General features: G+C 57.9%; 56 protein-coding genes and 2 tRNA genes (1 of these 58 running past the window's edge). 27 read left to right on the top strand and 31 right to left on the bottom strand.

The annotated features are described in order from the left end of the window. Nucleotides 1-1,410: the 5' portion of an amino acid permease gene (locus JK176_RS09110; RefSeq protein ID WP_211587535.1), read on the bottom strand. It extends 27 nt beyond the left edge of the window; the window shows 1,410 of its 1,437 coding nt (coding positions 1-1,410); its start codon is at nt 1,408-1,410; its stop codon lies off the left edge, out of view. Nucleotides 1,411-1,502: 92 nt separating this feature from the next. On the opposite strand from JK176_RS09110, the gene glyA reads away from it, so the two are divergent. Then, a complete protein-coding gene (gene glyA / locus JK176_RS09105; RefSeq protein WP_194255868.1) occupies nt 1,503-2,807 on the top strand; it encodes a serine hydroxymethyltransferase in 1,305 nt (434 codons plus the stop codon). On the opposite strand, the gene JK176_RS09100 is transcribed toward glyA, so the two are convergent. Further along, nucleotides 2,804-3,946, bottom strand: a complete 1,143-nt coding sequence (locus tag JK176_RS09100) for a succinylglutamate desuccinylase/aspartoacylase family protein (protein WP_249194387.1) — start codon at nt 3,944-3,946, stop codon at nt 2,804-2,806. The genes glyA and JK176_RS09100 overlap by 4 nt on opposite strands. Before the next feature lie 207 nt (nt 3,947-4,153). On the opposite strand from JK176_RS09100, the gene JK176_RS09095 reads away from it, so the two are divergent. Together JK176_RS09095 and JK176_RS09090 are read left to right on the top strand one after the other, a co-directional pair. Beyond that, nucleotides 4,154-5,347: a glycosyltransferase family 4 protein gene (locus tag JK176_RS09095; protein WP_211587534.1), complete on the top strand. Its 1,194-nt coding sequence runs from the start codon at nt 4,154-4,156 to the stop codon at nt 5,345-5,347. Next, nucleotides 5,344-6,432 carry a glycosyltransferase family 4 protein gene (locus JK176_RS09090; RefSeq protein ID WP_211587533.1) on the top strand — a complete coding sequence of 363 codons (1,089 nt, stop codon included), beginning with the start codon at nt 5,344-5,346 and terminating at the stop codon, nt 6,430-6,432. The genes JK176_RS09095 and JK176_RS09090 overlap by 4 nt, the downstream gene beginning before the upstream one ends. Here JK176_RS09090 and JK176_RS09085 read toward each other — a convergent pair. After that, complete coding sequence (locus JK176_RS09085; RefSeq protein ID WP_211566026.1) at nt 6,429-7,610, bottom strand: DEAD/DEAH box helicase; 1,182 nt, start codon at nt 7,608-7,610, stop codon at nt 6,429-6,431. The genes JK176_RS09090 and JK176_RS09085 overlap by 4 nt on opposite strands. A 63-nt stretch (nt 7,611-7,673) precedes the next feature. On the opposite strand from JK176_RS09085, the gene JK176_RS09080 reads away from it, so the two are divergent. The 3 genes from JK176_RS09080 (at nt 7,674) to JK176_RS09070 (ending at nt 10,677) form a co-directional block, all read left to right on the top strand. Then, the gene (locus JK176_RS09080; protein ID WP_211587532.1) at nt 7,674-8,606 is read left to right on the top strand and encodes a mitochondrial fission ELM1 family protein; all 933 of its coding nucleotides are present in this window, start codon (nt 7,674-7,676) and stop codon (nt 8,604-8,606) included. Nucleotides 8,607-8,619: 13 nt separating this feature from the next. After that, on the top strand, nt 8,620-10,506 hold the full coding sequence (locus JK176_RS09075; RefSeq protein ID WP_211587531.1) for a hypothetical protein: 1,887 nt from the start codon (nt 8,620-8,622) through the stop codon (nt 10,504-10,506). 96 nt (nt 10,507-10,602) lie between these two features. After that, a tRNA-Val gene (locus JK176_RS09070) sits at nt 10,603-10,677 on the top strand. 167 nt (nt 10,678-10,844) lie between these two features. Here the strand turns inward: JK176_RS09070 and JK176_RS09065 are convergent. Next, nucleotides 10,845-11,462 (bottom strand): LysE/ArgO family amino acid transporter, encoded by a 618-nt coding sequence (locus tag JK176_RS09065; RefSeq protein ID WP_249194385.1) that lies wholly within the window; start codon nt 11,460-11,462, stop codon nt 10,845-10,847. A gap of 73 nt (nt 11,463-11,535) precedes the next feature. Here JK176_RS09065 and JK176_RS09060 point away from each other — a divergent pair, with 73 nt between their 5' ends. Beyond that, a complete protein-coding gene (locus JK176_RS09060) occupies nt 11,536-12,456 on the top strand; it encodes a LysR family transcriptional regulator ArgP (RefSeq protein WP_211587530.1) in 921 nt (306 codons plus the stop codon). Nucleotides 12,457-12,551: 95 nt separating this feature from the next. Here JK176_RS09060 and JK176_RS09055 read toward each other — a convergent pair whose 3' ends face one another. Genes JK176_RS09055 through JK176_RS09045 form a run of 3 tightly spaced genes read right to left on the bottom strand, consistent with a single transcriptional unit; the run spans nt 12,552 to nt 15,097 of the window. Further along, complete coding sequence (locus JK176_RS09055; protein WP_249194384.1) at nt 12,552-13,130, bottom strand: hypothetical protein; 579 nt, start codon at nt 13,128-13,130, stop codon at nt 12,552-12,554. Between the two features lie 20 nt (nt 13,131-13,150). After that, the gene (locus JK176_RS09050) at nt 13,151-14,899 is read right to left on the bottom strand and encodes a hypothetical protein (protein ID WP_211587529.1); all 1,749 of its coding nucleotides are present in this window, start codon (nt 14,897-14,899) and stop codon (nt 13,151-13,153) included. Between the two features lie 36 nt (nt 14,900-14,935). Continuing rightward, on the bottom strand, nt 14,936-15,097 hold the full coding sequence (locus JK176_RS09045; RefSeq protein ID WP_194263279.1) for a hypothetical protein: 162 nt from the start codon (nt 15,095-15,097) through the stop codon (nt 14,936-14,938). Between the two features lie 354 nt (nt 15,098-15,451). Between JK176_RS09045 and JK176_RS09040 the strand changes: the two genes are divergently transcribed. Continuing rightward, a complete protein-coding gene (locus JK176_RS09040; RefSeq protein WP_211587528.1) occupies nt 15,452-16,297 on the top strand; it encodes an SDR family NAD(P)-dependent oxidoreductase in 846 nt (281 codons plus the stop codon). 159 nt (nt 16,298-16,456) lie between these two features. Here the strand turns inward: JK176_RS09040 and JK176_RS09035 are convergent, their stop codons facing one another. The 6 genes from JK176_RS09035 to gatC form a co-directional block, all read right to left on the bottom strand. Next, nucleotides 16,457-16,693 carry a hypothetical protein gene (locus JK176_RS09035; protein WP_211587527.1) on the bottom strand — a complete coding sequence of 79 codons (237 nt, stop codon included), beginning with the start codon at nt 16,691-16,693 and terminating at the stop codon, nt 16,457-16,459. Nucleotides 16,694-16,796: 103 nt separating this feature from the next. After that, nucleotides 16,797-17,402, bottom strand: coding sequence for a nucleoside 2-deoxyribosyltransferase (locus JK176_RS09030; protein ID WP_211587526.1), 606 nt, complete (start codon nt 17,400-17,402; stop codon nt 16,797-16,799). A 97-nt stretch (nt 17,403-17,499) separates the two neighbouring features. Next, nucleotides 17,500-17,591: transfer RNA gene (locus tag JK176_RS09025), tRNA-Ser, on the bottom strand. Nucleotides 17,592-17,681: 90 nt separating this feature from the next. After that, entirely contained in the window at nt 17,682-19,139 is a 1,458-nt protein-coding gene (gene gatB, locus JK176_RS09020) for an Asp-tRNA(Asn)/Glu-tRNA(Gln) amidotransferase subunit GatB (RefSeq protein ID WP_211587525.1), read from the bottom strand. After that, nucleotides 19,136-20,623 carry an Asp-tRNA(Asn)/Glu-tRNA(Gln) amidotransferase subunit GatA gene (gatA, locus tag JK176_RS09015; protein ID WP_211587524.1) on the bottom strand — a complete coding sequence of 496 codons (1,488 nt, stop codon included), beginning with the start codon at nt 20,621-20,623 and terminating at the stop codon, nt 19,136-19,138. Before gatA ends, gatB begins: the two co-directional genes overlap by 4 nt. Beyond that, on the bottom strand, nt 20,623-20,910 hold the full coding sequence (gene gatC, locus JK176_RS09010; protein WP_194263284.1) for an Asp-tRNA(Asn)/Glu-tRNA(Gln) amidotransferase subunit GatC: 288 nt from the start codon (nt 20,908-20,910) through the stop codon (nt 20,623-20,625). The genes gatA and gatC overlap by 1 nt, the downstream gene beginning before the upstream one ends. Before the next feature lie 69 nt (nt 20,911-20,979). Here gatC and ruvX point away from each other — a divergent pair, with 69 nt between their 5' ends. Continuing rightward, a complete protein-coding gene (ruvX, locus tag JK176_RS09005; protein ID WP_211587523.1) occupies nt 20,980-21,462 on the top strand; it encodes a Holliday junction resolvase RuvX in 483 nt (160 codons plus the stop codon). A 351-nt stretch (nt 21,463-21,813) separates the two neighbouring features. On the opposite strand, the gene JK176_RS09000 is transcribed toward ruvX, so the two are convergent. The 5 genes from JK176_RS09000 to JK176_RS08980 are packed head-to-tail and all read right to left on the bottom strand — an operon-like array spanning nt 21,814 to nt 28,162. After that, a complete protein-coding gene (locus JK176_RS09000; RefSeq protein ID WP_211587522.1) occupies nt 21,814-22,650 on the bottom strand; it encodes a lytic transglycosylase domain-containing protein in 837 nt (278 codons plus the stop codon). A gap of 49 nt (nt 22,651-22,699) precedes the next feature. Next, a complete protein-coding gene (locus JK176_RS08995; protein ID WP_211587521.1) occupies nt 22,700-24,481 on the bottom strand; it encodes an aminopeptidase P family protein in 1,782 nt (593 codons plus the stop codon). After that, nucleotides 24,478-25,023, bottom strand: a complete 546-nt coding sequence (locus tag JK176_RS08990) for a GNAT family N-acetyltransferase (protein WP_211587520.1) — start codon at nt 25,021-25,023, stop codon at nt 24,478-24,480. The genes JK176_RS08995 and JK176_RS08990 overlap by 4 nt, the downstream gene beginning before the upstream one ends. Beyond that, complete coding sequence (locus JK176_RS08985; protein ID WP_211587624.1) at nt 25,023-25,928, bottom strand: 50S ribosomal protein L11 methyltransferase; 906 nt, start codon at nt 25,926-25,928, stop codon at nt 25,023-25,025. The genes JK176_RS08990 and JK176_RS08985 overlap by 1 nt, the downstream gene beginning before the upstream one ends. Then, a complete protein-coding gene (locus JK176_RS08980; protein WP_211587623.1) occupies nt 25,928-28,162 on the bottom strand; it encodes a UvrD-helicase domain-containing protein in 2,235 nt (744 codons plus the stop codon). Before JK176_RS08980 ends, JK176_RS08985 begins: the two co-directional genes overlap by 1 nt. Nucleotides 28,163-28,255: 93 nt before the next feature. On the opposite strand from JK176_RS08980, the gene JK176_RS08975 reads away from it, so the two are divergent. Together JK176_RS08975 and radC are read left to right on the top strand one after the other, a co-directional pair. Continuing rightward, the gene (locus JK176_RS08975; protein ID WP_249194381.1) at nt 28,256-28,879 is read left to right on the top strand and encodes a RadC family protein; all 624 of its coding nucleotides are present in this window, start codon (nt 28,256-28,258) and stop codon (nt 28,877-28,879) included. Between the two features lies 1 nt (nt 28,880). Continuing rightward, nucleotides 28,881-29,627 carry a RadC family protein gene (radC, locus tag JK176_RS08970; RefSeq protein WP_249194379.1) on the top strand — a complete coding sequence of 249 codons (747 nt, stop codon included), beginning with the start codon at nt 28,881-28,883 and terminating at the stop codon, nt 29,625-29,627. A 4-nt stretch (nt 29,628-29,631) separates the two neighbouring features. Here the strand turns inward: radC and JK176_RS08965 are convergent, their stop codons facing one another. The 6 genes from JK176_RS08965 to rpmE form a co-directional block, all read right to left on the bottom strand. Further along, a complete protein-coding gene (locus JK176_RS08965; protein ID WP_211587518.1) occupies nt 29,632-30,756 on the bottom strand; it encodes a 5-(carboxyamino)imidazole ribonucleotide synthase in 1,125 nt (374 codons plus the stop codon). Next, a complete protein-coding gene (gene purE, locus JK176_RS08960; RefSeq protein WP_194268619.1) occupies nt 30,753-31,277 on the bottom strand; it encodes a 5-(carboxyamino)imidazole ribonucleotide mutase in 525 nt (174 codons plus the stop codon). Before purE ends, JK176_RS08965 begins: the two co-directional genes overlap by 4 nt. Beyond that, nucleotides 31,278-31,478, bottom strand: coding sequence for a YdcH family protein (locus tag JK176_RS08955; protein ID WP_011253895.1), 201 nt, complete (start codon nt 31,476-31,478; stop codon nt 31,278-31,280). Nucleotides 31,479-31,597: 119 nt separating this feature from the next. Next, nucleotides 31,598-32,182: a DUF1013 domain-containing protein gene (locus JK176_RS08950; protein ID WP_211587517.1), complete on the bottom strand. Its 585-nt coding sequence runs from the start codon at nt 32,180-32,182 to the stop codon at nt 31,598-31,600. A 210-nt stretch (nt 32,183-32,392) separates the two neighbouring features. After that, a complete protein-coding gene (locus tag JK176_RS08945; protein ID WP_349291921.1) occupies nt 32,393-32,851 on the bottom strand; it encodes an Hsp20 family protein in 459 nt (152 codons plus the stop codon). 156 nt (nt 32,852-33,007) lie between these two features. Next, entirely contained in the window at nt 33,008-33,235 is a 228-nt protein-coding gene (gene rpmE, locus JK176_RS08940) for a 50S ribosomal protein L31 (protein ID WP_062028708.1), read from the bottom strand. A 189-nt stretch (nt 33,236-33,424) separates the two neighbouring features. On the opposite strand from rpmE, the gene mscL reads away from it, so the two are divergent. Further along, complete coding sequence (mscL, locus tag JK176_RS08935; protein ID WP_194263293.1) at nt 33,425-33,883, top strand: large-conductance mechanosensitive channel protein MscL; 459 nt, start codon at nt 33,425-33,427, stop codon at nt 33,881-33,883. Further along, on the top strand, nt 33,883-34,275 hold the full coding sequence (locus JK176_RS08930; RefSeq protein WP_211587516.1) for a hypothetical protein: 393 nt from the start codon (nt 33,883-33,885) through the stop codon (nt 34,273-34,275). The genes mscL and JK176_RS08930 overlap by 1 nt, the downstream gene beginning before the upstream one ends. Nucleotides 34,276-34,308: 33 nt before the next feature. Here the strand turns inward: JK176_RS08930 and secF are convergent, their stop codons facing one another. Continuing rightward, nucleotides 34,309-35,247: a protein translocase subunit SecF gene (gene secF, locus JK176_RS08925; RefSeq protein ID WP_211587515.1), complete on the bottom strand. Its 939-nt coding sequence runs from the start codon at nt 35,245-35,247 to the stop codon at nt 34,309-34,311. 5 nt (nt 35,248-35,252) lie between these two features. Beyond that, nucleotides 35,253-36,794, bottom strand: coding sequence for a protein translocase subunit SecD (gene secD / locus JK176_RS08920; RefSeq protein WP_211587620.1), 1,542 nt, complete (start codon nt 36,792-36,794; stop codon nt 35,253-35,255). Between the two features lie 159 nt (nt 36,795-36,953). Here secD and JK176_RS08915 point away from each other — a divergent pair, with 159 nt between their 5' ends. Continuing rightward, nucleotides 36,954-37,949: a Gfo/Idh/MocA family protein gene (locus tag JK176_RS08915; RefSeq protein WP_194263296.1), complete on the top strand. Its 996-nt coding sequence runs from the start codon at nt 36,954-36,956 to the stop codon at nt 37,947-37,949. Nucleotides 37,950-37,964: 15 nt separating this feature from the next. Here JK176_RS08915 and JK176_RS08910 read toward each other — a convergent pair whose 3' ends face one another. Next, a complete protein-coding gene (locus JK176_RS08910; protein WP_211587514.1) occupies nt 37,965-39,773 on the bottom strand; it encodes an ABC-F family ATP-binding cassette domain-containing protein in 1,809 nt (602 codons plus the stop codon). A gap of 60 nt (nt 39,774-39,833) precedes the next feature. Then, nucleotides 39,834-40,574, bottom strand: coding sequence for a response regulator (locus JK176_RS08905; protein WP_211587513.1), 741 nt, complete (start codon nt 40,572-40,574; stop codon nt 39,834-39,836). 139 nt (nt 40,575-40,713) lie between these two features. Here JK176_RS08905 and JK176_RS08900 point away from each other — a divergent pair, with 139 nt between their 5' ends. The 8 genes from JK176_RS08900 (at nt 40,714) to recQ (ending at nt 50,080) form a co-directional block, all read left to right on the top strand. Continuing rightward, nucleotides 40,714-41,304 carry a sigma-70 family RNA polymerase sigma factor gene (locus JK176_RS08900; RefSeq protein ID WP_211587512.1) on the top strand — a complete coding sequence of 197 codons (591 nt, stop codon included), beginning with the start codon at nt 40,714-40,716 and terminating at the stop codon, nt 41,302-41,304. 137 nt (nt 41,305-41,441) lie between these two features. Continuing rightward, on the top strand, nt 41,442-42,017 hold the full coding sequence (locus JK176_RS08895) for a sigma-70 family RNA polymerase sigma factor (RefSeq protein WP_194263300.1): 576 nt from the start codon (nt 41,442-41,444) through the stop codon (nt 42,015-42,017). Between the two features lie 199 nt (nt 42,018-42,216). After that, entirely contained in the window at nt 42,217-42,390 is a 174-nt protein-coding gene (locus JK176_RS08890; RefSeq protein WP_194263301.1) for a NepR family anti-sigma factor, read from the top strand. Nucleotides 42,391-42,476: 86 nt separating this feature from the next. Further along, complete coding sequence (locus tag JK176_RS08885; protein WP_194263316.1) at nt 42,477-44,261, top strand: sensor histidine kinase; 1,785 nt, start codon at nt 42,477-42,479, stop codon at nt 44,259-44,261. 112 nt (nt 44,262-44,373) lie between these two features. Then, on the top strand, nt 44,374-46,062 hold the full coding sequence (gene cydD / locus JK176_RS08880) for a thiol reductant ABC exporter subunit CydD (RefSeq protein WP_211587511.1): 1,689 nt from the start codon (nt 44,374-44,376) through the stop codon (nt 46,060-46,062). Then, nucleotides 46,059-47,735 carry a thiol reductant ABC exporter subunit CydC gene (gene cydC / locus JK176_RS08875; protein ID WP_211587510.1) on the top strand — a complete coding sequence of 559 codons (1,677 nt, stop codon included), beginning with the start codon at nt 46,059-46,061 and terminating at the stop codon, nt 47,733-47,735. Before cydD ends, cydC begins: the two co-directional genes overlap by 4 nt. Nucleotides 47,736-47,790: 55 nt before the next feature. Next, entirely contained in the window at nt 47,791-48,198 is a 408-nt protein-coding gene (locus JK176_RS08870) for an OmpA family protein (protein ID WP_194268627.1), read from the top strand. Between the two features lie 13 nt (nt 48,199-48,211). Further along, nucleotides 48,212-50,080, top strand: coding sequence for a DNA helicase RecQ (recQ, locus tag JK176_RS08865; protein ID WP_211587509.1), 1,869 nt, complete (start codon nt 48,212-48,214; stop codon nt 50,078-50,080). A gap of 4 nt (nt 50,081-50,084) precedes the next feature. Here the strand turns inward: recQ and JK176_RS08860 are convergent, their stop codons facing one another. Further along, on the bottom strand, nt 50,085-50,576 hold the full coding sequence (locus JK176_RS08860; RefSeq protein WP_235993461.1) for a copper chaperone PCu(A)C: 492 nt from the start codon (nt 50,574-50,576) through the stop codon (nt 50,085-50,087). A 121-nt stretch (nt 50,577-50,697) separates the two neighbouring features. On the opposite strand from JK176_RS08860, the gene nrdR reads away from it, so the two are divergent. The 3 genes from nrdR to thiL are packed head-to-tail and all read left to right on the top strand — an operon-like array spanning nt 50,698 to nt 52,661. Beyond that, complete coding sequence (gene nrdR / locus JK176_RS08855) at nt 50,698-51,198, top strand: transcriptional regulator NrdR (RefSeq protein WP_099286572.1); 501 nt, start codon at nt 50,698-50,700, stop codon at nt 51,196-51,198. Beyond that, complete coding sequence (gene nusB, locus JK176_RS08850) at nt 51,195-51,680, top strand: transcription antitermination factor NusB (RefSeq protein ID WP_099286571.1); 486 nt, start codon at nt 51,195-51,197, stop codon at nt 51,678-51,680. Before nrdR ends, nusB begins: the two co-directional genes overlap by 4 nt. 3 nt (nt 51,681-51,683) lie before the next feature. Continuing rightward, entirely contained in the window at nt 51,684-52,661 is a 978-nt protein-coding gene (thiL, locus tag JK176_RS08845) for a thiamine-phosphate kinase (RefSeq protein ID WP_211587508.1), read from the top strand. A gap of 25 nt (nt 52,662-52,686) precedes the next feature. On the opposite strand, the gene JK176_RS08840 is transcribed toward thiL, so the two are convergent. Continuing rightward, nucleotides 52,687-53,880 carry a hypothetical protein gene (locus tag JK176_RS08840; protein WP_211587507.1) on the bottom strand — a complete coding sequence of 398 codons (1,194 nt, stop codon included), beginning with the start codon at nt 53,878-53,880 and terminating at the stop codon, nt 52,687-52,689. Between the two features lie 139 nt (nt 53,881-54,019). Between JK176_RS08840 and JK176_RS08835 the strand changes: the two genes are divergently transcribed. Both JK176_RS08835 and glk read left to right on the top strand, forming a co-directional pair. After that, complete coding sequence (locus JK176_RS08835) at nt 54,020-54,823, top strand: SDR family oxidoreductase (protein ID WP_211587619.1); 804 nt, start codon at nt 54,020-54,022, stop codon at nt 54,821-54,823. Nucleotides 54,824-54,934: 111 nt separating this feature from the next. Next, nucleotides 54,935-55,903 (top strand): glucokinase, encoded by a 969-nt coding sequence (gene glk / locus JK176_RS08830; protein WP_211587506.1) that lies wholly within the window; start codon nt 54,935-54,937, stop codon nt 55,901-55,903. 82 nt (nt 55,904-55,985) lie between these two features. Here glk and JK176_RS08825 read toward each other — a convergent pair. Next, a partial coding sequence (locus JK176_RS08825) for a hypothetical protein (protein WP_211587505.1) occupies nt 55,986-56,903 on the bottom strand: 918 nt, incomplete at its 5' end.

Genomic DNA, 56,903 nt, shown 5'->3' with positions numbered 1-56,903 from the left:
GATGCCGTAAACGAAATAGATGACAAGCCCAATGATGAGCCAGACGATGAGCCGGATCCATGTCAGGCGATCAAGCGATACCATCACGGCCCCGCAAGACAGAACGCCGAGGACCGGAATGATGGCGCCACCCGGTACGCGGAACTGACGGGGCGCATCGGGCTGGGTCCGGCGCAGGACGGGAACGCTCGCGCAGACAATAATGAAGGCAAGAAGTGTTCCGATCGAGGTCATGTTCCCGAGCACGCCAATCGGCACGAGGGCTGCAAGAAGGCTCGTCAGAACTGCGAATAGAAGATGGGACGTCCAAGGCGTGCGGGTGCGAGCGTTCAGCCGTGCGAACAGCGGAGGAAGCAGCCCGTCATGGGACATGACAAGAAAGATCCGTGCCTGTCCCAGAAGCATTCCGAACAGAACCGAGACATAGCCCGACGTAATGCCAAGCTTCACAAGACTTGCGACCCAAGGGAGATGCGCGGTGTCGATGGCGGTCGCCACCGGGCTCGGGTCATTGGCCATGAGGCGATAATTGACCACCCCGGTCAGAACCAGCGAGAAAATGACATAAACCACGGAACAGACCAGCAGACTTCCGATAATCCCGATTGGGATGTTCCGTGCCGGGTTCCGGCTGTCCTGCGCGGCGGTCGAGACGATATCGAAGCCGAGATAGGCAAAGAAGGCCATCCCGGCCGCACGCATGACACCGGAGAACCCGAACGTGCCGAATGTGCCGGTATTTTCAGGGATCAACGGATGATAGTTCGCCATATGGACATGCGGCGCACAGACCACGATCACGATAGCGACGACCGCCAGCTTGATGACGACGACGGCCGTATTCACCTTCGCGGATTCGCTGACACCGCGCATCAGGAGCGCCGTCACGATCCACAGGGCGCAGGCTGCTGGCAGATTGAACCATGCGGTCGTGATGGTGCCGTCTGACAGCGTCACAGGCGTGAGTGGCGGAGCAAGAAGCCTCGGGTCGATGGAAAGCCCCCATCCGCCCAGAAGCGATGCCAGATAGCCGGACCAGCTTGAGGCAACGGTCGCGGCTCCCACCGTATATTCGAGCACGAGATCCCAGCCGATCATCCAAGCGATCAGCTCTCCCATTGAGGCATAGGCATAGGAATAGGCCGAACCGCCGGAGGGAATCATCCCGGCCAGTTCGCCATAACACAAACCTGCAAAACCACAGGCCACGGCTGCGATAACGAAAGACAGCGTCACGGCTGGACCGGCATTCTGGCCAGCGGCGACACCCGTAAGAGAGAAAAGACCAGCACCGATCGTCACGCCGATACCGAGGGCGACGAGCTGCCAGGGACCGAGAACACGCCTGAGGCCAGTCTGGCTGTCGGCTGCGGATGATACGGGTTTGGTCCGCCAGAGCGGAGTGGTCATGAAGGTTCCTCGTTTGTTAGGCGGATTGTTTTTGCCGAGGCAGGCAATCTGGGCTAGTCACATGCCGAACTCACCCTGGAGAATGGACCACGATGTCGGAACACGCCAGCCAGTCCACGCTGAATCGTTTCTTTCATGCCCCCCTCAAGGAGGTTGATGCCGAAGTTGCCACCATTCTGAACGAGGAGCTGACGCGCCAGCAGGACGGCATCGAGCTCATCGCTTCGGAGAACATGGCCTCTTTCGCCGTTATGGAAGCACAGGGTTCGGTGCTGACGAACAAGTATGCGGAAGGTCTTCCGGGCAAGCGCTATTACGGCGGCTGCGTGGATGTGGACCGTGTTGAGAACCTCGCCATCGAGCGTCTGAAGAAGATGTTCGGCGCGGAATTCGCAAACGTGCAGCCGCATTCGGGCGCCAATGCCAATCAGGCGGCGTTCATGGCGCTGGCCAAGCCGGGCGATACGATTCTCGGCCTGAGCCTTGCCGCTGGTGGACATCTGACGCATGGCGCGGCTCCGAACTATTCGGGCAAGTGGTTCAACTCCGTACAGTATGGTGTGCGCGCCGAAGATGGTCTGATCGATTACGACCAGATGGAAGCGCTGGCCCGCGAGCACAAACCGAAGATCATCGTCGCTGGCAGCTCCGCCTATCCGCGCGTCATTGATTTTGCCCGTTTCCGCAAGATTGCCGATGAAGTCGGGGCGTATCTGATGGTGGACATGGCGCATTTTGCCGGTCTGGTGGCGGCTGGTCTGTATCCGAACCCGGTTCCGGTTGCGGACATTACGACATCCACGACGCACAAGACGCTGCGTGGCCCGCGTGGCGGCATCATCCTGACGAACGACCCGGATCTGGCGAAGAAGGTGAACTCCGCCGTGTTCCCCGGTCTGCAGGGTGGTCCGCTCATGCATGTCATCGCGGGCAAAGCCGTTGCGTTCGGTGAAGCGCTTTCGGACGAGTTCAAGGACTATCAGAAGCGTGTTCTCGCCAATGCCCGCGCGCTGGCGGACGAGCTTCAGAACCGTGGCTTCGACATCGTCACAGGCGGCACGGACAGCCATCTGATCCTTGTGGATCTGCGTCCGAAGAAGGTGACGGGCAAGCTGGCCGAAGCCATTCTGGAACGTGCCGGCATTACGGCGAATAAGAACGCCATCCCGTTCGATCCGGAAAAGCCGTTTGTGACATCCGGCATCCGTCTGGGCAGCCCGGCGGCAACCGCGCGCGGTTTCGGAGAAGCCGAGTTCCGCGAAGTCGGCCGTATGATCGACGAAGTGCTGACAGCGGCTCTTGAGGAAGAAAATTCCGAAGCCGTCACGGCGCGCGTGCATGAAGAAGTGAAGGCCCTGTGCCGTCGCTTCCCGATCTATGACCGCGCTTCGGCCTAAGATCTGAACGGCGCTGCGGTCCGTCTGGCCAAGCGGACCGCGAGCTGTCCCCGACGGGGACGCAGATTGGGCATGATCAGCAGGCACTCGTCATAGGGTGTGTAAATCAGATCATGTCCGTCATGGGCGAGGGGCGTTCCCGCCTTGGGAATCGTGACTCCGCCCTCCCACGGCCTGACGAAACTGAAATCCGAATGCCGGGCAATGATGTTGTCGGTCACGACAGCCATTTCGGGCTCACAGGCTTCCTGCGTGGCATGTCCACGAAGATGGATGGCCTCGGCCTGTTCCAGAAGACGCTTGATGGCGCTTTCCATGACCGTGACAGTTCCAGGCTCCCAGTGAGACCCGGCTTCCAGAAGACAGCTTCGTCCGGTTCCACCCGGCGACATGAAATGCGCGTGTTCGATCAGGCGTGAACCACCCTGATGCCCCAGATCCGTCAGAACCGTCTGAGGCAGATTTCGACCTGCCGCCAGAGCGCAGGCCAATTCTGCCGAACGTTGGCGGGGAGAGGCGATGAACAGGGGCTCGGACGGCCAGAGCGTGGAATGCAGATCCAGCAACAGGTCCGCCCGGGCGATATAAGGCTGAAGCTGTCTGGCCCGTTCAAGCTCGCAGGAATGGTCGCGTCCATTCAGCCGTGTGCTGTGCCACAGACGGTTCAGATCTTCGTCGACATGGCGGGCCATGACGGGGTTGCTGATATCAAACCGGTCGAAGGCTGCCAGATTGGCCACAATGAAGGTCAGACGCCCCGATGTCAGGGACACGCCTCGTCGGCGAAAGTTCTCAAGCGCCCACCCCCCGGCATATTCGTTGCCATGGACCATGGCGGTGATAACGATTTCAGGGCCGGAGCGCCCCGAATCGAAGATCCATACGCCCGGTACGCCTGAAGGCGGCAGACACCACATTGCAAGATCGGGCGGAGGCAGACTCACCTTAAAGACGGGTGGGGGCTGTCCGAAACCGGGCAGCGTTTCCGACAGACGGGGCTGACGGATCCGCACGGGGTGATGCCGCTGTCCCGCCTTGCAACTCATGTCATTCCCATCCGTCGCAGACTGACGCGACAACGGGCACCCTCCGTCCGGTAGCCCGGCGAAGCCATACCTGCACCGCAGAGCGTAGGACATGGATCGGTCATGGATTGTAGTGTAAGCACGTTGGGCGCAGGTCGCCAGAGAGGGAACATCGCCTTTCTTTCCTTCCATAGCGGAAAGAAATCACATTTTTCCGAGGCCGGTCTGATAGTATCGTTTCCTGTTTTCCGCCCGGTTTTCCAGAGATTTTGGCTCCTTGCCCATGCTTGCGACCAAGGACAGACGCCCCATGAACGGACGATGAAACAGTCTCTCTCCATTTTTCACAAAGTATGGCAGCAGTTCCCTGCTGACGCCCGACGACGCTTTTTCGTTCGGGCCACCGCTCTGGCTGTGCCTCCGGTCAGACTGCGGAAACCTGTTGCGGCACACGGGATGATCGTTGCTGGCGAATTCAGCCGCAGTTCCGGGCTGGGCGAAGGCGCGCGGCTGATGGTCCGGGCGCTGCGGGAGATGGGGATTCCCTGCGCGACATGGGACATTGACCGTCGCGTCCTTGAAGGAGACAGGACGGGACCGGGAGCGCCGCTGGTCATGCATGTGAATGCTCCCATGCTGCCTTATGCCCAGTTCTTCATGCCCCGCGCACTGCGGACGGGACGCCGGGTTATCGGATACTGGGCGTGGGAACTCCCGGTCGTTCCGGACATATGGCGCATCGCCCGGCGGCATGTACATGAAATCTGGGCACCTTCGCGGTTTACGGCGGATGCCCTGCGCTCTCTTGGACGTCCGGTGCGGGTTGTGGAACATCCGGTTGGTCTTGCGGAGGAAAAATCTTCCGGACGGGATCGGGCGTCGTTCGGGTTACCAGAGAACTGCGTTATTGTTCTCGTTTCGTTCAGTCTGTCGTCCAGCATGGTCCGCAAAAGCCCGATCGAAACAATCCATGCCTTCAGGAAAGCCTTTGGGGACCGTACGGACCGGCTTCTGCTCCTGAAGATTGGTCATACCGCGCATTACCCCGAAGATCTGGCGACGATCCGGGCGGCCATCGGGGGAGCCCCCAATATCCGGATCGAAACCGGACAGCTTGATGGTGCCGACAGGCTCGCTTTGACAGAATGTGCGGATATCGTGCTGTCCCTGCATCGAAGCGAAGGCTTCGGACTTGTCGTGGCAGAAGCCATGGCGCTCGGGCGGTGCGTGATTGCAACGGACTGGTCCGCAACGACAGAGTTTATGGACGAAACCTGTGGCCTGCCGGTTGCCTATACGCTCGTTCCCGCCCGTGATCCTCGCGGGATCTGGGACATGCCCGATACGCAGTGGGCGCTGCCTGACATGGAGTCCGCCGTGCAGGCCCTTCGGACAGCGGCTGATGATCCGGATCTGCGAGCCCGTCTGGGCGCGCAGGCTAGACACAGAATTGCGACACGCCTGAATGGTGCGACATTGCGCGACGCGGCGCAGGCCGTTGGAGCGCGACCGTGAGCAGACGTTCTGAAGGCAGTCCGGCCAGACGCATTCTCGTCTGGCAGTGGGGACGGCGGGGCGCAGGGCCACGCATTGCGGTGGATCTGGCGGATGGCCTTAAAAGACTGCCAAAGACGGAGGTTTTGCTCTGCCTGTCAGAACGGGCGGAAATCCTGCGAAGCAAAAATGCCCCGGAATCCGTGCTCAAGGTCGCGACCTACAGCTCGCTGCGCGGATTGCTAAAACGACTTCTGACAGCGCCCTGGCTTCGCAGGCAGCTTGCACGAATCGTACGGGATTTCCGCCCGGATATCGCCATCTGTGCCATGCCGGGGCCACTGGACATGCTGATGACGCAGGTGCTCCACAAAGCAGGAGTCTGGACCGTCGTTATCGTGCATGATGCACAACCGCATCCGGGAGATGGATATCCGTTGCAGGCCCTGTTGCAGCGGCGCCTGATTCGGCACGCCGATCAGATTGTCACGTTCAGCCGTCATGTTGCCGACGGGCTGACGTCAGGGCCGCATGCCGTGTCGTGTCCCATAACTGCGCTTGCGCATCCACCCTTTATCGGCGGGACTGGCACTGTGCCATTTGCCCATGGAGGTGCGCCCCGCATTCTCATGTTCGGACGCCTTCTGCCTTACAAGGGGCTGGATCTTCTAGCGGAGGCTCTGCCCCACGTCTGTCATGCCTTTGAATGCCGAGTTGTCGGACATGGCCCGCAAAGCCCCGAACTCAACAGGCTTACGACGCTCGAAAATGTCCGTGTCGAGAACCGCTGGGTTGAGGAAGACGCTCTGCCCGCGCTTGTCGAATGGGCCGATATCGTGGTTCTGCCCTATCGTGAGGCGTCCCAGAGTGGCGTAGGAGCCATGGCGATTGCCAGCGGGCGCTATGTGGTCGCAACGCGTGTGGGTGGTCTGGCCGAGCAGTTTGCCGACGATCCGCAGGCTGTATTGTGCGATCCGGACCCCGCAGCGATTGCATGGGCGCTGGAGACAATCCTTGAAGCCCCTCCGCCCATACGACCCCGCGTTGATAATGCACAGGAATGGGAAAATCTGGCGAGGGACATTCTCGCCAACCGCAACGCTTAACGGTCCAGCGAGTCTTCCGTCGCGATCCGGACGCGGTAGCCGATATGTTTCTCGACATCGCGCAGAAAAGTCCGTTCATCAATATTGATCAGCGAAAACGCCACGCCTTTGCGTCCGGCACGGGCTGTCCGGCCGATACGATGGACATAAGCCTCCGGCGTTTCAGGCATATCCATGTTGATGACGAGATCCACGTCCGGGATATCGAGACCGCGCGAGGCGATGTCGGTCGTCACCAGAATGGGAACGCGCCCCTGACGGAACAGGTCAAGCGCCTTGTTGCGAGCACCCTGCGTGCGATCGCCATGCAGGGTCTCGATCCGCAAATTGTGTCGACGCAGGATTTTTGCGAGCGCGTCCACGGTGTTCTTCGTCCGCGCAAAGACGATGCTCCGGCCTTCGAAATGCTTCAGCAGACGAGCCACGGTTTCGGGCTTGTCGTCTTTTTCCACGAAGATCGCCCGCTGGCGGATATTTTTAGGCGTGAAAGACTCCGCCGCGATTTCCACACGAACAGGATCGCGCGTCACCCGCTTGGCCAGATCCATCACAGGCTCAGGCAATGTCGCCGAGCAGAAAACGGTCTGGGGAGGATGGTCCGGGAAATAGGGCGTGAGAGCCGTCATGCTCGCCGAAAAATCTTCATCCAGCAGGCGATCGGCTTCGTCCAGAACAAGATAGGTCAGATGTTCCAGAACAAGATCGGCCTGCATGACCAGATCCAGAAGACGCCCGTGCGTGGCCACGATGATATCCACACCATCGCTGACAGACTGGACCTGCTGCTCACGGGACGTTCCACCGCACACAACGCGCGTTTTCAGGGAAAGCCTGCGTCCGAGCTGACGGCATACGGCGGCGGTCTGGGCGGCGAGTTCGCGTGTCGGCTCAAGGATAAGCGCGCGAGGGCCGGGCGCCGGGCCCGCTTCTTCAAGCTTCTGGAGCATGGGCAGCACGAACGCCGCCGTCTTGCCACTGCCGGTCTGGGAGCCGACCAGAACGTCCTTGCCTTCAAGCAGAGGAGGAATGGCCTGCGCCTGGATCAGGCTCGGGCGTTTGTGTCCGGCCTGAGCGAGAGTTGCCAGCAGAGGCGCAATCAGCCCAAGCTCTTCAAATCCGGGAGCAGGAGCGGCTGGGGTTGCATTCGAGGAGGCAGGGGGCGTCTGGGACGTTGTCATATGCGCTTCTTGCCAAATTTCTCGCAGTTCGGGAAACACCTTCTTTTTTTGCGGAGTTCCGTCATGAAAGCCATCATCATCGCGGAGGACTTCGCCGGCATGCGCGCACAGGGTGCGGGACTGGCCGAAAAGGCAGGTCTGAAGTGGGATTTCCGACCAGTCCGCATCCAGCCGTTCTGGTCGCGCTTTCCTGCACGTTATTGGCCTTTTCCCTTAAAACGGGTCGATCCGATCAGGATTCCCGAAGACACACGTCTCATCATCTGCATCGGAGGAACCGGAGGCGTGGTCGGAAGGGCCGTGGCGCAACGCGAAGGGCTGCCCGTCGTGCAGATCCAGAACCCGCGCATGCCGGTCCGGAAGTTCGATCTGGTGATTGCCAACACTCATGATGTCATCACTGGACCGAACATCTTGATCTCGCGCAATGCGCTTCATCCCGTAACGCAGCAGAAGCTCGATCTGGCGCGTGCCCAGTGGGAAGAGCGGCTGAAACGGGATGACCGTCCGCTTCTGTCTGTTCTGATAGGGGGCGCCAACGGCCGTTTCACACTGGGTGTCGCCGAAGCGGAGCGGATAGCGGAAGGGATCATCGCTTTTACAATGCACAACACCATGCAGGCCGTCCTCACCCCGTCGCGCCGAACCGATCCGGCTGCCGTGGATATTTTTCGCAAACGGCTGGAGCCGCACGGCATCGCGGTTCTAACAGGAAGTGGCGAAGACAATCCCTATATGGGGATGCTGGCCTGTGCTGACGTCATTGCCGTGACGACCGATAGCGTTTCCATGATCTCCGAAGCCGTGGCGACATCAGCGCCCGTTCTGGTTTTTCCGTTGCCCGGGCGTTCAAAACGGATTTCACGCTTTGTCAAAACCCTCGAAGACGCCGGGCGTGTGAAAATGTTCGATCCCAAACAGACCCCGTGGGACGTGACCCCGCTTGACGATACCCCCCTCGTGGCGAGAGAAATGCGCCGACGTCTGAAGCTCTGAAAGGGCCCCCTGTATGCTCGATATCCGCACCTTTGGTCCGCAGGGTGGCAATATTCTGTATAAGGCACTGGCGCATCCGCTGGCCGCTGAAGCTCTCGTTCGCATGGAAGCCGAATTCTCGGGCCGGACACTGGCGGTCTACGACCCGGATGATGCCGCCCGTACACTGGCTGCTCTCTACCCGGGCCTGAAACCGGCGCATGTCTATGTTCATGACACCGAACAGGTCGGAAAGCCGGATGGTTTTGGCGGTACGCTGCGGGCACTGGTGGATCTTCCCGCGACGGAAGCGGATGTCATTCTCGCGCTGTCATTTGAAGATGCAAAAATGCGGACGCGCCTGAAGGGGCTTCTCAACGGACGTGAACTCCAGACCCTCGCACCCGCTCGCCTGCCAGATGATATGCTGGTCAAGGGGCGACCCTATCTGGACAAGCTGAACTTCGCGACCAATTTTGCCTTTTTCCGCGAAACAGAACGCTTTTCCTGCCGGATCGTGACGGCCAACTACTGGTCCAGCTACGCCGCCGAAAACCTGCGCTACTGGATGCGGCTTTATGACGAAACCGGCAAAATTCTGGCGCAATGGGAGCAGCCGGTGACGGAAGCCGGTGCGGGAATTACGGTCGATAGCGCCGCAGTACGGCGGCGGTTTGATCTGCCTGAGTTTACGGGACAGCTTTTCATTCACGTTCTCGGTGCACGCGGTCATGACGTCGTGAAATATGCGCTCGATAGCTGGGGCAAGAACGGCGATCCGAGCCTGTCCGTCACGCACGACGCCAATGCATGGCCTTCGGTGCGTTACGCAACCCTGCCGGCGCCGGAGCCTGACGAGACGCTGATCGTGTGGGTCCAGAACAGTCACGCGACGACAATCCCGGCTGGCGCGATTACCTTCAACCGTATGGGAGAAGACGCCCCACGCGCGCTCGATCGCTCCGTAAAGCCGTTTGAAACGGTCGCTGTAAATGTCGGCGCACTTTTTCCTGACCTGCACTGGCCCGCACAGCTTGAACTACGTTCCGGCCGACATCTGGTCCGTCCGCGCTATGAAATCACCCAACGTGGTCGAACCCGCATTGCGCATCTGAACGTGGAGCGGGACAACCTGCGCCCAGATCCCGCCATCCGTCAGTTCCCACCGTCGCTGGGCCGTGGCTTCCTGCTGCCGTTCCCGATCCTTGATCCAAAGCGCTTCGAGACTTTTCTTCAACCCAATCCCATGTCCGAAAGTCTGGAAACGCTACCTGTCAGATTGGATCTGTTTGATGAATCCGGCGAAAAAACCAGCTCGCATTTTCTGGGAAACCTTCCTCGCAATCATAACACGGCCGTTGCTCTGCACGACCTGACGGACCGGACCGGCCATGCGGATCTGGTCTATGATTTCCGTGATGGCGGCGAGGCGGATGGATGGCTGCACGCCATGATGCGATACCGCCACCGTGAGAGCGACCATGCCGCCGAAACCAGCTTCGGGGCCCATATCTTCAATACGCTCATGACATGGCGTTCGGAACCGCAATCCTATTCCGGCCCGCCGCCGGGACTGACAACACGGCTGTTCCTGAAACTGGGTCAGAAAACTACTCAGGACACATTCCGCAGCTTCTGTTGCCTGATCCATCCGGCTTCCGTTGAAGGAACTGACGCCTCCGAAACCGTCCTGCTGCTTCATGCAGCAAATGGTGCGCTGCTGGCCCAGACGACGATCAGGATCGCGCCCAATGGATCTTTTATGGTGCGACCACAGGAGTTGTTCGAAGCATCGCATCTCGATCAGGCAGGGGAGGGAGGCTACGTCCTCATCCGTGATCTGACATGCCGTCTCTTCGGCTATCACGGACTGGAAAACGGGGGCGGAGCTTTCTCCCTCGACCATATGTTCGGTTTCTGAGCGCCCGATAAGGGAAGCCGGAGCGGACAAACCGGCTTCCTGCGAAAAAGATCTTGTCAGAAAAACAACATCTTGTTAGAAGCCCGTCCAACGGATGGGCGCGTAGCTCAGCGGTAGAGCACTGCCTTCACACGGCAGGGGTCACAGGTTCAATCCCTGTCGCGCCCACCATCCGAAATTCCTGAAAATCCTATCTCATATATTGCGATATAAACTCAGGTTACGTTGGCAAGAAACAGTATAGCTTGTTCTGCATCCGTTCAGCAGATTTACTTTTCCCTGTTAAGTCGATTTCCAGCCTCATCATCCTGAAATATTCACTGTATTCGCAGACAATTTTAGAGATCTTGTACCAGCAAAAGGGTTGCGAGAAAAAGCACTACGCACCCAATAACAAGATCCAGAACCTTCCATGATTTCGGCGTAGCGAATATTGGCTGTAAAAAACGTGCACCATAGCCTAATGCACCAAACCATAGAAAACTGACAGATGCCGCCCCGGCTGCAAAAAAGGGCCTAAGGGGAAGTGGCTGCGCTGTCGACGCTGTGCCCATCAAGAGAACTGTATCGAGATAGACGTGCGGATTAAGCCAGGTAAACGCTGCGACTGAGGTCAATGCTTTCGACAAAGCAACAGAATCGCTTTGAGTGACTGTCATGCTCTCCGAGAGAGTAACCAGACGCAGCGTTCTTAGGCCATACCAGAACAGAAACCCAGCACCGGCGAGTGTAAATCCTTTCGCGATTTGTGGGAAAGTTTCCAGCAGAGCCCCCATTCCACTCACCCCCGCGATAATCAGGATAGCATCTGAAAAGCCGCAGAAAAGGACAATGGGACCGACATGCTCTTTCTTCAGACCCTGTCGAAGAACGAACAGATTCTGAGCGCCGATCGCGACAATCAGTGAGGCAGAAAGCGCAAAACCGGAAAAAAAGCTTGTAATGAAAGACATCATTCAGCCTCCTTACGGAGCGACTTCGAAAAAGGAAAACTTGTTTTTCTTATCCTGATGAAGCAATCCTTTATTGGTGTTGGATTATAATGCTCTTGCGGCCGTAAGCGCTGTCATCCGGGAAGGCTCCTTCGACAGTGCGGCCAGAAAATTAAACATTACGGCTTCTGCTGTTTCTCAGCGCGTCAGAGGATACGAAGACCGGCTGGGTGCTCTGCTGATTATTCGCGGCCAACCGTGCAGGCCGACAGAACTGGGCCAAGCCCTGGTGACACATCTCGACAGGGTTCATCTGCTCGAAGCGGAAATCCCTCATCTTTCCTTCGCGTCAGGGCCTTTGTCTCCACCTGAGGTTACTCTGAGAATCGCCGTAAATGCTGATAGTCTTGCAACGTGGTTTCCAGGTGCAATCTCGCGCTTTGCTATGAAAGAAGGAATTTGTTTGGACCTTCTTGTCGAGGATGAAACCTGTACAGCTGACCGCTTAAGATCAGGCGAGGTTATCGCTGCAATCACCGCCCAAACAGAGCCAGTCCCGGGATGCAGCTCCATCCAGCTCGGGGGCATGCAGTATGTTGCCTGCGCTACGCCTGATTTTGCAGCGCAATACTTCAGAACCGGAGGTACCGCAGCTGAGTTTCAGGAAGCACCGTGCATATGCTTTGACCGCGACGATGGTCTGGAGGCGCGATGGTTGCATGCTCTGCACAAGACAGATCTACCGCGGCGGATACATTACGTCCCCTCTACGCACGGTTTTCTGGATTTTACACTCAATAGTTTTGGATGGGGGTTACAGCCGCACGCCTTGGTGGACAGGTATCTATCTCAGGGAAATCTGATTGAAATCGTTCCTGGCCACCGTCTTACCGTAGATCTCCACTGGGTCATACCGAGATTCAAGAATAAACTGTTGAACGATCTTACTCTTCACTTGAAAAATGAATGCGACCTATATTCTTTTTTAGATCAAAACACGAACAGACCTGAAATATAATTTTTTAAAAATAATATGTTTACATAAGAACACTTACCTTGATAGTTCATCCTTCTGATCTTCAAGATTAAGGATGAACTGAAAGATCCCGGGAATTACTTGCCGCGAACACCAACAAATGGATGATCTGATCCGGGCGGGCAGGGGGAACCATATCCACCGATCAACAGCTGGACATGCGCAGCCAACGCGGATCGATCTGCTTCGATCCGCGTTGCGGCTTCAACACGGACCGCATCGTTTTGCCCAAGAAGGGCTCCGACATATCCGACCTCACGTCCAGCCTCGGCATCAGGCAGCGCCGACAGAGGCACGAACTGGACCGGAAGACTTAGAGTTTGGCCCTTCGTTCGGCTGGCATCGGCCTGCAAACCAAAAACAGGGGTAAAGCCTGAAGTCGAGACGGAGAACGACCCCGACTGACTAAACGTGCCGGACAGATCCATCGTCACCGGCCCGGCAATCATGGCCACGACCGGATCGGACGTGTTCTGCGCGCACTGAAGCGCCCGGACGTTGGCGTCGAACCGGGCGGCCTGATCGGCCGTCCAATGCTGCACACCCGACACACTGACCACACCGGCTTTCGTCAGATCCGCCTGCACCCCGGCAATGGCCTGACTGATTGTGACGGGCGCGACGGACCCGGCAGAACAGCCAGAAAAAGCAAGCATTCCACAGAGCGCCAGCCTCCTCATACCAGCGCCTCTCCACCCAGACCTGTCCACGCCTTCGTATTCGGGTTCCACATCGCCATGACACCCTGAGCGCCAGAGCCGATGGCTTTGTCCGTCACGACAGCACGCTGCCACGCAACAGGGGATGTCGGCAGTGTGGCGAAGGTGTAGGCGTTATAAGCCAGAACAAGAGGTTCTACTGCCAGAGTGGCCTGGTTCGTGGCGCGGGTAATGGATACAGCGGGCGTGGCCAGATAAGCAGAACTGTCGGAAGATGCGGCTGTAATATTGAAGGTAGCAGCACCATTTTGCGTAGATGGGCACGATATCTTCCAATAAACGCCTTCCCAATCCTTTTCGATCCACGCAATACCGCTCTCGCCCCAAGTGCCATCTATACCAAACCATGGCGACGCAAGCGCCGTGTTTCCACTGGAATTATGCGTAAATAGATATCCTTGATAGCCGTCCTTGTCCTGTAACGTCAGGCAGGGCGGGTTATTGTCTTTTGATACTATTGTAAATCTATTGTAGTTGTTATTGGAGTTAAATCCAACATTAATACTGTGGTTATTCCCGATATCCCACATTGAAAACAAAGAACCGTCCGAGCCTGCATCGGAGGGATGCGTTAAAGCCGGAATATTTGAAATCGATGCCATTTGTAACGGCAGATAATTCGCGCCGTTCGCCGCAGTGTATCCTAAGGCGGTATTAATCGCCGCCGCTGTCAGATCCGTCGTACTTCCGCCTGAACCCGGCGCACCTGCCGGTGCTTGAAAAGAAACTGCTGGAGCGGTTGCACCATTGCTCATTGTCGCTGTGAGCGTAACCGTGGATGCCTGACCCGCTACGACCGTCCCCTGACTTACGGCGACGGACGCTATTCCTATGCCGGACGCGCCGACAGGACCAGCCGCACCTGTTGCGCCCGTATCGCCTTTCGGTCCAGCTGCACCTGTAGCACCTGTAGCACCTGTAGCACCTGTAGCACCGGCTGGAGCCACGAATATTGTCGGTGCCGTCGTCGTGCCATCAGTGAGAGTAGCCGTCAGCGTTACGGTCGAAGGCTGGCCGGTTGTGACAGGGTCCTGAGTCACATCAATCGATTTGACACCGACACTCTGCACACCGCCCGAGGAGAGCGATGCAACCCATTGATCGATGGTCTGGGCTTTGCCGCCTGACGTGACATTCAGTCCGGAACCATCACCGGCATACGTCCCGGCCGTCACGCTCTTGAAAGATGGCGTGCCAACCGGGGCGGCATCCTCGGTCGCCATGACGACCTGACCGTTCGACGAATAACCCGAAGGCAGCGCCTCCACGCCCGCGATCAGCACGTTGCCGTTCGTCAGGGTGTCGGCAGGGAAATCCGATGGTGGGGCGGTCGCAGCGGTAAGGTCCGTGATCTGCAAGACGGCCATTACGGAATAGACCCGGCCCTGCTGCGTCGTAATCTCGAAGAGGATTTTCTGCGTCGTGTCCGGCTGGCCGCTCGCGAGAAATGCCACCACCATCGTCCCGGCGACGGCACTCCACATGACCGTAAGAGCATAATCTCCACTTGCCGTAATAACCTTGGCCGATCTGATGGCGACAAGCGTATCACCTGTCCCGGCCAGAAGCGCCGAGAAATCCAGCGAATAATCCAGACAGTCAGCAGACGACTTCGGACAAAAAGTGACTTGAGAGACGACTCCGTTGCATCCCTGCAAAGTAATCGTCCGCAGCGGAGATGGGGTAAGATTATGAATTGTGGTCATGCAGTCCTCATGTCGTTCAGAAACACGTCGAAATTTTCAGCGTTCCGGCGTCCTACCCGGAAGACCCAGCCAGCTCTGCTGCCGCGGCAGACCATAGGCTTCATCGCCCCTCAACTGATCTGTGGTCGGAGTTTGCATTCCACCGAAACGGCCGACAGACGCATGGGCGGCACCGAATACGAAGAAGCGGTTGCGCATGTATCTCCAGACATAAAAAAACCGCCCAAAAGGCGGTTAGGAGAGTTAGGTTGATGGGGCAGCACGGAAAGCATCTTCATAGAGAAGCAAAGTCGCGCGCACCGAGGAAAATCATGTGTCAATCCGACACTTTGCGCAAACTGCCTGTCTTATTAGAATAAGCGGTTGAACCGTTATCATTGGCTATAGCCACGCAATTCCCCCCTATAACGCACAACATTCCTTCTCCTGCCTTCATATGTAAGAAAACCATAGGATGCATGCGGCTATCGCGTTATGAAGATTTAACAGTTTTTCCAGAAAGCCGATCATGAACGCCCTGACACCCTCAATTCCGACTGGTTCATACAATACATGAAGCTTTTTTCCTTCAAAAAGGGAGTGTCAGTACCATCTTGCGCCGTCATGACGGGTGGAACAGGCGGAATTGGATGTGAAATTGCAGGGCTTCTTCTGGAAAAAGGATGGGATGTTCTTCTACTGACGCGCCAACCACGCAAAGCTGAAGAACAGATTTCCAGCAGAAACGGTCGGTTTGAGGCTGTCTATTGTGACCTTACCAAACCTGAAGATCTGGAAGCCATCAGTGCCGCCATTCTGGAAAGAAAAAAAAGTATCGGACTATTGATTCATTGCGCTGGAAAAATACAGCCCGAGTTGACCAAAGATCTCACTCGGCACAGCCTTGAAGAACAGATGGCGATCAATCTGACATCACCAATACTCATGACCAGTCAGTTGCTGCCAAACCTGTCCCCGGCTTCACATATCGTCTTCGTCAATTCCATTGCTGGCGTCATGCCCCTTCAGGGAAGTGCCGTGTATAGCGCAACAAAGTTCGGCCTCAGGGGTTTTGCACGGTCATTGGCGCTGGAGTTCAAATCCGGAACAATCCGAGTTTCGTCTATCTTTCTTGGCGCCGTCGACACTCCAATGCTTGAACAGGAAACACGGGATGGTGGATCCGTACTCAACTTTGTCAACAAGCCTCTTCCGGCGCGGCATGTGGCCAGCCTGATCATCCGGACCAGTGAAGGAAGGGGACGTGAAATCTTTCTACCTACGCTGGACGGGATTTTCGCTCATGCATGCCTGATCATGCCTTGGCTCCTACGAATGACCACCCCGATCCTAGAAAAAATCGGCCATATTGGACTGCGCCGCTTTCAAAAAAACAAACAATATTCCCATAAAATCTAGAAATTATTTCTGAATTCCCGATATTGTTTTGTATAAAATTTTTTATTCAAGGAATAAAATATTGAACCAAAGAGACATTATTCAGCCAAAATATTATCCATAGGGAGCTTTAACGATTTATTGACGAAAAATCCGAAGGGATATACGCTCCTTGTCATCTTACACTTTCGGAAGGCTGTAACGTGCCACGTGTAACGTTGACTGATTTTCTGCAATTGACTCAATGGTCGAATGACCAGCTTGCGCACCGGATTGGCCGTACAACAGATGATATTCTGCGATGGTCTCATCATGACGCTGAATTGCCGAAGCCGCTTCAGCAATGGATAACGCGCGTCGTAACAGCCTTCCAAACAGAACCTCCGCCGCGCGGATATGCCATGGAGCGTTCTGCAAGCTGCTCCTTCAATGATGATGCATCAATGACTGTCGTATGTAGCGTCTGCAGTCTAGCTCCCCGCTGTAGACAGGGGGTCTACGCCAAAAACTGAAGCTGAGTTTATATTTCTGCGTAAAGCCGTTTCGAAAGACACGCGGCAGCCTGCCGAAACGCTTTAAAAAAATCGCTATCAATGGCGACGCTGCCGCCCGCCATCTCAATAAAACCCTCGACCATTCCATTCTGAAGCAGCCCTTCAGAATGGACCAGCATGCCATCGGGATCTTCCATACACCCTGAGGAGGGGGCATCACTCTCAGGCCTAGCGGAAAGGCTCTCATTCCACACATCCCGCCAGTAAGTCTCGACCTTCTCGGAATAGAGGCGTCCGTCTACGGTATAAGCCTCCATCGGCTTTCCAAGACCCAGCATGTAACCGATTTCAACCGCCGTTCCTGGGTCCATCTCCGGAGAACGACGGAACGGATCAATACAGAACAAACCTGCGGCACAACGGTCCATCAGATCACGGTCCGCGCGGACAAAGGCAAGAATAGTCTCCCGCCCCGGAGGCAGCAGACGTGCTTCGGCCTGCCCATCAAAAGGTGCAACACCCTCAAGACCATATTCTGCGCAGATCGATTTCAAACGCGCAAACAAATCAAGAGCCTGCGGCCTGAACACCAGATCACCGGCCAGATAGACTGGAATAGAATTCTCTGACATAGGCCACAGCCTCTACAGATTTCCGAAACGGAAATAAAGTCCCGCAGGATACACCCTTGGGCAACAAATATTCGGGCCATTATGTCTTGAAAAATACTGGCGGAGGGGATGGGATTCGAACCCACGATACGACTTACATCGTATAACGGATTAGCAATCCGCCGCCTTCAGCCTCTCGGCCACCCCTCCGCACTTTACACGGTTTGCACTGCGTAAGCAGGAGTGTTCTTAGGGGGTAACCGCGTCGTGGTCAAACCCCCTAAGAACATTTTTTTCGCCTTACTCTGAAAGAAGTTTCTTGAGGGTTTCATTAACGAGGGCAGGGTTACCCTTACCCTTCATGGCCTTCATCGTCTGACCGACAAAAAAGCCGAAAAGCTTGTCCTTACCGCTTTTATATTCTTCGACTTTATCGGTGTTCGCCGTAAGAATATCGCGAATGGCGCTTTCAATGGCCCCTGTGTCCGTAACCTGACGGAGACCCTTACGCTCAACGATGGCAGAGGCAGAATCGCCCGTCTCGACCATGTCTTCCAAGACTTCCTTAGCGATCTTGCCATTGATCGTAGAGTTGGAAATCAGGCCCAGAAGCTCTCGCAGACCTTCCGCACTCACCGGGCTGTCTTCAATGGAACGGCCAGTGCGGTTCAGCGCTGCGAAAAAATCACCCAGCATCCAGTTTGCCGCCAGACGGGCATCGGCGCCACGCGCCACGGTTTCGTAGAAATCCGCAGTCGCCTGTTCAACACACAGAACGGAAGACTCATAGCGGCTGACACCGTATTCCGCTTCCAGACGAGCGCGCTTGGCTTCAGGCAACTCAGGCAGGGCCGCCTTGAGTTCGTCAACCCACGACTGTTCGATGACCAACGGCAGAAGGTCAGGGTCAGGGAAGTAGCGATAATCGTGCGCATCTTCCTTGCTGCGCAAAGAGCGCGTTTCGCTTCTGACGTGATCGAACAGGCGTGTCTCCTGATCGACGGTGCCCCCAGCTTCCCAGACTTCAATCTGCCGCTGTGCCTCGACTTCGATGGCCATCATGACAAAGCGGATCGAGTTGACGTTCTTGATCTCACAACGCGTGCGATATTCCGTCTCGTCCGGCTTGCGAACTGACACGTTCACATCGGCACGCATGGACCCTTCTTCCATGTTCCCGTCGCAGGTGCCGATATAGCGCAGGATCTGACGCAGCTTGCGCAGATAGGCGCCAGCTTCTTCAGGCGAACGGATATCCGGCTCACTGACGATTTCCATCAGCGCCACCCCGGCACGATTCAGGTCGATGAAAGAGCGCGTCGGGTCCTGATCATGGATTGACTTGCCAGCGTCCTGCTCCAGATGCAGACGCGTCACACCGATTTCGCGCGTGCTGCCATCAGCTAGGTCGACGAGAACCTTGCCTTTGCCGATGATCGGATGGGCAAACTGGCTAATCTGGTAACCGGTGGGCAGATCCGCATAGAAGTAGTTCTTGCGGTCGAAGCGGCTGAACAGATTGATCTCGGCTTCAAGCCCCAGACCTGTACGAACGGCCTGCGCAACGCATTCCTGATTCAGAACCGGAAGCATGCCTGGAAAACCGGCATCGACGAGGCTGACATGCGTGTTCGGTTCGCCGCCATATTCCGCCGAAGCGCCGGAAAAGAGCTTGGCTTCGCTAACGACCTGAGCATGAACCTCAAGACCGACAACAATTTCCCATTCACCGGTGCTGCCGGTAATACGATAGCTCATGCCGACACTCCTGCATGAAGGGTGGGTCTGTGATGGAACGCCGCCGCCTGCTCAATGGCATGACCGGCAGCAATCAGCGTCTCTTCATCGAAGAACTTACCGATAAGCTGCAACCCAAGCGGCACACCGCGCGCATCCAGACCAGCCGGAACGGACAGGGCAGGGACGCCCGCCATGCTCGCCGGAACCGTAAAGACGTCATTCAGATACATCTGCACCGGATCGGTCGGCTTTTCGTCCTGCGCGAAAGCACCCGATGGTGCGGTCGGCGTCAGAAGAACGTCGACATTCTCGAAAGCTTTCAGGAAGTCCTGCTGAATCAGCGTCCGGACCTTCTGCGCGCGGAGGTAATAGGCATCGTAATAGCCCGAAGACAGCACATGCGTACCGATCAGGATACGACGCTTGACCTCTTCACCAAAACCAGCAGCACGGCTGGCTTCATAAAGACCATCCAGCGAAGGCGCACTCACACGCTCGCCAAAACGGACACCATCGTAGCGCGCAAGATTCGAAGACGCTTCGGCAAGAGCCGCGATGTAATAGGTGGGAAGGCCGTATTTCGTGTGAGGCAGGGAAACCTCAACAATTTCCGCACCGGCATCCCGTAGCCAGGTCATGCCCTGCTGCCACAGTGCTTCGATTTCCGCGGGCATGCCGTACACATGATATTCCTTGGGAATACCAACACGCAGTCCTTTAACGCCACGCTTCAGAGCAGCTTCGTAGTTCGGAACGGGCGTATCAACACTCGTGGAATCCCGCGGATCGAAACCAGCCATCGATTCGAGCAGAATGGCGCAATCCTGAAGATTACGGGCCATTGGGCCAGCCTGATCGAGCGAGCTCGCAAAAGCGATCGTCCCGAAACGCGAGCAGCGCCCATAGGTCGGCTTGATCCCTGCAATGCCCGTAAAGGCAGCCGGCTGACGGATGGAACCACCCGTATCCGTGCCCGTCGCACCGAGCACGAGCCCGGCCGCAACTGCTGCGGCTGATCCACCGGAAGACCCACCCGGAACCAGCTTGGCGTCAGAATCCTTACGCTTCCATGGATTTTCGACTGGCCCGAACGCGGAGGTCAGATTGGCCGAACCCATGGCAAATTCATCAAGATTCAGCTTGCCCAGAAAAACTGCGCCATCTTTGAGCAGATTGGCTGTAACCGTGCTTTCATAAGGCGGTACGAAATTGCCAAGGATCTTGCTGGCGGCCGTAGTGCGAACGCCATTCGTGCAGAACAGGTCCTTGATGCCCAGCGGAATACCGCAAAGGCTCCCGCCTTCGCCCTTGGCCAGAGCCGCGTCCGCAGCCTTGGCGCCTTCGCGGGCCTGATCAGGCGTGCGGGTGATGAAGCTGTTGAGCTGACCGTCCAGACGCTCGATCGCGTCAATATGAGCGTTCGTCAGTTCGACCGCAGAGATCTTGCGTGCCTTGAGCGCGTCCCGGGCCGAAGCCAGCGTGAAATCGTGAATGCCGGACATTATTCAACCACCTTCGGTACCGTGAAGAACGGACCTTCCCGTTCGGGGGCATTGGCCAGAACCTTGTCACGGCAATCGCCATCCGTGACCCGATCTTCCCGCAGACGGGGCTTTGCCAGACCCGTACCAATCATGGGATCAACGCCCGTGACATCCACTTCCTTGAGCTGTTCCACCCAGTCGATGATGGAGCCCATATCCTGTCCGAGAGTTTCAACCTCTCCGGGCTGGAGACCGATCCTCGCCAGTCTGGCGATGCGCGTAACCGTTTTCGCGTCGAGCGACATGAATATTCCTGAGCAAGAGGAAATTTTATGGTGGCTTTTCAGCCTTCGAGAGGATCATAACGCCGTGCTATGCCCCTGTTCAATCCACATGATCTCCGTAATCTCGTTCAATCCGGTCAGCGCATCCTCGGGCTGGACCCCGGATCGAAGACCATCGGCGTCGCGCTGACGGATGTTTCTCTCATGCTGGCCTCCCCATTGCTCGGCCTCAAGCGCAGAAAACTAGGAGAAAACGCTCAGGAACTTGCCAAGATCGTCCACACGCAGGACGTCGGTGCCCTTGTTGTCGGACTGCCGCTTTCACTGGATGGATCTTTTGGCCCTGCAGCCCGTGCGGCCTCCGACTGGACGCAGGCTTTGTCCGAACGTCTCGGGATTCCCGCAGGACTATGGGACGAACGACTGTCTTCCAGTGCCGTCAACCGTTTCCTGATTCAGGATGCCGACATGACACGAGGGCGCCGCGCCGAAGTCGTCGACAAGATGGCCGCCGCTTATATGCTTCAGGGGTGGCTTGATGCCTCACGCCCTGAAGCCCCGGAGTTTTTCTAATCAGATCGTCCTGCTCTCCGCCAACACGGAGCGCCATGATGTATTGGCCAGAACACGGAACCACATCCGGGCCGTAAGTGCGCCGATGAACAGGCAAAACAGGAACTTCATGATTTCTCTCCACTCATGAAGCTCTAAAACGAACTAAATTGGTCCGGGTTCTCTAACGAAGCGTTTCAAAGTGTTAAGGTGCGCTGAAAAATGATGTTTCGCACATCGATCTTGATAATTCTTCTGGGACTATCAGCCTGCGCTCATACGTCTGATGACGGCAGTGCCTCAATCACCCGACATCACTCATCCCGTCATGGAGCATATGCAGGAGCGGGGGGTGGCTGGTCCGGGTTCTGATCAGTGCTGACGCCACGCAAGCCGGACCGGCATGGCACGATAGGATGCAAGATCCCGTCCGCCATGCACAGGCAGAGCGCTCCCGGCCTGACCGACGGCGTGATGGATAATCCGGGGCGGTGGCGCGTAAGACACCATATGAACAGACGGCATGGCTTCCATGCGCGGCGTCGGACGTTCGGAAAATCCGGATTGTCGGTTCAGCGCAAAATAGGGCGCAGGTCGGGCGGCAGGAAGCATGGCCTGAAGACCTGATGCTGTCATGACAACCTGCGGCAGAAAATCAGGCGGCCTGTAGCTGTCAGGTTGTCCGTTCCAGATAGCCAGCACATGCCGGGCATAGTCCGCACCGAGGGCCGGGGTGAGGGAGTGGTAGGCTGCCGTCGCCGCGGGCCAGCCCTGAAGTTGGTTATGCAGTCCAGACAGGAAACGGGCACCGTAGCGGGCATTGCTGAACGGATCAAAAGCATCTTCAAGCGAAAAAAAAGCATCCGGATGATGATGCAGGTTGATCTGCATACAGCCTACATCAATCGAAACGATGCCGTGCGCCTGAAAGTCCCGCACCGCCGCAATGGCTTCGTCCTTGCTCTCGTAGAAATACCCTTTTCCAGCCGCATTGACGGTCCAAGGCCAGGCGACGGTCGCCGAACCATTCGGGTCCCGCCGCCCGCTCTCCACACGGCTGATGGCGTCTAAAAGACGAGGCGGTATTCCTGCCTGCTGTTCGGCAGCTTGCACCGCCGTTTTACAGACAGATGAGACATCAAAAGCCTTCGCAACCGGCACACCGGAGAGCGTCATGGCAGCAGCAAGACAACGAACTTTCCCGATCATTTTTCTATCTATGATCGGGAAAGGTAAAAAAACGGTTATGCCTGCAACTTTACCGAACGAGCGGTTTGCAGACCTCCGCCAGCCACTCTGCGACTTCTGGTTCGACATGCGGCGAAACCCGCGCCTGAACCTCGGCGTGGTATGCATTCAGCCAGTTCAGCTCGGCATCATTCAGCAGCGCCACATCAATCAGCTTACGATCAATCGGCGTGTAGCTGAGGATCTCGAACTCCAGAAATGCGCCCTTGCTGCCCTTGAACGAAGACGGGCGCACCAGCATCAGGTTCTCGATCCGGATTCCATATTGCCCCGGTTCGTAATATCCCGGCTCGTTGGAAACGATCATGCCTGCTTCAAGCGCAACAGGACGCGGCGCAGGGGAGATGTTCTGCGGGCCTTCATGAACGGACAGATAGCTTCCGATGCCATGTCCGGTCCCGTGATCGTAGTCCATCCCAACCTGCCACAGGGCAGCGCGTGCCAGAACATCCAGCCTGTGCCCGGTCGTGCCGGGCGGAAAACGAATGCGGGAGAGGGCGATATTGCCCTTCAGGACGCGCGTAAACGCTTCCCGCACATTGGCTGGTGGCTCCTGATCCCCAACCCACAGCGTGCGGGTAATATCCGTCGTGCCGAACGGATACTGACCACCACTATCGATCAGATAGACGCTGCCTGCTTCCAGAACCCGATCATGACCGACCTGCGCCCGATAATGCGGGAAAGCACCATTCGGCCCAACCGCGGAAATGGCATCGAAGCTCTGTTCCCGATAATCATTGGAGCGGGCACGCAGACCGTTCAGCCGCGTGACGAGATCCGTCTCGTGCTGGCCAATCCCCGATACCGTGAGAGAATACAGGAAGCGGGCCATTGCGACGCCGTCATGGGCATGGGCCTGACGCGCGCCCTCCTGCTCAACACTGTTCTTGATCGCTTTTGGAAGCGTGCAAGGGTCCGTTCCGTCCACAACCGTCGCACCGCCAGCCTGAAGCGTGGTATCGAACCACACGGCCGTCGAAACCGGGTCCACGCGCACCGTTCTACCCTTAAGAGCTTCAAGACGCGTTGCCAGTTCCGCAGGGGCATGAACTGTCACACCCGAACCACAGACATCCATCACGCCGGCCGCCAGACGCTCCGATGAAACGAACCATTCGGCCGTTCCGTCAGCGTGCAGGATGGCATAGCCATGCGCGACAGGGGTCAGAGGAACATCGCTGCCACGAATATTCAACAGCCATGCCAGCGAGGTGCAGTCTGCGATGATGGCAGCATCGTGCCCGGCCTGGCTCAGAGCCTGCCCCAAACGCAGGCGCTTGTCGGCACTGCTTTCGCCAGAAAACTCCAAAGGCTGCGCCATGACCTGACTGGCAGGGGCCTCTGGACGGTCTACCCAAGCCTGATCGATCGGATTATGCGCCAGCGCGACAAGTTCAACACCCGGCGTCTGCCATGACGCCAGCATGGACTGGCTCACCAGACGCGGATCATACCCGATTCTCAGCCCGTTCGCCTGCTCCGCCAGCCAGTCGGAGAGGGGTTCCAGAGAAATATGCCGCCGCTCCCACAGATCATGCGGAACCTGTTCTTCCAACTGCACCGTATAACGCCCGTCGGAAAAAACGGCGGCTACGTCCGGCAGAATGGCGGCAAGACCAGCACTTCCCGTAAAGCCCGTCAGCCACGCCAGACGCTCGGCACAGGGGGCAACATACTCGCCCAGATATTCATCACCCCTCGGAATGATGAAACCGTCAACGCCCAGTGCTTTGCAGGCTGCGCGAACGAGGGCAGGGCGCTCGTTGAGCGGGATGGAGGACAGGGTCATGAAAAGTCCTTTTCCACAGAAGACATATCGTTGAGGCAGAGTGTCATGAACAACAGATCAAGCCAGCGATCACGCTTGCGCCCCACCTGTGGAAGTATTCCACAGGCCTGGAAGCCAAAGTCGCGATGCATCGCAACGGACGCAACATTATCCGCCGTGATCCCAGCCACCATGACGTGAAATCCAGCATGTTTTGCATGCTCAATCAGGGTAAACAGAAGAGCGCGACCAATGCCCCGACGCTGATACAGAGGTGAAACGTAAACCGAGTGTTCGACTGTACGGGCATAGCCTTCATAAGATCTGAAAGACCCGTAAGAGCCATATCCCATCACTTCGCCAGCCATATCGACAGCAACAAGAACGGGATATCCGTGCGCCAGCCTGTCCTCGAACCACTGACGCCTCTGCTCCAGCGTAAAGGGGGTCGTGATCCAGAGCGCATCGGTGTGCTCGATGGCATCATTGGTAATCCGTAGAATTGCCGGAAGGTCGTCCTGACCGGCGCTTCGGATCACCGGTAATGCACGCTGTGGATTCATCAGCCGCGGCGACGCAGGATCAGCGTGGCCCAGTCGCCCTCACGCAGAATACGCTCCAGCACAAGACCCTGACGCTGATGCGCCACCAGAACCATCCGCGCCTGACTATAAAGCAGCCCGGCCAGAATGGCCGTTCCGTTTGGCGCAAGATTCAGCGCCAGAGACTGCGCCATCCGACACAGCGGGCGCGCAAGGATGTTGGCGAAAACCAGATCATACGGTGCCTTGGCGCGTACGGCCTCGGTCTGCCAGCCATTACCAAAACGGCAGTCCAGCAGATTCCCCTGACCGTTCAGCCGCGCGTTGAGCTTGGCCGTCCGGACGGACCAGGGCTCGATATCGACCGCCAGAACCGGACGGTGCAGCAGCTTTGCCGCAGCCATGGCCAGAATGCCAGACCCACAGCCCATATCCAGAATATGCTGCGGCTTGCGATACGCCACCATCTCCAGAGCCCGCAGACAGCCGCGCGTCGACCCATGCTCGCCCGAACCAAAGGCAATCCCGGCATCCAGTGTAATCGTCAGACGGGACTGATCGGGCGCGCCATGAAGATGGGTGCCACGAATGGCGAAGCGCTTGCCAACATTCTGCTGCGGGAAAGATTCGTAAGTCCGGGCCAGCCAGCCTTCAGATTCGGTCGGGGTGCGTTCAAGCTCCGCTTCACAGCCGGTCAGCATCCGTGCAACTGCCAGAGCGTTTTCGAGCTCGTCTTCCTTGAAGCCCGTATCCTTCACGCCTTCCACACGCCAGTATTTCTGCGCGTCATCGGCTTCGAAAATACCGACCGTTTCGCAGGCACACATCAGCGCCTGCTCAAACAGGGGAACAAAAGGCTCTTCAACCGTGATGGACAGGGTTTCGAGCGCACTGGCATGGCGACGGCCAATGCTGCGGGGTGCCATCACGATCTGATCTCCACAAAGTTTGACATGACGCGCTTGACGCCACCGTTTTCAAAATTGATGTGCAACTGCGGTCCGTCAGCACCGATAACCGTGCCTTCACCGAACCTGTGATGAAAAACCGTCGCCCCGATCGCAACGGTCGGCTCCGGCTTCACGTCATGAAGCTTCGGGCGCGGGGCACGAAACCCTGAAGGGCGCGTGCTGGTGAGTGGCCCCGACGCGAACATGGACGGGGACGCCGCAGCCTGACGCCGCGTCTCAAAAGCCTGCCCATTCATCTGGACATGCTCGGACGGAATTTCCTCAATAAAGCGGCTCGGCATTGAAGACTGCCAGTTCGCATAAATGCGTCGGCTGGCCGCATGCAGCACGATGGCCCGACGCCGCGCGCGAGTCAGCCCGACATAAGCCAGCCGCCGCTCTTCCTCCAGCGCCCGGTTTCCACCTTCGTCCAGCGACCGCTGGGACGGGAACACGCCTTCCTCCCAGCCCGGCAGGAACACCGTGTCGAACTCCAGCCCCTTGGCGCCGTGCAGTGTCATGAGACTGACCTTGTCGTCAGACGTCTCACTTTCGGTATCCATGACGAGCGCCACATGCTCCAGAAATCCCTGAAGCGTTCCGAATTCGCCAATCGCGCGCAGAAGCTCGCGGATATTGTCCAAACGGCCCGGAGCCTCGACGGAACGGTCGTCCCGCCACATCTGAAGATAGCCGCTGTCTTCAAGAAGCTGTTCAGCCGCAACGACGTGACCTTCGGTCTCCAGCGTGGCCTTGGCTCGCTGGAACGCGCCCATCAGCCCGTCCAACGCCTCTTTCGACTTGCCTTTGAGCAGCCCTTCCTGAAGCTGCCAACTCACCGCCGCCGTCAGCGGGCCGGGGAGCGCCCGTGCCTGACCATGCAGCTTCTGCACGGCCACTGCACCAACGCCACGCTTGGGAACATTGATAATCCGCTCGAACGCCAGATCATCCGCAGGCTGCGACAGAACGCGCAGATAGGCCAGACAGTCCCGGATCTCCGCGCGTTCGTAAAATCGCAGGCCGCCCACGACGCGATACGGAATCCCAATCAGCATCAGCCGCTCTTCAAACGGTCGTGTCTGGAACCCGGCCCGCATCAGGATGGCAATTTCCGAAAGCGGGTGCCCGTCAGCACGCAGGCGTTCAATCGCCCCACTTACGATTCGCGCTTCCTCATCCGAATCACGAACGCCGATGATCTGAACCTTCTCGCCATCAGCGTCTTCGCGGCCCGGACGCAACGTCTTGCCAAGCCGCCCTTCATTATGGGCGATCAGACCAGCCGCGGCCGCGAGGATCTGTGCTGTCGAGCGGTAATTGCGCTCCAGACGCACCACTTCCGCGCCCGGAAAATCCTTTTCGAATCGCAGAATGTTCTCAACTTCCGCCCCACGCCAGGAATAGATGGACTGATCGTCATCCCCCACGCACGCAATGTTGGACGGTCCATGCTCGCGCTTGGCTAGCAGACGCAGCCACAGATACTGAACGGTATTGGTATCCTGATACTCGTCCACGAGAATATAGCGGAAAATCCGGTGATACTGCGCCAGAACATTCGGCTGGTTCCGCAGGATCTCCGTCATGTGCAGCATCAGATCGCCGAAATCGCACGTATTGAGCGCAATCAGACGCTCCTGATATGCCCGGTAGATCGCCAGCGCATGCCCATTCGCAAAATCTGTATCCTCAGCCGGTGTCACCCGGTCGGGCGTCAGTCCGCGATCTTTCCAGCGCTGGATGATGCCCATGAGCTGGTTCGGCGGCCAGCGTTTGGTATCGATCTTCCACGGCTCCATGATCTGCTTGAGCAGGCGGATCTGATCGTCTGTATCGAGAATATTGAAGCTGCTGGTCAGACCGACATATTCCGCATGACGCCGCAGCATCCGCGCGCAGATCGCATGAAACGTCCCCAGCCACAGCCCTTCCGCAGGCTCACCCAGAATCGCGCTGACACGCTCGCGCATTTCGCGTGCGGCTTTGTTCGTGAAGGTCACGGCCAGAATCTGGCTCGGATAAGCACGTCCGGTCAGGAGAATATGGGCAAACCGCGTCGTCAGAACGCGCGTCTTTCCCGTTCCCGCACCCGCCAGAATGAGGAGCGGGCCTTCGGTCGTCTCGATGGCGCGTCTCTGCTCCGGGTTGAGGCGGGAGAGATACTCGGGCGCGGAGGCAGGCGTGGGGGAAGGAAGGTCTTGCGGCACACTCCCGATATAGAGTGAGATACCGTCATGGCCAACACCTATCCCCGGATCGATCTGACACGCGGCACCGGTCCACAGGGACATCGGGCCAGAATGCGCGCACGCGTACTGAACACTGGTGCGAGCACGCTGGCAGACTATGAAATTCTGGAAATGCTTCTTTTTGCCGGCGTACCGCGCAAGGACACGAAGCCGCTCGCCAAAGGACTGATCGGACATTTCGGCAGTCTGGTCGAGGTCTTTCGTGCTCCAACGCAGGCCTTACGGGCAGCGGGCCTGAAAGACGACGCCATCCGTGTCCTGCGCCTCCCCGGCGTTGCGGCAGAACGGCTGGCGTCTTCGGAACAGCGCGAACGTCCGACACTGAGCAACTGGGATCAGCTCGTAACCTATCTCGATCAGGCGCTCGAGGGAGGGGTATCAGGACAGTTCCGATTACTCTATCTCGACAACCGCAACCGGCTGCTGGCGGACGAAACCGCACCCGACGCCGATACGCCAAGCGAACGCAACCGCGCCATCGCCATCCGGGCGCTCGCATTGCACGCTACGGCCCTGATCGGATTTTACGTCCGCCCGACAGAGCGCCCGACCGATCTGTCACAGACAGCCCGACAGCTGGATTTTGCAATGCGTCCCCTGTCCATCACGCTGCATGACGTGCTCATCACAGGAAACGGACCACCATCCAGCCTGCGTCAGGAAGGATTGCTGTAGGATGGAAAGTGAGACGAGCGGCTTTTCGGATGGCATGGTCGGCCTCTCATCGGCCGATCTGAGACAGATCACGGCCCTGACCGAGCCTCCTTCGAAACTAGAACCGCCACTCGCCCTTCTGACGGGCCGGGGGCGCCATCTCGATGATGCGACCCTTCTTCATTTGATGACCGCCCTGTTCGCAGGGCGGGAGGAGGGCAGCGCCGAACTTTCACATACGCTTTTTGCCCGTTTTGGATCGCTAGCTGCCGTTCTTTCCGCCAGCAACCGTGAACTTGAAAGCATCACGAATATGGGCACGCACATGGTGCCGATGATCCGCCTCCTTCAGGAAGCAGCCCTGCGCTACAACAGGGCACGCCTTCCACCCGAAGACGTCCTCGATAGCGAGCAGAAACTCCTCGATTACCTCACGGCCCGTCTGGCCCGGGAAAATATCGAGCAGTTCCGGATCCTGTTTCTGAACGAGAAGAACAGCCTGATCGCTGACGAGGCTCAGGCCAGAGGTACCGTCAACCATACGCCCGTCTATCCGCGCGAGGTGGCCAGACGCGCTGTGGAAGTTGGCGCGAGTGCTCTGGTTCTGGTCCATAACCATCCAAGCGGCGACCCCACACCCTCAGAAGCCGATCTTCAGATGACGATGCAGGTTCAGGCCGCGCTGGATGTGGTCGGCGTCACGATCGCGGACCATTTCATCATCGGCAATGGCCGCCACACCAGTTTCCGACGCAGCAACCTGCTCTGAACCTTCACCCCCGAGGCGGCAGAAGCCCCTTGAGGGCCAGTTCTCCGGGAAGAGCGCCACGCGGAAAAATGGTGTTTACATGACCCATTTTCCGGCCTTCACGCGCCTCCGACTTTCCATAAAGATGGAGCGACGCTCCATCCGTCGCCAGAATGGCCGGAACCCGCGCCATGTCCTCCGGGCCGATCAGATTGTGCATAACCGCATCGGAATGGCGGCGCGCAGGCGGCAGCGGCAGCCCCGTAACTGCACGAACATGCATCTCAAACTGATCCACCAGACACGCATCCATGGTCCAGTGACCGGAATTATGCGGGCGGGGTGCAATCTCGTTCACCATGAGGCTTCCATCCGCCGCATGGAACATTTCCACGCCCATCATCCCGACCAGCCCCAGCGCTTCCGCGATCTGTGCCGCCATATCCTGCGCCTGTCGGGCAATATCAGGCATAACGCGGGCAGGCGCGAGCGTCACATCCAGAATGCCGTTCCGATGGCGATTTTCCACCGCATCGAAACAGCGCACAGTCCCGTCCAGACCACGCACAACCATCACACTCAGCTCACGCTCGAAGTCGATCATCTTCTCCGCAACAAGCGGGTAGGGCAGATCGTCCAAGGCGGTCAAAGCTTCGGCATCCGGCACGCGGAACTGACCCTTGCCATCGTAACCAAAGCGCGTCGTCTTGAGAATCAGCGGGAAACCCAGCGTTTCCAGCTCATGCAGATCCTCGGGACCATTAACTGCACGCCAAGGCGCAAGGCTGACACCGATTTCGGAAAGACGCGTCTTCTCCGCAATCCGCTCCTGACTGATCCGAAGAATGTCGCCTCCCGGACGCACCGGACGACGTTTTTCCAGAAATGCCAGACCTTCGGCGCTGATATTCTCGAATTCGAACGTCACCACATCGCAACGGGAGGCAAAATCCTCAAGCACGGCAGGGTCGTCATACGCCCCCACAGTAACAGAAGACGCGACTTCCGTGGCAGGGCTTGGGAAATCCGGGCTCAGAACATGCACATGATAGCCGAGCTTCGATGCAGCAACAGCAGACATGCGACCAAGCTGGCCACCGCCAATAATCCCGATCGTACTACCGGGCGCAAAAACGTCCTGTGTGTTCATTCGACAGGAACGTCCGCCACCGCAGCCGTCTGCGTCGCCCGCCAGGCATCCAGACGCGCCATGACCTGCCCATCGGAAACCGAGAGGATCGACGCTGCCAGAAGGCCCGCATTGATGGCACCAGCCTTGCCAATCGCCAGCGTCCCCACCGGAACACCACCGGGCATCTGGACGATGGACAGCAGACTGTCCTGGCCATTCAGCGCCCGGCTCTGGACGGGAACGCCCAGCACAGGAACGCTCGTCCATGCCGCGCACATTCCCGGAAGATGTGCGGCCCCGCCAGCGCCCGCAATAATGACATGCAACCCACGCCGACGCGCCGTCTTGGCGTATTCCACCAGACGGTCAGGGGTGCGGTGTGCAGACACAATCCGTCGCTCATGGGCAATGCCCAGATCGTCAAGAATGTTGCAGGCATGGCGCATGGTGTCCCAGTCGGACTGGCTTCCCATGATAACGCCAACGCGGATCGGCATGTCACCCTGAAGGGTTTCGTCGGCGGAGAGGATCTGGCTCATTCAGGCAATATTATCCGGGATGAGACGGGTCTCGATCCACGAAATCTCATCTTTAAGCTGAAGCTTGCGCTTTTTGAGGCGCTGAAGCTGAAGCTGGTTGAGGGGATGATGGACGAGACGCTCGATGACAGTATCCAGATCGCGATGCTCGCTGCGCAGTTCGTGCAGGCGTTTCAGCATGGCATTGTCGTCAGTCATCATGGCATCCGGTCCCGGAGAACAGTCAGGCATTGTGGAGAGACTGATTCTTTCCACTCTCTCCAATGCAGTATCATGCCTGAAGGGCACCGGACCAGTACCCGTCAGGCATTCATCCCGGTTCAGGCGTGACTGTCGCTGTCCGGCACATAGGCTTCCACGACCGGCAGGGCATGACCCTCGCGCGCCAGACGGTCATTCGCAGCCGTAACGGCGGCATGAAGGTCGGTCTGGGTGCACAGACCAAGGATCACCGGGTCGCGCGGCTTGATGTTGGCACTGTTCCAATGCTGGCGGTCACGGACCTTAATGATGGTGTCTTTGGTCGTGCCAAGCAGTTTGACGATCTGGGCTTCGGAGAGCTGCGGGAACTGGCGTAGAACGAACGCAATGGCATCCGGACGGTCATTGCGCTTGGCAACCGGCGTATAGCGCGCACCCTTGGCGCGACGCTTCACAGGGCTGGCCGTCGGCATAATTTTCAGACGTGCGTTGGTATCTTTTTCGCAGCGCTTGATTTCGGCATCGGCAAGCTGGTGGTTCTTGACCGGATCATAGCCGTTGATTCCGGCCGCAACTTCGCCGTCTGCAATCGCCTGAACTTCAAGCGGGTGCATGCCACAGAATTCTGCGATCTGCGTGAAAGTCAGGCCGGTTTTCTCGATCAGCCAGACGGCCGTCGCCTTGGGCATCAAAGGCAGGGTCATGTCGATGCGTTCCTTGCTGGGACACGGAGGGAGCCAGCTTCCGCAGGCACCGATCAGGCGTATCCGGCGAGGAAACAATCCCGCCCGGGATATGATCGCGGCACCTGCTGGATGCTCTGCGATAATGCAAACGGGTATGGGCCACCAAAGCCGCGATGGTCAAGCACCAAAACGGAGAGGCGCATTTTTAAGATGCACCCCTCCTATAGCTTATGCCGTATAAACAGTTCCAGACGGAGCAGTCTGCCCCGTTCCGTTCCGAACCGGAATACGGCGCGGCCTGGCAGCTTCCGGCACGACCTGCCGAACCATGATGGACAGCAGGCCATTCACCAGATCTGCCTGATCGATTTCCGTGTGATCGGCGAGCACAAAACGGCGCTCAAAGGCCCGGGTGGCGATACCGCGATGCAACCACTCCCGGTCACGATTATTCTCCGGGACGCTCCCGCGCACGACAAGCGTATTGTCTTCCTGAACAACATCCACGTCTTCAGGCCGAAAGCCCGCAAGAGCCATCGTCAGAACGTAATTCGTCTCGCCGGTTTTTTCGATATTGTAGGGGGGATAGCTTGGAAGGGCCTGAGCATTGGCAACATTGCCAGCCATTGTGGCCAGACGGTCGAAACCGATCGCGCTGCGAAACAGCGGTGTAAAGTCGTAAGTCACTGAAACCTCCTTCTGGCAGGAATCATCTGGCGCATTTCCCGATATGGCAAAATGCTGTGGTCAAACCAGCCACGACCCGAACGGCACCGCGGCTGATTCTCCAGATAGGTTCCGACCTGTCCGCCTTCAAGAGGAGGCGGGAGGAGGGGCGCCGAATTACTTCGTGCGCGTACCGATGCCTGCAAAGCGCTTGTTGAACTTTGCAACCTGGCCTCCGGTATCCATCATACGCTGGACACCCGTCCAAGCCGGATGGGACTTCGGATCAACGTCGAGACGCAGCGTCGCGCCCGGCTCACCGTAGCAGGAATGCGTCTTGTATTCGGTCCCGTCGGTCATGATGACGGTGATCTCGTGGTAGTCAGGATGGATGCCGGATTTCATGAATATCTACTCCATAAAGAAAGCTCCGATGCCGACCGGAGCGAATCATCAGGCGCGTATAACGGAAACCGCTTCCAGATGAAAGTAGCCTTTACTGGATCATGTGAGTCCGTTTATCCCTTGCAATGAAAGCGGGCTCGAATGTCAGGCCTGCAACCGTGGCTTCACGGATCTCAAGAAAGGTTTGATATGAGCGAGACGAAACACACCCTGCACACTCCGGGCTGGGTCAGCGATTTCCAGAAATTCATCATGCGCGGCAACGTGCTCGATCTGGCCGTCGGTGTCGTGATCGGTGCCTCGTTCAGCGCGATTGTCGGCAGTGCAGTCAAAGATGTCCTGACGCCATTCATCGGCCTTCTCACCGGCGGTGTTGATTTCTCAAACCTGTTCATCACCCTCAAAGGACCGGTGAAAGACACGCTCGCCGAAGCCCAGAAGGCAGGCGCAGTGACCGTGAATATCGGCCTGTTCCTCAATGCCGTGATCCAGTTCCTGATCGTGGCCTTCTTCATTTTCTGGCTGACCCGCATCCTCAGCAAACTTAGCCGCAAACACGACGAAGCTCCTGCCGCTCCGCCGGCTCCGAGCAAGGAAGAGGTTCTCCTCACGGAAATCCGCGACTTGCTGGCCCAGAAAAACTCCTGATGACAGCCATGAAAGTTTTCCGCCCCGCAGCCTGGCGCTCTGCGACGGCTCTGCTTGTAGCGGGAGGCTTTCTGGCCGGATGCGCGGCACGCCCTGAAATGACGGGACTGCCGCCATCCCCCAATTCCCGGCTTTATGCGTATTTGATCGCGCATGGCATGGCACGGGGAGCTGTCATGACCAGACAGATCGGCCCCGATGGACTGACCCGACTGGTCACTCTGGACAAGGCCGCACAACAGGCAACCCTGAACGCCCTGAAGCTGCAAAGCTCATCCGCAAACAGGCAGGCCGATCAGGCTCTCTCCAACCTTCTCGCTGATCTGCCGCAAAAGCCGCCTCACATGACGAGCCATCCGTCAGAGCAGACACAAAAAAACCGGCTCCCCTAAGGGACGCCGGTTTTTTTGTGAGAACTGGCCGTATCAGCCTGCGTCCGTCTCTTTGCGCAACCGCTTCTCGCCCATCAGAAGCAGAAGCGGCGCGGCGATGAAGATGGACGAGGACGTTCCTACGACGATCCCGAACAGCATGACCGTGGCAAACCCGGTCAGCGTGCTTCCTCCGAACAATGCCAGAGGGAGGGCGGCCAGAAAGACCGTCATGGACGTGCCAAGCGTCCGGTTCAGGGTTTCGTTGATGGACAGGTCCAGCAACTCCCGCAGCGGCATCGTCCGATACTTGCGCAGGTTTTCCCGAATACGATCGTAAACGACAACCTTGTCGTTTGTGGAATAGCCCAGGATCGTCAGAAGAGCCGCAACCATCACCAGATCGAATTCAAAGCGCGTGATGGCCAGAAAACCGATCGTTTTGGTCAGATCCAGAATAAGCGTCACCACGGCACTGATGGCAAACTCACGCTCGAAACGCACCCAGATATAGACCAGAATCATCGCAAGGCTGAAGCCAAGCGCCAACAGGCCGTCGCGGAACAGTTCGGACGATACCGAAGCCCCCACGGCATCAGCGCGCAGAACTTGCGTGCCCGGTTCAGCAGCCGAGATGGCGTTCTTGACACCATCGACCAGCTTCTGGGTCTGCGCCTCGCGATCCGCCCCTTCGGGAGCGTTAATCGAAATCCGAACATCGCGCGGCGACCCGAACGCCTGCACGGCATCAGGATGAATGCCGGCATGATCCAGAGCCGCCCGCAGCTTACCGAAATCGGCAGGGCCGGGCGTCTGGGCCTCCACAATGATGCCACCGCGGAAATCCAACCCAAGCTTCAGACCGGGCTGGAAGAACAGGATGACGGAAGCGATGGAGAGGACCGCCGAAACGATCAGCCCCATGTGACGGCCGCGCATGAAATTGATGCGCCGATCGTCACGGACAAAACGGAAAAGAGGACGTGACAGCATGACGATCAGACCGGAAGTTCTTTGGGACGGGCGAGGGCGTACCACCGCACGACCAGAAGGCGTGACAGCAGGAGGGTCGTGAAGAGGGTCGTGACGATACCGATGGTGATCGTCAGGGCAAAGTTGCGCACCGGCCCCGTTCCGAACACGAACAGCATGACATGCGCCAGAAATGCCGTGGCGTTACTGTCGATGATCGTGCCGGTCGCGCGGTCGAAACCTGCCTGCAGAGCCTGAAGCGGCCCCCGGCCGCGCTTCACTTCCTCGCGGATACGCTCGTTGATCAGGATGTTGGCATCAACGGCCATACCCAAAGTCAGCAGCATACCGGCCATACCCGGCAGTGTCAGCGTCGCCTGAAACAGCGAGAGAATTCCAACCATCAGGATCAGGTTCGCAAACAGCGCAATATCGGCATACAGACCAAAGCGCCCGTAAAACAGCACCATGAACACGATGACCAGAAGCAGACCGGTCAGCAGGCTGATGATACCGGCACGAATGGACGCAGCCCCAAGGCTCGGGCCGATCGTGCGCTGTTCAACCACCGACAACGGAGCAGGAAGCGCACCGGCACGCAGCAGCAATGCCAGATCCGACGCACTGCGCGCATTGAAGCCACCTGTGATCTGACCGTTTCCAGCCGTGATCGGGCTGATGATGTTCGGGGCCTCAATAACCTTGTTGTCCAGAACGATCGCGAAGCGCTTGCCAACATTGGCCCGTGTGACGTTCGCAAACGCCGTCGCCCCCGCGCTGTTGAGCTGGAACGTCACAGCCCAGCCACCGCTCTGCTGATCGATTACTGCACCGGCATTCGTCAGATCCGTGCCGTCAACGTCAACGTGATCCTGAACCGCGACCTGTGTATGCATACTCTCGTCTTCAAGCATCGTCGAACCGGGGCTCGCAACGCTCGGGTTCGGAGCCAGCAGGCGGAACGTCAGACGCGCCGTCGTGCCCAGCAGGCTCTTGATCCGCTCGGGATCGCTGACCCCCGGAAGCTCGACAACAATCCGATCGTCGCCTTCACGCGCAATGCTCGGATCAATCGCACCTGTCGCGTCGATACGACGACGGACGATCTCGATGGACTGCGCCACAGCTTCACGCGCGCGGGCCAGCATCGCCTCATGCTGAAGTGTCAGAACGATCCGCCCGTCTTTTTCAGACGTCGTGAATTCGTTCGGCACCACAGGAGGCAGAGACTGCATGGCCTTGAGCGCCGGATCACGCTCGGCATCCGAACGCGGCAGAAAGCTCAGGCTTGCGGTCGCATCGTCACGGACGAAATCCCGGTATCCGAGAGAGTGATCCAAAAGGGTCTGGCGCACCTGATCCTGAAGGGATTGCAGACGATCATGCTCAAGGGATTTCAGATCGAGCTGAAGAAGAAGGTAGGACCCACCCCGCAGATCGAGCCCCAGATGGATCTGCCGCCAGGGCAGGGACGGTGCGGGAGAACGCAGGAAATTGGGCAGACACAGGAGCACGCCAATCAGGCAGATGCCTGCGACGCCCAGCAGTCTGAGCCGGCTATAATACATCATATCAGGTCGAGACGTCCTCGGCGGATTTGGACAGATCGTTTTTCAGATCATTTTCTGGCCGGGACCATGCCGTTTCCGCCATACCGATGCAACCTTTTGCCTCTTTGCGCCTGCACGACCTTCCCGGAAAACAGCGCGCCTGATAAGCGTACCTACATGAATACAGCGCAGCAGCTTCGTGTCGGTATCGTCGGGGCCGGTCATTTCGGACGGTTTCACGCTCTCAAATCCGCAGCAAACCCGGCCGAACAGCTTGTCGCTCTTTATGACCCCGATCCAGCCCGCGCAGCCGTTGTGGCAGCAGAAGTTCGTTGCGGAATTGCCACAAGCTACGAAAATCTTCTTGAACAGGTCGATGCCGTCATTATCGCGGCCCCGGCGGAATATCATTTTCCCCTGACCAGTCAGGCCCTCAGGGCCGGGCGACATGTTCTGGTCGAAAAACCGATCGCCGCCACGCTGGACGAGGCATATGCCCTCGCCGAACTGGCCGAACAGACCGGAAAAATCCTTCAGGTCGGACACCTGCTGCGCTACTCCGCCGAACATCACGCCATCACCGAACGAATCAAGGCGCCCCTCTACATTGAGGCAACCCGCATTGCTCCATACAAACCCCGCGGGACGGATGTTTCGGTCATTCTCGATCTGATGATCCATGACCTTGATCTCGTTCTGGCGATCGTGGACAGCCCCATCGCGGAAATCGACGCACTGGGCGCGGCTGTTTCGAGCGCGCATGAAGATATTGCCAACGCCCGCGTCAGATTTGAAAACGGATGCGTAGCTACCATCACCGCAAGCCGGATTTCCCTGAAAACAGAACGCCGTATGCGACTGTTCTCACAGGACGGATATCTTTCTGCCGACTTCATGGAGCGCAAGCTGAGCTTCATCGGCCGTGAACGGGGCCTTCCCCTTCCGGGCACAGGCGGGTTCCGCCGTGAGGCCATAAGCTGGAAAGACCATGACAATCTAGCAGCCGAACATGAGGCCTTCGCCGCCTCATGCCTTTACGGCGCGCCCGTTCTGGTCGATGCGCAGGCTGGAATTAGAGCTCTGGATGCTGCCATCCGTGTCACGGACAGCATTAAGCGATCCAGAGAGATCATGGAGCTTTCCGGCCTGATTCCATCCCCACCAAAAAGCTGAAGAATTTCTTTCAAATCACTGATTTTCAAGAAGTTCTTTTTTCATTTCCAGTTCAAGCCATTCTTCTTCCGACAGGGTGAGTTCTCTCTCAGAAATTTCCAGAAGCTGCGTGGTCTTCCCGAATTTTGCATAATCCCGGCTATAGAGTTCCGGGTCTGCGAGAATGTCGCGGTAGGCCTGAATCTTCTTCTCCAGATCAGCCATTTTCTTAGGCAGCAGGTCCAGAGCCCGCTTGTCGTTATAGCTAAGTTTTTTCGTCTTTTTATCTGTTTTTAAAGCAGATTTTGGTGCGATTCCTTCTATGGCAGAAGAAGAAATTTCCCGCCCTGCCGGAGCTTCGCCACGCTGGATCAGCATGTCCGAGTAGCCGCCCGCATATTCGATCCACTCACCGCCACCATCTGACACCAGAACCGAACTCGCAACCCGATCCAGAAAATCACGATCATGACTTACCAGCAGAACCGTACCCGCATAATCGGCCAGCATATCCTGAAGAAGATCCAGCGTTTCCAGATCGAGATCGTTCGTCGGCTCATCAAGCACCATGAGGCTCGACGGCTTGGCCAGAGCACACGCCAGCGCCAGCCGACCGCGCTCTCCCCCTGAGAGTTTTCCAACCGGGGTGCGAGCCTGTTCAGGACGGAACAGGAAGTCTTTCATATACCCAATGACATGGCGCTTTTCGTCGCCGACCTGCACCATATCTCCACTGCCACCAGCAAGGGTCTCAGCAAGCGTTTTGCTAGGATCAAGGCTTTCCCGCTGCTGATCCAGCGTCACCATAGCCACGGAAGGCCCCATCTTGATGGTGCCGGATTGCGGCTCCATCTTCCCGGTTAAAAGACGCAGAAGCGTTGTTTTGCCTGCACCATTTGCTCCCACCAGACCCAGCCGATCGCCACGCAGAATTCTCAGATCGAGATCCCTGACGATGGCACGATCATCATAAGCCCAGTTGACGCCTTCTGCTGCGATCGTGATTTTGCCCGCGCTTTCAACATCAGTCGCCGCCATGCGCAGAGTGCCCTTATTGCGGGAGGCAAGCTCACGGCGCTGCGCCCGAAGCGCTGCCAGTTCTCCGACACGGCGGACATTACGTTTACGGCGCGCCGTGACGCCATAAATCATCCAGTCTTCTTCCCGCGCGATCTGGCGGTCCAGCTTGTGCGCATCGCGCTCCTGCTGTTCCAGAATCTCATCGCGCCAGGTTTCATAGCGGGCAAACCCCTGATCGAGCCGCCGCGTCACGCCATTTTCCAGCCAGACGACACTGCGAGACAAAGTCTCCAACAGACGTCGGTCATGACTGATAACGATCATCGCGCAACGGGAGGCAGACAGTTCCTTTTCCAGCCATGTGATAGACGGAAGGTCCAGATGGTTGGTCGGCTCGTCCAGCAGCAGCAGATCAGGCTCGGCAGCAAGAGCGCGGGCGAGGGCGCAGCGCCGCACTTCACCGCCCGAGAGACTTTGGCAACTTTCCTCGCCCGTCATCCCGAGTTCCGCCAGCATGGAGCGCGCACGGTAAGATTCGGTCTCATCAAGACCTTCAGATGCATAATCGAAAGTCGTGGCGTAGCGCGAAAGATCCGGCTCCTGCGCGAGATAATGGACCTTTGTGCCGGGCTGCACGAAACGCTTGCCGGAATCCGTCACGATATCGCCCGAAGCAATCTTCAGCAGCGTGGATTTTCCGGAGCCATTGCGGCCGACAAGACAGATACGCTCACCGGGCAGAACAGCAAGCTCTGCGCCATCAAGCAGCGGTCGTCCGCCAAGAGTATAGGCAATATTCTGAAGGGAGAGGATGGGTGCCGACATGGCTTCTTATGTGTCGCAGCGGAGCACCCGCCGCAAGCCACCCCACTCCAAATTATGCCATCAGACGAGCGTGACCCCACCAGTGACAGCCTGATAGGTCGCGACAGCCAGCGTCATCGGCTCGAACGGCTTGGTGATGACAAAAGACGGCTCCTGCGTTTCGCCCGTCAGCAGACGCTCGGGATAGGCCGTAACGAAAATGACCGGCGCCTCATGGGTCCGCAGGATGCGCCCGACGGCCTGCATACCGTCTCCACCGCCACCAAGATTAATGTCCGCAAGAATGAGGCCGGGTTTCGTTTTTGCAGCCAATTCAACGGCATCCGCTTCGGTATGCGCCACGCCTGCAATTTTGTGACCACAGCGCTCGACCAGATCCTGAATATCCATGGCAATGATCGGCTCGTCCTCAATAATCAGAACGCTGGTCTGGGCAATTCCCTGCAGGCCAGCCCGGGCCTTGTTGAGTTCAGCCGCAGCCTCTTCTTCAGTTAGGCCAAGAGCCTGCGCGCTGGAGGCGAGAGACTGTTCCTCAAGCGATGTTAGCAGAAGAAGAGCGCGCTGACGTAGCGGCATACCCACCGCAGCATCCCTTGCATGCTGCTCCGTGAACTTACTGACAAGTAGGCCGTAGAGCGCCTGTCGTGCGGACAGATTGCTATTGCGATGTATCTCCATCAGCGTTTTCAGTGCGGCGGCGACAAGCTGATCGCCCGTCTTCTGATCACCGACAAGAGCGCGGGCAAAACGGCGGGCATAGGGAAGTGCCTTGACGAGTTCCTGACGTGCCAGATCAGTCATGAGTTCATGGCCTCCTGAAAAAGATATCTGCCGATTCACCCCTAAACGGAATGCATCCTGCTATGAAGGTCGAATAACCATGACACGATGCCCATTCTCCGTATAGTGTCTGTGGCTGCGCGGTCGTCTGCAATGTCGCGTGAAGGATATTCTTCTGAGCACATCAGCGTCCGAAGGGCACCAATCGGGCCCATCTTCCCAGAAAGTCAGCTTTCACAGTAGCCTTTTACAGACCCTTCCGGATCTGCGAGGCTTTGCGCGCTTTCTGACACGGGACGCGACTGCGGCGGACGATCTGGTGCAGGATACGATCGTGCGCGCTCTGGCGTCGCAGGATCAGTTCCAGCAGGGAACAGCTCTAAAAGCATGGCTGTTCACAATACAGCGAAACGCTTTTTACGAGCAGACCCGTCGACGCAGCCGCGAGCAGGAAATCATGCTCGATATCGAACTCGATATGCAGCCATCTACAGCTGTTCCGTCCCGCCAGAATGCCCGTGATGCTGTTCAGGATCTGGGAGAGCTGCTCTGGAAACTCCCGGATCTGTTGCGTGAAGCCCTGATCCTCGTAGGAGGACAGGAACTCTCCTACGAAGATGCCGCACAGGTCTGCAACGTTCCTGCTGGCACCATGAGGGCGCGAGTTTCCCGTGCCAGAACCCGGCTTGCGGAGCTAGCGACAGAAAATACTGACATCCCAGAGACGGATCCTGAAAAAAAAATTATCTGATTTATGGCTGAATTCCGGGGGGATATGGGCATAGCATTTTCTTTTTTTAAAAATTTCGATCCTCCAGATGCAACATTCTCATCCGACCATTCATTGATCTCCTGAAAACAGACAGAACGAAATCAGGAGTCAGTTCCATGACGTTCCACGATCAGGTTATTGCCATTCTTCCGAAGCTGCGCGTTCAGGCCCTCTCACTGACCCGCAATCGCGCTGCTGCAGAAGACCTCGTACAGGACGCCGTGTGCAACGCTCTGGCAGCACAAAACAGCTTCATCCCAGGTACGAATTTTTCGGCATGGATGCATCGTATCCTGCGTAACCGTTTCATCTCAGACCTGCGCAAGCGTCGTGAAACAACCGATATCGATGATGTGCCCGCAGCATCTTTTGCCAGCCCGGCGACGCATGAAGACAATCTTGCCCTGAAGGATCTGTCGATGGCGCTTTCCCGCCTTCCATCCGATCAGCGCGAGGCATTGGTCATGGTCGTCATTCAAGGCATGAGTTACGAAGAGCTGGCCGAGGCTACGGATTGCGCCGTCGGGACTGCAAAAAGCCGCGTTTTCCGGGCACGTCGTCAACTGGAAGCCTGGATGAGCGGAGACCTTCCGACCAACGACAAACTTCGCGTCAAGGTCAAAGCCCTGCGCGATGCAATGGATGCCCGTCGGCGTGCTGGCCACGCATCTGAGGATCTCATGCTCTCCTGATGCGTTGCCTGTAAGAGAGCAGATCCCAGTCCATTGCGGATTGGAAGCGATTGCAGAAAACGCGACGTTTTCGTAAGACTGTTTCTGGCAGTTCATCCTGTAACGGCTTCTCAAAAGGAATCCGGAGTTCGCGCCATAATCAGTATCAGAGGTGCATAATCTGCACTTCTGACGTCACAGGAAGGTTCGGGACCAGCCAATGACCGCAGGAGACAAGCGGAAGTCTTCAGTCGACGATATAAAGGGGGAGGAACAGGACTCACCTTTCGGTATCTGGCTGAGCCGGGGTCTGCATCAGCTTTTCGACGATGTTGCAAATGAGCCAATTCCCGATGAGCTTCTCCGACTGATCGAGGAAGACCGAAACAAGTGACTGTTCTCCGGTCTGGTTCTCCAGACCTGAATCCGCGGCGCTGGCACCGCTTGCTTCGCGGACGCAAGGCCCTGCGCCATATCCGGATGCTCGATACTGTCGGCGCCCGAGTTATGGCGCTGATCGTCGCGACCACCCTTCCTCTCGCAATCATCGCGTCCATGCTTGCCTGGCACAGCTATCAGCAGAATGTCGGCAATAGCGCTTTGCGTACGGAACGCGACACGCAGCTTGCGATTTCAGAAATCACGACAGATCTGGACCAGACCCATACCCTTCTGGATATGCTGGCCGATGGCGACATCTCATCCGGAAATGCTCTCCGGGAATTCGCGCTCGTCCAGATGGTTTCTCAGCATCACTACTGTTTGTTGATGCTAACGGATGCCGAGGGGCGACCCTCTGTCGTACTGCCGTCGCCTTCAACTCAGGACCCGGCGATCTGTCACTCACCGGAAAATGCGTCGCCTTCGATGATGTCTGCTTCCGCAAGACTGCCCGTCGCCGGAATTGATGTGCTCAAGGGCGCACGAGGCCCACTTCTGAAATTTGTTGTTCCCATTCTCAGCAACAATTCCGTTTCGGGCTATATCGTAGCTATACGGACCTTGGGATGGCAGCAGAACCATCTTCGAAAAGGGGACAGTCGGCTTCTTCTTGGTACGGAGACTAATTCCCGGCATTTTCTCGCAATGCCTGATGGTTCTCTCTATTCGCTTTTTCCGGATCGTCCCGTATCGGTCAACCTGCCCCCAAAAGCGATGGCCCGTCTTCAGCGGGATATTACCGCCCAGAGCCAACATGACGTTTTCACAAATCAGGGCATCACATATGCCTTTCAGAACGCTTACGGGCCGGTCAGCCTGATTGTCGCTACCGAGCGCACAGCGGAAGAAAGCCACGCCCTGAATATCTTTCTGATCCGGGTCAGCCTGATTGTCGGACTTCTGGTTCTGGAACTGCTGGGCGTGGCACTAGGCGCCAGTATCTTCCTGGTTGATCCCCTTGAAAAACTTGCGCTTGCCGTTGCGGACTGGAGGCGGGGCGCCCTGTTCGCGCCCAGAAACAACCATTCTATTCCACTTGAAATCCGGCATCTGGAAAAAGCCTTCCTGCGTGCTACACGCCGCCTGACCCAGCATGAAAAGGCTCTGGAACAGTCAGCCCGCAATCAGGACATGCTAATCCGCGAGATCCATCATCGCGTGAAGAACAACTTGCAGGTCGTGGCATCACTGCTCAATCTTCAGGCAAGTCGGATCCGCTCACACGAAGCCCGTGAGGAATTCCGCCTCGTACGGGACCGTGTAAGAGCACTCGCGACCCTGCATCGTTATCTCTACTCGGAAAACGGCCTTTCCGCTCTGGACGTCCAAAGCTTTCTTGAAGAACTCTGTAGCATTCTGTTGTCAGCCAACAGCATGAATGCCCAGACCCGTATCCGACTCCGGCTTGATATAGAACATGTCCTGATCTCCCCCGATCAGGCCGTACCGATTGCGCTCATCGTGACGGAAGTTCTCAGCAATGCCCTGCGATATGCGTTTCCAGGCGAGCGGGCAGGACATATCGTCATTGCCCTTCACAAAGTTGTACCGCCAGATCCGGACAAAGAAGGACTGGTAGAACTGAAGCTGGGTGATGACGGCATTGGCATTGATGCCGGTCAGGCCAGCGAGTCTCGAACTCGCAGGGAAGGGATTGGTATGCAGCTCATTCGTGGATTTGCCCGGCAAATCAATGCGGACATGACCGTCAGCAATGAAAACGGAACCTGGTACACTCTGCGTTTCATTCCAGAACGCCCGTCCCTTACGGCACTCGCCATGGCGCGCGAGGCCATTAATCACGACGAAGACTCGGTGCGGTAATCACGTAACATCCGCAGGTTTCGCCGCCAAAACCACAAAAAACTCTAAATAAGCTGCAAGAATTGCATGAGGCACTGTCTTGTCGCGCTTTTGCGACCTATATGCAGGGGTCATGAAGGCCGACAAGACAATCGCAAAAGCGTGGGTAAAGGCACAGGGACGCGCCAGCCGCTCCCGAACCTCTGTCGTAGTATGTTTAGGATTGCTCTCAACCCTGCTGGGACTCCTGCAGGCCTGGGCGCTGGCACGAACGCTCGCCTCAGTGCTGACACACGACACGGACAGCACTGGTCCAGCGATTGTCGTCTTCCTTCTTGTCTGCCTCCTCAGGGTCATTCTCTCGACTGTGCAGGAAATGACGGCCATATCCGTCGGAATTCAGGGGCGCCGCCGTCTGCGAAAGGAAGTGCTGGATCGTATCCTCAATGAAGGGCCAGCTCTTCTGCGCCGCCACCACAGCGCAGCCATCGCCGCAACGCTGGTTGACCGGATCGAAGCGCTCGACGGCTATTTTGCGCGCTGGCTGCCAGCCGCATCGCTCTGGCTGGTTTCTCAATGGCTGGTCGTGATCGCAGTTTACCTCGAGAATCATCAGGCTGGCCTGATCCTCGCTGCCTGTTGCGCCGTCCTTCCTATCTTTCAAGCCGTCTTCGGAATCGCCACGGCTGTGGCGTCACGCAAACAGTTTCTGGCCATGGCACGCCTTCAGACACGTTTTCTGGACCGTGTGAAAGGGATTGCGACCATCGTTCTCTCAGGTGGAACTGAACGAGAGACACAGGCTCTGGCGAAAAGTGCCGACGATCTGCGCCAACGGACCATGAAAGTCCTGAGGATCGCCTTTCTTGCTTCCGCAACCACGGATGTGGCGATGGTCGTGGCACTCGTGCTGATCGTCGTAACGCAGGCCCACACCCTCATGGGGCATCCGTCCAACGCCATCCTGACCCGCGCGCTCTACGCCGTTCTTCTGGTTCCTGAAGCGTTTGCCTCGTTCCGGGCACTTTCAGCAGCTTATCAGGATCGTGCGCACGCCACCGCCGCCGCAGAGGCCATGCACGAACTGGCCCCGCTAACCGGCGAACGGACAGTCGCAACCCCAGATATCCTTCATGCCGACGGCGGCATTTCAGTTACGGCAGAGAACGTCTCTTTTGCATGGGACGAGCAGCGCGGCACGGTCATTCACGATATCAGCTTCGTTCTTGCCGCAGGTGAGACACTGATTCTGGAAGGTGCCTCCGGAGCAGGGAAATCCACGCTTCTGGAACTGCTGCTCGGCTTCGTCTCTCCGTCACAGGGACGGATCCTGTTTGATGGGCAGGACATGCAGGATTTTTCTCCGCGACAGATTTCCTCCCTGATCAGCTGGATCGGTCAGAAGCCGGTTCTGTTTGCCGGGACCATCCGTGAGAACATCCTGTTCGCCAAGCCCGATGCGACGGCCGACGAACTGGACCATGCCATTTCCGCGGCTGCCGTCGATCAGTACCTCTCATCCCTGCCGGACGGTCTGGAAACGCGGATCGGGGAGGGCGGCTTCGGTCTTTCAGGCGGTCAGGCGCAACGCATTGCCATTGCCCGCGCCTATCTCAAAAACTCGCCGCTTCTGCTGCTGGATGAGCCAACCTCCCATCTTGACCCGAAAACCGAGGCCAGCATCCTCGCAAGCCTGAAAGAACTGGCAAAAGGCCGGACTGTCATTCTTTGCAGCCATTCCGCACAGGCCCGACAGTTTCAGGGACGCCACCTTGTCCTTGATGGTGGCCGCGCCATCGCCTTTACGGGAGAAGCCGCATGAGTGCCTCACTGCCCACGCGCCCGGAAACACGCAGCGAAACAGCGCTTTCCCGAATCCTTCAGGTCTGGCGTCCGCAATATACGCGTCTCATCACAGGCATCATCATTGCCGAATTGGCCGTCTGTGCGGGACTGGCCCTGATGGGGCAGGCAGGTGGTCGTCTTGCGGGCGCTGCGATCGGCGTTGGAGCCGCCTATCTTCTTCTGCGCCTGTCCGGTGCCGCCCAGATCGTCCTGCGCTATGTGGAGCGTCTGTATACTCATGACGCCATGTTCCGCGCTCTGGCGGATCTGCGAGTCTGGTTTTATCGCAAACTCGCTGGCGGCGCTGCGGCAGGGCTGGGTTTCCAGCGTTCGGGAGACCTGTTGTCCCGCCTAGTGTCCGACGTCCAGACGCTCGACAACCTCTATCTGCGAATTTTTGTCCCGCTGGTTTCAGCGCTGCTGACGCTTCCAATCGCCACGATCGTCTGGATGAAAGCAGGAACACAGGCCGGGCTGCTGACAGGCGCACTCTTTGCCGTTCTCGCTTTCGTTCTTCCATTGATGGGCGCGCACCTGTCCAAACGTTTCGGGCCGGACATCCTGCATGCGGAATCCGAACTTCGGGTTGCTGCACTCGATCTGACCTCGGGCCTTCGCGAGGCACGTGCGTTCGGTGCGGAAGACGTCCTCGCCGCGGTCGTTACGGAGCGGCAGGAAACCCTCTTCAAGGCCCAGCGCCGCCAGCAGACCCGTATGGCGCTCATGCAGGGTCTTGCAGGCCTGATCGCTAAAGGGGGCATCGCCATCATCCTGTGCGCGGTTGCTGGACTCCTGTTCCCGCAGGCACCCGCAGTCGCTGGCCTTACAGCGCTTTTCGTTGCCATCACGGCCCTCGAAGGCGTGACAGGTCTGGCACGGGCCGGTCTGCTGAGCGGACAGGTCAACCACGCCGCCCAGCGGATCGTTGAGATTGCCGATAAGGCTCCTCCGGCTCCAGAGGGCAACGCGCCGCTCCCGACCGGACGGGATCTGCGTCTCGAAAACGTGACGTTCAGCTGGACGCCGGATCGGGCGCCGATCTTCCACAATCTGAGCCTGACCCTGCGTCAGGGAGAGCGCGCGGCGCTGATCGGGCCTTCCGGAGCTGGAAAATCCAGTCTGGCCGCGCTGATCCTCAAGGCTGCATCTCCCGCTCAGGGCCAGATCCTGCTGGGCGGGACTGACATCAACACCCTGCGCGACAGCGATCTCCGCTCCCAGATCGCATGGCTGTCACAGGCCAGTCATCTGTTTGATGATACGGTCCGCGGCAATCTTCTTCTGGGCCGGGAAGATATTTCCGAAGAAGCCCTCTGGACGGCTCTGGAACAGGCCCGGATAGCGGATGTCGTTCGCAGCCTGCCTGACGGACTTGAGACATGGATCGGCGAAGGCGGCTCGAAACTTTCGGGCGGGCAGGGGCGCCGTATTGCTCTGGCGCGCGTCCTGTTGTCCGATGCGCCCATTCTCGTTCTTGACGAACCGGCAACGGGGCTGGACGCCGATACCGAGCGCGCGTTTCTCGAAACGCTCAATAACGCGACCGAAGGGCGAAGCGTCCTGCTGATCGCGCATCGTCTGACAGGCGTGGAAAAACTTGACCGCATCTGGCGTCTGGAGGACGGACAGGTTATTTCCAGTGCATGCTGAACGGCTGTGCGCCGCCCCAGCTTCACGCCTTTCCACCCTGACAGGACGCTACGCCATGGCACGTTTCCTCTCCCTCATCCGCATTGCGGCCCCGGTTTTCGTTCTGTCAGCTGCGCTGGCAGGATGCGCCGAACAGCCCACGCGCGACAGCTACGTCGTTTTCTTCGACCGTGAATCCGTCACACTCAGCCCTGTCGCACAGGCTGTCGTCACCAAGGCCGCAGCAGCAGCCCGCGCTGAACATGCCACGGTCGTCCGCGTTTCCGGCTCTGCCGGGGTGAATGGTGATGCCGCAGTTCTGAAGGAACTGGCCACAAGCCGCGCGCAGGTTGTTGCCACACAGCTCAGCAGTGACGGTATCAACGGCGCCAAGATCGAAATGACGCCCTACACACCAAGCCAGCTTGAAGATTCGCACGTCGCCCTGCGCCGCGTTTCCATCACCATCGTTCCGGGTCTCTGATCCGGAAGCAGAAATGACGCAATCGCAGACTACGCCTCCCGATCAAACGGGTGCCGGTACAGCGCTGTCTCCTGAGGGCGTTCTGGCGGAAATCTTCGGATTTTCGGGGTTTCGCGGCCTCCAGCAGGAGGCTGTCGAAACGGTCATGCGGGGCGAAGACGTTCTCGTCCTCATGCCGACTGGCGGCGGCAAGAGCCTGTGCTATCAGGTTCCTGCGCTCTGCCGTGAAGGCATGGGTCTCGTCATTTCACCCCTGATCGCCCTGATGGACGATCAGGTGGCCGGTCTGCGACAGCTTGGAGTTCGGGCAGCCGCCCTCCATTCCGGACTTGAACCGGATGAACGCGAACAGCTCCAGAGCGATCTGCGCAACAACCGGATCGACATTCTTTATATTTCCCCCGAACGCCTGCTTCAGCCGTCCACAGCGAATTTCCTGTCTAAGCGCCGGATTTCCCTGATCGCCATTGACGAAGCACACTGCATTTCGGCCTGGGGGCATGAGTTCCGTCCGGAATACCGCGCACTTGCCAGCCTGCCTGAGATGTTCCCCGGCGTTCCGCGCATTGCCCTGACGGCCACAGCCGATCCGAGAACACGCGACGATATCCTGAACGCCTTGGGCATGCCCGACGCACAGGTTCTGATGGCGAGCTTCCATCGCCCCAACCTGATCGTGGAAGCCCGCGCCAAAGCCAGCGAGAGCCGTCAGCTTCTCGAAACGCTTCAAAGCCATCGCGAAGGCGCCTCCATCGTTTATTGCGGCAGCCGCAACAAGACCGAACGCGTCGCCACGATGTTGCGTGACAAAGGACTGACGGCTCTGCCGTTTCATGCAGGCCTGTCTGCCATCGAAAAACGCGCCACTCTGATGCGCTTCCGCTCCGGCGAAGAAATGGTGATCGTCGCGACCATCGCCTTTGGCATGGGCATCGACCGGCCCGACGTGCGCTGCGTCGTTCATCTGGACATGCCCTCATCGCCGGAAGCCTATTACCAGCAAATTGGACGGGCAGGGCGCGACGGCGAACCGTCCGACACGCTTCTGCTATATGGCGGGGAGGACATGGCCCGGGCGCGATACTGGCTCGAACAATCCGCCGCCCCTGACCACGAAAAACGCGTGATGCAGGCCCGTCTCGAAAGCATGATCGCACTTACGGAAACCACAGGCTGCCGCACACAGGCGCTTCTTGCCTGTTTTGGGGAAAACCTTCCCCAACCCTGCGGGCATTGTGACAACTGCATCAATCCGGTCTCGACATTTGACGGCACGCAGGCCGCCCAGAAAGTCCTCTCCGCCATCTACCGCACCGGCCAGCGTCTTGGCGCAGTCCAGCTCTCCAACATTCTGCGCGGCAAAACCAATGAGACCATCGAACGCAATGCCTACCAGCATCTTTCGGTGTTCGGGATTGGCAAGGATCATAGCGAACAGTGGTGGCGTGCCGTCATTCGACAACTGATCGCGCGCGGCGCCATCCGAATGCATGGCGAGTATGGCAGTCTGGCGCTCCAGAGCGAGATTGCCCGCCCGATCCTGCGCGGTGAGGAACGTGTCGCGCTCAGGCTTGAAGCCAAAGCCGCGTTGACGGCAAGCGCAGGGTCTGACGGCAATACGGAAAACGACCGCCTCTCAGCGGATGAAAAACCGTATTTCGATGCCCTGCGACAGTGGCGCCTGTCCGAAGCACGAGAGCAGGAAATCCCGCCTTATGTCATTTTCCACGATTCCGTCTTGCGGGATATCGCCCGCGAACAACCGGACAGCCGGGACGGACTGGGCTGCATCAAAGGTGTCGGCGCCTCGAAACTGGATCGCTACGGATCCGCCGTCCTGACTGTCCTGCGGGAAATCCGCGAGCCTGCCTCAGCCCACTGAAACTTCAGTCATGGGTCAGTTCGTCAGGCCCCGTCACCGTGAAGCTGACCGTGATGCTGCCGCCGTTGAGAATATCGAACGTGAAAGGCACTTTGCTTCCCACAGCAGGCATCTGCCGGATACCCATGCACATCATGTGATAGCCCGAGCGCGGGAAGATCATCGTGGAGTCGTGAGGCAGAGCCAGATGGGTGAAGAGGTCATTCGCCCCTTCGGTCTGCTGCTGATTCGTGTGATGTGCAACCACGTTCTGACAGAGCGGAGATGAAATCCCTTTCAGGAGGTGATCCACGCTATCGTCGTTGCGAATCGTAAAGTAACCCGCCCCGCGGTCTGGAAAATATGCCGAAGGGCGGAACGTCCCGTCCAGAACGACAACGCGCTCCGCATCATGAGCGGCATCCGGCGGTGGCGCAGTTCCTGAAAGGGACTGCTGGGCAAAAGCCTGCGACGCAGAGAAAACAAAGAGGGCGGTCAGGACAGATACCCGTTTCAACGACAGTCTCCCGTGAATGTAGGCAGTCTCGTGCAAAGCCCCGTTTGGGCCAGAACGCATCATCCGGTAAAGTGCGCCCACTTACCCGGCCCCGACAAGGCCCGAACTCTCAGGATCGCGAATGCGTTGCCCTTTTTGCGGACATGACGATACCCAGGTCAAGGACAGCCGCTCCACGGAAGATGGCGTTGCCATCCGTCGCCGGCGCGTCTGTTCAGCATGCACGCAGCGCTTTACGACCGTCGAACGCGTTCAGCTTCGCGAACTTTCCGTCACCAAAGCAGACGGCAGACGCGTTCCTTTTGATCGGGACAAGCTGGCGCGCTCCATCCGCGTCGCCCTGCGCAAACGCCCGGTTCCCGAAGAACGTCAGGAACAGCTGGTCAATGGACTGGTCCGACAGCTCGAAGCCTCGGGGGAACATGAAATTTCTTCCCATCGCATCGGCCAGCTTGCGATGGACGCATTGCGCGAAGTGGACGGTGTGGCCTATGTCCGCTTCACCAGCGTCTACCGCGACTTCCGCGAGGTCGAGGCCTTCTCGAAAATCCTCGCCGACATGAAACCTATTCCCGGGGGAGCAGACATGCCGCACCCCGACGACTCCCAGGAGACACCATGACCGTTACCGACGCCCCCGCCACCAACCCGACGCGCCGCAGCCGGACCATTGCCCGTGTCGCTGCCGTTCAGGCGCTGTTCCAGTGCGAACAGTCCGGCGACACGGCGGAAACCGTCATCAGCCAGTTCATCCGCCATCGCCGCGTCAGTTCCACCGCCCTGTTCGAAGATGGCCATATCCCAGATGCCGACCTGAAGCTGTTTCAGGAAATCGTCCTTGGCGTCACCCGTCGACAAGACGATATCGATACAAAACTGAGCGCCGTTCTGCCCGAACAGTGGCCACTGCCGCGGCTGGACCCTGTTCTGCGCGCACTGCTGCGTGGTGCCGTTTTTGAGCTGATCGGCACGGACACACCGGACCGGATCATCATCAACGAATATCTGGACGTCGCTCACGGCTTCTTCTCCGGCGACGAACCCAAGATGGTCAATGGCATCCTCGATACTCTCAGCCGCAGCGGTAATGACGGCAACGCCTGATCCATGACGGGCAGATCGGATTGCGAAGACGCCGTATCAGGCGAATTCAGCTTCATTGCCCGTCATTTCCGGCCACTCGCCGGATCGGAAGCCCTCGACCTGCGGGATGACTGCGCACTGATGCGCTGTCCCGTAGGCGAGGAATTCGCCATCTCGACCGATACCATGGTCGAGAACGTCCATTTTCTTCCAGACGATCCGCCAGAGACCCTCGGTCGCAAGCTGTTGCGCTGCAACCTGTCCGATCTGGCAGCCATGGGTGCACGGCCTCATGCCTACACGCTGAACGTAACCGTCCCACGCGAAGGGCGACACGACGAAAGCTGGTTTGCTGCGTTCTCGCATGGCCTCGCAGAAGACCAACGACACTATGGCGTGCATCTGATCGGCGGCGATACGACTTCCATCTCCGGGCCACTGGTTCTGTCCGCAACTGTATTCGGACTTCTCAAACAGAACACGGCGCTTCGCCGCAACAGCGCCAAAGCAGGCGACGATATCTGGGCGACCGGCACGATCGGAGACGCCGCTCTAGGCTTGCTCGTGCTTCAGGGCAGGCTCAAGGATCCGTCGGGCTTTCTGGCCACACGATACCGCCTGCCACAGCCGAGAACAGGCTTAAATCTTCACGGCATTGTCAACGCAGCCATGGATATCTCAGACGGCCTCATTCAGGATTGCGGTCACATCGCAACGGAATCAGGCGTCCAACTCGTTATCGAATCGGAAGCCGTTCCTGTTTCGGACGCTGCCGCATCACTCGGGCAGGACTGGCTCATGCAACGCCTGTGTGGTGGCGACGATTACGAACTGCTCCTCACATGCCCGCCCGAACGATCACGAGCACTTCAGTCTGCATGCCAGGATGCCGGAATCGCAGTTCATCGTATCGGTCGAGTGCAAACAGGACGTGGCGTCAGGCTTCTGGATGCAACAGGAGCTGATATTGTGCTCGAACAGGGCGGCTGGCAGCATTTCTGAAGCCACCCTGCAACAAACCTAGCCTTCAGGCCGGATCGTCGATCGGCCGTTCATAAAGCCGATAGCGCTTGTAAGGCTCGGGCACGATGCTTTCTGCCAGATTGCGCATGTTGGAATCAGAAGCCTGAATCCAGCCCAGCTCTACCCAGGAATAGGGCAGGGACTTCCGGCGGCGCATCAGTTCGGCAATCGCCAGAGACGGCAGCAGCGCGCCCAGAACGGTGCCACGCAGACGCTGCGTCACGCCCAGCAGAATGACTCGTGCCGAATGAAAACGATGCGTCGTCAGCCGGGCCGCAAGCTTCACCCAACCCAGAGGCGAAGGCGAACCACTCAGATCACCAGCAATATCGTAAAGATTGGGAACCACCAGCGCCATGGCGACGGGTTCACCATCCTGATCGATCTGGACATAATGTTCAGGACGAAGCACCGGACCAAGCTGCTTGATCATGGCCTTCATTTCGTAATCCTGAAGGGGTACGAAATTGAACTTGTCGCTCCAGGCATCATTGTAAAGCTGACGCAGGATTTCGCCCTGCTCGGCAATCTGCTTCTTCGACAGACGCCTGATGGCAATAGAGCCGAGTCGGCCTTCGCCAATTTTCAGATCGCCCGGAACCTTGAAACGCGATTCCGTCTGATCATCGAGATCGAGCTTATAGCTCAAAAGGTCTTCAACGGGCGTATAGCCCGCGTCTTCAACCAGTTTCCCCATCAGGCGCGGATGCCAGGGCATGGCGACCATCAGGGGTTGGTCCTGCCCTTCGATCATCAGGCCGGATTCGCCATTGCCGCTCAGCGTCACCGGCCCGCGCATTGTCTGCATGCCCTGAAGACGCAGCCAGTTCCGGGCCGTCTCCAGCAGTGCGCTGACGACACTGCCTTCAGGAACAGCATCCAGCGCCCCGAAACAGCCGATTTTCATGCCCCAGTGCTCAATGGCACGATGGTCCACGATTGCTGCAATGCGCCCCACAGCCGTGTTTCCACGCCATGCCAGAAAGTAGCGGATGCTCGCATGGCGGAAAATCGGCGCTTTTTTCGGGTTCAGCAGATCATCCTGTTCCATGTCGAAAGCCGGGACAAAGCCCGCCATTCCGGCATAGATACGACGCGGAAGCGTCGTGAACAGTTTGAGATCAGCCCGCGTCGTCACTGGCCGAACCACAAGATCATCATGCGGCGCAGGGATGTCAGTCCTGTCGGGCAGTGTCATAATGGCAGGTGTACCTCTGATCGAAAAAAACATCCCGTCCAACGGGCTGATGTGCCAGTACGGCACGGGGTCGCATCTTGTTGCATGGGAGGGCTATACCCTTCCAGCCCCGATCCGACCACGAATAAAGCGGTTTTCCATGCCAGAGACTTCTGTTTCCTCTTCCAGCGCCCCGTTTCACGTCCTCATCACCGGAGGATCGAGCGGGATCGGCGCCGCTCTGGCGCTCCACTACGCCCGTCCGGGAACTCATCTGACGCTCTGGGGCCGCAGTCCCGAACGGCTCAAAGACATTGCCGCACAGGTCGTCCGTAAAGGCGCCTCGGCAGAAATCTTGTCCCTTGATCTGTGCCGCACGGACGATGCTCTGAATGCTTTGCGAAAAACAGACGACGCGCAAAAAATCGATATTCTGATTCTGGGGGCGGGACTGGGCGATATTCGTCCCGAAGGCGCTCTGACGGAAACGGCCGAGCAGGTCCGAGACATCTCCCTCGTCAATTTCACAACCCCTGCGACCCTTGCCACCGAAATGGCCTCACGTATGGCTGTCCGAAAAGAAGGCCGGATCGCACTGGTAGGCTCCGTCGCGGCGTTCCACGATCTTCCTGTCGCCACGGCCTATAGTGGCTCAAAAGCCGGTCTGGCACGCTTCAGCACGGCCCTGCACGCCGCCATGACCCCGCATCATGTCTCTGTCACCCTGATTTCTCCCGGTTATGTCGACACGCCGATGAGTCAGCGGCTCGAAGGAGCGCGACCCTTCCTCGTCTCCTCAAAACGCGCTGCCCGCATGATCGCACGCGCCATCGGGCAAGGAAGGGCGCACCTGCTTTTCCCTTGGCCTTTCGCCATAGCCCGGTTTCTTGAAATGATCGTGCCGCGCGCCATCGTTCACCGACTGCTGCGCACCGCAGAAGTCCGACAGCGGCCCGCTCGCTGAATTACGAATTCCATCACATCCGGAACTTGACGCGGAGGAACCGGTAGGCAACTGCTGCACATGGAAAAAGCGCAGGCCGTCGGCCAGCATCGCCAGAGGACTTGAGGTGCCATGAGGGAAATCGTCGCCGTCGATATCGGTGGAACGCACGCACGTTTTGCAATCGCGACCATCGAGGATGGCAAGGTCATCACGCTGGGTGAGGCCACGACACTGAAATGTGCGGAACATGGCAGTCTGGCGCTGGCCTGGGAAACATTCGGCCGCTCCCTGAATCGTGACCTGCCGCGCGAAGCCGGTATCGCGGTCGCCTGTCCGGTCAGCGGAGAAATCCTCAAACTGACCAACAATCCGTGGATCATCCAGCCCAGCCAGCTCGCCGCGCGCCTGCATCTCGATAATTTCGTGCTGGTCAATGACTTTGGGGCTGTGGCCCATGCCGTGGCACAGGTCGATTCATCCTGTATGAAACATCTGTGTGGACCGGATATCGACCTTCCAACCGAAGGTGCCATCACTATTGTAGGGCCGGGAACCGGACTAGGTGCTGCGTGCCTCCTCCGTCGCAACGACCGGTATTTCGTGATGGAAACCGAGGGTGGTCATCTGGATTATCCTCCCCTCGACGAACTGGAAGACAAAATTCTCAAAGCCCTGCGTCTGCGCTTTCGCCGCGTTTCCGCAGAGCGGATTGTCTCAGGTCCGGGCCTGACCAATCTGTATGAAGTCATTGCGGAAATACAGGGCTGGCCCATTACCCTGCGTGACAACCGCACCCTGTGGCAGAACGCCCTCGACGGCTCGGACACCGTGGCCGTTGCCGCACTGGAACGCTTTTGCCTGAGCCTGGGCGCAGTCTCCGGCGATCTGGCACTCGCACACGGAGCACGAGGCGTCGTGATTGGTGGCGGATTGGGTCTCCGCCTCGCAGACAGCCTCGGTCATTCCGGATTTGCCGAACGCTTCGTCGCAAAAGGGCGTTTCGAGACAATGATGACCGAAATGCCGGTCAAAATCATCACCCACCCACAACCCGGACTGTTCGGAGCCGCCGCCGCATATGCGGAAGCTCACCCATAAAAAACCAACATCCCGGATTTCTGGAGAAAATCTCTGAAAATACGGGCCTGGAAGAGCATCTTAGCCAGATATCAGGGGGCGCTTATTGCAAAGCGGCCCCAAGCTGGATCGGATACCATTTCCCGTTTTCGTAAATGACAGGCACATGGTCATCGCTGTCGTTGATAATCATTCCTTCCTCTGAACCTGTAAGGCCCAGAATTGTTGCTTTAGGGAACCCGATCAACTCCACCGGGACAGTGAATTTCGCACTGTCGAGTGTCAGGTCGAGCGCGGCCTCATAGACGTTTTTGCTGGCAAAGGCGAAGGTGAAATGACCGCCGACATAGTCCACCCACACTTCGGAGTTGCCTTGCGTGGCATCGATCCTGGGCGTGCCGTCCGGATTGAAGCCGCTGATCCCGGCATTCCAGGTCCTGAAATGATACCCGTCGCCCATTTCTTCAAAATTGCGATTTGCCCACATCAGCCCCCGGTTGCCTGAACTGTCATCGATGCCGTTGACCTTCATGGGAGCCGCCGTCGAAGACGCCTTATAGACATTGTCGATGAACTGGAGCCCCTGGTCGGGATCGATCCGCAAACCGTCGACGACATCCCCATAGCCATAGCGACCTGACGATGCCGGAGCCGTCGCATGACCCTGTGTTGCGGCCAGGGTCGGCGTACTGGTCTGTCCGTTGGCGAACGCCGTGATACGAGGGCAGATCCCTTTCTGCGCCGACATAACTCCAGCAGTACGCGCCGCCAGATTCGTCGCGTCAACCATTCCCGCAGACAGCAGATCCAACGTCACGCGTGAAATGCTTTCAGGGTCTGTCTCGTTTCCGATGGAGTTTGTTACGGCCGAATTGGAATACTGGCCGACCATCCAGTAGTTCGGAAGCGCATCCACGCCACCAATGGAATGGGCTGCCAGATAATGCGCCAGCGCCATGGTGTTTTGACGCATGATCGTATCGTAACCGTATTGCGGAGAACTGCCATTCTGCTGGAATGG

This window comes from Gluconobacter sp. Dm-73 (assembly GCF_018256215.1).
In the GTDB taxonomy this organism is placed as follows: domain Bacteria; phylum Pseudomonadota; class Alphaproteobacteria; order Acetobacterales; family Acetobacteraceae; genus Gluconobacter; species Gluconobacter cadivus.
This window is presented reverse-complemented; position numbering and strand designations above follow the sequence as displayed.

Excerpts from the sequence above, each read along its gene's own strand:
- JK176_RS09100 (WP_249194387.1), bottom strand. The coding sequence starts at position 3,946 with ATGTCCTACGCTCTGCGGTGCAGGTATGGCTTCGCCGGGCTACCGGAC.
- JK176_RS08995 (WP_211587521.1), bottom strand. The coding sequence starts at position 24,481 with ATGACCCTGTCCTCCATCCCGCTCAACGAGCGCCCTGCCCTCGTTCGC.
- JK176_RS09085 (WP_211566026.1), bottom strand. The coding sequence starts at position 7,610 with ATGACAACGTCCCAGACGCCCCCTGCCTCCTCGAATGCAACCCCAGCC.
- gatC (WP_194263284.1), bottom strand. The coding sequence starts at position 20,910 with ATGTCGCTCGACGCGAAAACGGTTACGCGCATCGCCAGACTGGCGAGG.
- JK176_RS08985 (WP_211587624.1), bottom strand. The coding sequence starts at position 25,928 with ATGGCACCCCGCAGCATTGGCCGTCGCCATGCCAGTGCGCTCGAAACC.
- JK176_RS09040 (WP_211587528.1), top strand. The coding sequence starts at position 15,452 with ATGAAGCTTTTTTCCTTCAAAAAGGGAGTGTCAGTACCATCTTGCGCC.
- JK176_RS08930 (WP_211587516.1), top strand. The coding sequence starts at position 33,883 with ATGACAGCCATGAAAGTTTTCCGCCCCGCAGCCTGGCGCTCTGCGACG.
- nrdR (WP_099286572.1), top strand. The coding sequence starts at position 50,698 with ATGCGTTGCCCTTTTTGCGGACATGACGATACCCAGGTCAAGGACAGC.
- cydD (WP_211587511.1), top strand. The coding sequence starts at position 44,374 with ATGAAGGCCGACAAGACAATCGCAAAAGCGTGGGTAAAGGCACAGGGA.
- JK176_RS08990 (WP_211587520.1), bottom strand. The coding sequence starts at position 25,023 with ATGAATCCACAGCGTGCATTACCGGTGATCCGAAGCGCCGGTCAGGAC.
- JK176_RS08965 (WP_211587518.1), bottom strand. The coding sequence starts at position 30,756 with ATGAACACACAGGACGTTTTTGCGCCCGGTAGTACGATCGGGATTATT.
- JK176_RS09030 (WP_211587526.1), bottom strand. The coding sequence starts at position 17,402 with ATGTCAGAGAATTCTATTCCAGTCTATCTGGCCGGTGATCTGGTGTTC.
- JK176_RS08835 (WP_211587619.1), top strand. The coding sequence starts at position 54,020 with ATGCCAGAGACTTCTGTTTCCTCTTCCAGCGCCCCGTTTCACGTCCTC.
- secD (WP_211587620.1), bottom strand. The coding sequence starts at position 36,794 with ATGTATTATAGCCGGCTCAGACTGCTGGGCGTCGCAGGCATCTGCCTG.
- JK176_RS08910 (WP_211587514.1), bottom strand. The coding sequence starts at position 39,773 with ATGTCGGCACCCATCCTCTCCCTTCAGAATATTGCCTATACTCTTGGC.
- JK176_RS08870 (WP_194268627.1), top strand. The coding sequence starts at position 47,791 with ATGGCACGTTTCCTCTCCCTCATCCGCATTGCGGCCCCGGTTTTCGTT.
- cydC (WP_211587510.1), top strand. The coding sequence starts at position 46,059 with ATGAGTGCCTCACTGCCCACGCGCCCGGAAACACGCAGCGAAACAGCG.
- mscL (WP_194263293.1), top strand. The coding sequence starts at position 33,425 with ATGAGCGAGACGAAACACACCCTGCACACTCCGGGCTGGGTCAGCGAT.
- ruvX (WP_211587523.1), top strand. The coding sequence starts at position 20,980 with ATGCCCCTGTTCAATCCACATGATCTCCGTAATCTCGTTCAATCCGGT.
- JK176_RS08890 (WP_194263301.1), top strand. The coding sequence starts at position 42,217 with ATGACCGCAGGAGACAAGCGGAAGTCTTCAGTCGACGATATAAAGGGG.
- JK176_RS09065 (WP_249194385.1), bottom strand. The coding sequence starts at position 11,462 with ATGATGTCTTTCATTACAAGCTTTTTTTCCGGTTTTGCGCTTTCTGCC.
- JK176_RS09045 (WP_194263279.1), bottom strand. The coding sequence starts at position 15,097 with ATGCGCAACCGCTTCTTCGTATTCGGTGCCGCCCATGCGTCTGTCGGC.
- gatA (WP_211587524.1), bottom strand. The coding sequence starts at position 20,623 with ATGTCCGGCATTCACGATTTCACGCTGGCTTCGGCCCGGGACGCGCTC.
- secF (WP_211587515.1), bottom strand. The coding sequence starts at position 35,247 with ATGCTGTCACGTCCTCTTTTCCGTTTTGTCCGTGACGATCGGCGCATC.
- recQ (WP_211587509.1), top strand. The coding sequence starts at position 48,212 with ATGACGCAATCGCAGACTACGCCTCCCGATCAAACGGGTGCCGGTACA.
- gatB (WP_211587525.1), bottom strand. The coding sequence starts at position 19,139 with ATGAGCTATCGTATTACCGGCAGCACCGGTGAATGGGAAATTGTTGTC.
- JK176_RS08885 (WP_194263316.1), top strand. The coding sequence starts at position 42,477 with ATGCTCGATACTGTCGGCGCCCGAGTTATGGCGCTGATCGTCGCGACC.
- JK176_RS09075 (WP_211587531.1), top strand. The coding sequence starts at position 8,620 with ATGCTCGATATCCGCACCTTTGGTCCGCAGGGTGGCAATATTCTGTAT.
- JK176_RS08955 (WP_011253895.1), bottom strand. The coding sequence starts at position 31,478 with ATGATGACTGACGACAATGCCATGCTGAAACGCCTGCACGAACTGCGC.
- rpmE (WP_062028708.1), bottom strand. The coding sequence starts at position 33,235 with ATGAAATCCGGCATCCATCCTGACTACCACGAGATCACCGTCATCATG.
- glyA (WP_194255868.1), top strand. The coding sequence starts at position 1,503 with ATGTCGGAACACGCCAGCCAGTCCACGCTGAATCGTTTCTTTCATGCC.
- nusB (WP_099286571.1), top strand. The coding sequence starts at position 51,195 with ATGACCGTTACCGACGCCCCCGCCACCAACCCGACGCGCCGCAGCCGG.
- purE (WP_194268619.1), bottom strand. The coding sequence starts at position 31,277 with ATGAGCCAGATCCTCTCCGCCGACGAAACCCTTCAGGGTGACATGCCG.
- JK176_RS09000 (WP_211587522.1), bottom strand. The coding sequence starts at position 22,650 with ATGATCGGGAAAGTTCGTTGTCTTGCTGCTGCCATGACGCTCTCCGGT.
- JK176_RS08840 (WP_211587507.1), bottom strand. The coding sequence starts at position 53,880 with ATGACACTGCCCGACAGGACTGACATCCCTGCGCCGCATGATGATCTT.
- JK176_RS08975 (WP_249194381.1), top strand. The coding sequence starts at position 28,256 with ATGCGCGCACGCGTACTGAACACTGGTGCGAGCACGCTGGCAGACTAT.
- thiL (WP_211587508.1), top strand. The coding sequence starts at position 51,684 with ATGACGGGCAGATCGGATTGCGAAGACGCCGTATCAGGCGAATTCAGC.
- JK176_RS09095 (WP_211587534.1), top strand. The coding sequence starts at position 4,154 with ATGAAACAGTCTCTCTCCATTTTTCACAAAGTATGGCAGCAGTTCCCT.
- JK176_RS09055 (WP_249194384.1), bottom strand. The coding sequence starts at position 13,130 with ATGCTTGCTTTTTCTGGCTGTTCTGCCGGGTCCGTCGCGCCCGTCACA.
- JK176_RS09080 (WP_211587532.1), top strand. The coding sequence starts at position 7,674 with ATGAAAGCCATCATCATCGCGGAGGACTTCGCCGGCATGCGCGCACAG.
- JK176_RS08895 (WP_194263300.1), top strand. The coding sequence starts at position 41,442 with ATGACGTTCCACGATCAGGTTATTGCCATTCTTCCGAAGCTGCGCGTT.
- JK176_RS08915 (WP_194263296.1), top strand. The coding sequence starts at position 36,954 with ATGAATACAGCGCAGCAGCTTCGTGTCGGTATCGTCGGGGCCGGTCAT.
- JK176_RS08905 (WP_211587513.1), bottom strand. The coding sequence starts at position 40,574 with ATGACTGATCTGGCACGTCAGGAACTCGTCAAGGCACTTCCCTATGCC.
- glk (WP_211587506.1), top strand. The coding sequence starts at position 54,935 with ATGAGGGAAATCGTCGCCGTCGATATCGGTGGAACGCACGCACGTTTT.
- radC (WP_249194379.1), top strand. The coding sequence starts at position 28,881 with ATGGAAAGTGAGACGAGCGGCTTTTCGGATGGCATGGTCGGCCTCTCA.
- JK176_RS08950 (WP_211587517.1), bottom strand. The coding sequence starts at position 32,182 with ATGACCCTGCCTTTGATGCCCAAGGCGACGGCCGTCTGGCTGATCGAG.
- JK176_RS09050 (WP_211587529.1), bottom strand. The coding sequence starts at position 14,899 with ATGACCACAATTCATAATCTTACCCCATCTCCGCTGCGGACGATTACT.